The organism is Gelidibacter salicanalis (genome assembly GCF_007997285.1).
GTDB lineage: Bacteria > Bacteroidota > Bacteroidia > Flavobacteriales > Flavobacteriaceae > Gelidibacter > Gelidibacter salicanalis.
This window is the reverse complement of sequence record NZ_VORX01000006.1, coordinates 57672-115342: the sequence shown is the minus strand read 5'-3', so window position 1 is coordinate 115342 and position 57671 is coordinate 57672. Positions and strand designations below refer to the sequence as shown.

Sequence of the window (57671 nt, the reverse complement as noted above, 5' to 3'; positions counted from 1 at the left end):
GAAGCCTATTTTGAATCGACCTTAAAAACCAAAATAGATTTCGACAATTCTAAGTTTTCAAAAAAGGATGCCGTTTTTGTCGAAAATGAAAGTTCATACATTACCGCATCCATCTCTGAGGATACGTTTCAGGTGGTGCGAATTCCCAAAGATGAACCACGGTTTTTTGTGTTTCCAGATTCAAAAGACAATCAACATTACATCACCTTTATTGATGACATCATTAAGTACAATCTTTATAAATCGCAGCCAGAACTCGATATTTCTTACTACGCCATAAAGATTTCTAGAGATGCCGAACTGTATATTGAAGATGAGTTTTCAGGCAATTTGATGGAAAAGATCAAGGAATCCCTTCCAATGCGTGAAACAGGACAAGCGACTAGAGTTTTAATTGACCAGCGCATGCCAAAAAACTTTCAAAATACGCTTAAGAAAGCTTTAGACGTGTCGCATGTAGATGTGGTTTTAGGTGGCACCTATCATAATTTCAAGGATTTCTTCAAATTTCCAAATCCTACGGAAAAGGACCTCTATTTTAAACCGCTTCCTCCCCTCGATCATCCGGTTACCACAAAAAACAGTTCAATGTTTGAGGCTATAGACACCAAAGACCAATTGATGCATTATCCGTATCAGTCTTTTGAACCGGTCATAAAGTTGTTGGAAGAAGCGGCCAAAGATCCAGATGTAACTACTATAAAAATGACCTTGTACCGTGTGGCGGAAGAATCGCGTTTAAACAACGCCATTGCCAAAGCTGCCAAAAACGGTAAAAAAGTCATTATTTTCATTGAAGTGAAAGCGCGTTTTGACGAGCATAACAATTTGAAATGGGGCGAAATTTTCAAAGAAAATGGGGCGCAAGTGCTCTATAGTTATCCGGGAATTAAAGTGCATTCCAAGATATTGTATATTGAACGTCAAGTAGGAGACCAACTGACCTCTTATTGCTACATTGGCACGGGCAACTTTAACGAAAACACCTCTACACTCTATACTGATTTTGGTTTGATGACCAACAACGAGAAAATAACCGAAGACCTTAACAAGCTCTTTTTAGTGTTGGAAGGCATCTTTATCGTTCCTAAAGCGAAAAAATTATTGATTTCTCCATTTACCATGCGCAACAAATTTGTGAGTCTGGTAGAAAAGGAAATCCATTTGGCGCAAGCCGGCAAGGAAGCCTACATCATCTTAAAGATGAACAGCCTAGAGGACAAAAAAATGATCAAATTACTCTATGAAGCCAGTAATAAAGGGGTGAAAATCGATTTATTGGTCCGAGGCATGTGCAGCTTGGTTCCGGGTGTTAAAGGCCAGAGCAAAAACATAAAAGTGACCAGTATTTTAGATCGCTTTTTAGAACATGGTCGTGTGTATATTTTTGGTAATGCAGGTGAAGAGAAAATGTATATTGGCTCAGCCGATTGGATGACCCGAAATCTGACGCACCGTATTGAAGTGGTCACGCCAGTTTTAGATCCGGACAATTTCAAGATTATTAGAGACGTGATCGACCTTCAAATGGCTGACACTGTAAAAGCGCGCATTATTGATGCAGAACAAAAGAACGAGTACGTTAAATTGGGTAAAAAACCGGAAATACGCTCTCAGTATGACATATATGAGTATTTCAAAAAGTTGAAGCAGTAATACTTTCGCTAGACTTTCAAAAACTTCACAGTATTTATAAAATCTGTGAGGTTTTTTTATGCAATAAAACCATTCTCTCGAGCGTGTTCTATGGCCTCCTTACTGCTGTTCACCAAAAGCACTGGGGTTGTTTTGTAACCTTCGTATAAACTTTTAACGCGTAACATTTTCTTTTTGTGCTTCACACTTCTTAAGTAAATTGCCAAAATTCGGTCTGGATACAGCTCAGCAATTTCTAAATAAATATCGGCATCATGCTCGCCGCTATCGCCAATTAAAATGAGATTTAAGTTGCTGTAAGTTTTTAGGATGTTTAAAATCTCGCGCTGTTTTTGAGGTTTTTCTTTATTCTTCTTCCGATTTAAGAAATTCCCAAAATCGCGAAGCAGGATTGGGCCTTTAGGAAAATCATTCTTTTTGAGAAAAAATTCGAGATATCGATACATATTCCACGGACTGTGGCTCACGTAAAATATAGGGTTTGCTTCCTCGCCTGAACTGCCGCGATGCAGCATATGATAAAATTCCGCAGCACCCTCTAAAGGCGATCGTGTAGACGCTCTTTTTAAGAAGGTATTATAAATAACTCGCCATTTTAGGGTGGAAACCAATCCGGTATGTAAAATAGTATCATCAATATCACTGGCAACCCCAAAGGACACTTTATCCGAAGGAATAAGCATTTCTCCCGGAAACCGATTGTCTAATTGAATGATTCGGGTATTGGTAAAATCTTTATAAGCCAATTCAAACGATAACCAACCTTCTTCATTGGTCAAGGCATCCAAACCTTCCACCATCACATCTACCAGAAAATAACCTTCTTCATCCGTATTGGTTTCAAAAATGCGTCCGTTGGGTAATTTTAAAAGTAAGGGCGTGTGTTTAATTTCGTCTGTTTCAAAACGCTTAAAAGCATTGATTAGCAGCTTGATGGGGTGTTTCCCTTCCAAATCAATAGATTCGTCTTCTAACGCTCTTCCGCGCACGTATAAATGTGATGCGGTACCGTAACTCTGAAAAACTATGACCTGTAAGGGGTCTTCTTTAAATAAACTCATATTATAAATGCCAAGTATCAGGCCAAAGCCACAATATTAATAATCCCGAAATTAAGGCTATTCCGAAAACTATGATAACCCATTTCGCCATTTCTTTTGCGCCGATGACAATAGCCATTACGCCTTTAAAAACAAGGTTGGAAATTGTCGCCAATAAAATTAACCGCCATCCTAAGTCGGTTTCAAGTCGGTCCGCTTTCATCATCTGTGATAAGGACAGGGTGATGGCGTCTACGTCTGTCAAACCACTAATTATGGATACTAGATACAGTGCATTGTCACCAAATTGTCGCTTGGTAAAAGCAACCAATAACAGGATAAATCCATACAATAACCCAAAAATAATGGCGCTTTTAAATTGTGCTGGATTTTCTGGCTCAGGCATCTGTTCATCAGAACCCTCTTTATTGACGCTATAAAAAAGCGCTACGGACAATACCGCCACAACAATGATTTCAGCTAGAATGGGCAAAAATAACGCACCTAATTTTTCTGGTACAATCACCGCAACTTCAATCAACACCCTGATCATAGAAACCATAGATGCTGTAGTGATTATAAATACAGCCATCTTGCTGATGGATTTTTGATCTTTAGTCTTGCGAGCATAACTAACCGTGGTCGCCGTGCTACTAATCAATCCTCCTAGAATACCATTAAAAATGATGCCTACCTTCTTCCCTACCAATTTATATATAAAATATCCTGCCACACTGATTCCCACAATAAGAGTAACCATGAGCCAGATGTTTCTAGGATTGATAACATCTAACGGTCCAAAAGTGCGGTCTGGCAATATAGGAAGGACGATCAAACTTATACCTGTCAAGGTCATGATAGCCGATAGATCTTTGGTGCTTAAACGGTCTATAAAATCGTGGAGCTTCTCTTTAACGTAAAGCAAAACGGCCATGGTTGCTCCAACAAAAACCCCAACCAATTGGCTTCCCATCACCAAGTAAGCTCCAATGGCAAACATGAGGAGTGCAGCAATTTCAGTAGTCTGACCCACATCTGCCTGATCTAATTTCTTGACTTTGATATAATTTGCCATCATCAACATAGCGGCCACACATAATCCCAGAAGAGGAAGTATAAATGGATTATCATATTCGCGGGAAAGAAATCCTGCCATGACCCCCAACATAGAAATTAGGGTGAATGTCCGGACGCCAGCCATTACGCTTTTACTTTTCTGACGCTGTAAGCCCACCAACAAGCCCAAGCCAAAAGCGATCCCCAATGTGGTTAAATCATCGTAATTCATAAGGACTAAGTTACTAAAAAATGAAAAGGCTGCATGATGAAGCTGCAGCCTTTATTAAGAATTTTATTACAAAATAGACAACTATTTAAAGCGTCCAAATCGTTTCACGTTGTAAATACTTGACTTATCTCCACCAGACAGTCAGGACAACAGATCATGTGTATCAAATATCGTTTTTCAGATTGGCAATGGCAGCCTTTACTTCTTCTAAACTGCCTTCCAAAACGCTTTCTTCCTGCATTACCTTACCGTTTTCAGTATAGGTTTTTGTAATGATGGCCTTAGCGTTAGTAGCATCTACAGAAACCATTTCAATATCTAAAGCATCAGTCACCCCATTGGTAACTTCTATAAATTGGGTGCTAGTTACTGTACTTTCAATGGCGTGGCCACCCAAGATTGGGGCAATTACCAACCCAATTAAACAGGTGAGCTTAATTAAAATATTCATGGAAGGTCCTGACGTGTCTTTAAATGGATCTCCAACTGTATCGCCAGTTACTGCTGCCTTATGCGCCTCAGAGCCTTTAAAAGTCATTTCGCCGTTGATCAATACACCCGCCTCAAAAGATTTTTTTGCATTATCCCAAGCGCCACCAGCGTTGTTTTGGAAAATAGCCCAAAGCACTCCACTTACGGTAACGCCAGCCATATAGCCTCCTAACATTTCAGCAATGGCCAAATTGTTCATTCCGAAAATCATTGGAACAAAAGCGATCACTATCGGAAATCCAATAGTCAATAAGCCTGGAAGCATCATTTCCCTTAAAGACGCCTCGGTTGAAATTGCCACACATTTATCGTATTCTGGTTTTCCGGTTCCTTCCATAATTCCAGGAATTTCCCGAAACTGACGACGCACCTCTTCCACCATCTGCATGGCTGCTTTACCTACAGCGTTCATGGCAAGCGCAGAAAATACTACAGGTACCATTCCACCTACAAATAACATGGCCAACACCGGCGCTTTAAAGATATTAATACCGTCAATTCCTGTAAAAGTAACGTAGGCAGCAAATAACGCCAATGACGTTAAGGCCGCTGAAGCAATAGCAAATCCTTTACCAGTAGCTGCCGTTGTATTACCAACTGCATCCAAGATATCCGTACGCTCTCTCACGATAGGCTCTTGTTCACTCATTTCAGCTATACCCCCTGCATTATCAGAAATAGGCCCAAACGCATCAATCGCCAACTGCATAGCCGTTGTCGCCATCATTGCTGAAGCTGCTAAGGCTACCCCGTAGAATCCGGCGAAGGCATAAGACGTCCAAATCGCTGCAGCAAATAATAAGACTGATGGAAAGGTAGAGATCATCCCCGTGGCCAAACCAGCTATAATATTGGTCCCAGCACCGGTACTGGATTGCTGAACAATTTTTAAGATCGGTTTTTTACCTAAACCTGTATAATATTCGGTAATGGAAGAAATTACTGCACCTACAACCAAGCCCACTAGAGTGGCATAAAATACGCGCATAGAGGAAATATCTTGAAGTCCTTCACCAAAGAAATTCATTTGCATTGTTTCTGGCAACATCCATTTTACCAATGCAAAACAGGAAACGGCCACCAAAGCGATCGCTACCCAGTTTCCTAGATTTAAGGCGCCCATAACTTGAGCTTCCTTGGCATCATTACTTTTAATTTTAACCAAAAATGTGCCTATAATTGAAATGATAATCCCAACACCAGCGATGGCCATTGGCAATAAAATAGGACCAATACCTCCAAAATCGTCAGTAATGACACCACCCATATCTTTAATCACATAATTCCCAAGCACCATAGCCGCTAGCACCGTGGCCACATAAGAGCCAAACAAATCTGCTCCCATACCGGCAACGTCACCAACATTATCACCCACGTTATCTGCAATGGTTGCAGGGTTACGTGGATCATCTTCAGGAATCCCTGCTTCTACTTTCCCTACTAAATCCGCACCCACATCAGCTGCTTTGGTATAAATTCCCCCTCCAACTCGGGCAAAAAGTGCGATAGATTCCGCACCAAGTGAAAAACCAGCCAAAGTCTCCAATACAATGATCATGTCAAAATTACCCTGACTAATCAATTCCCCGTTAGAAGTTATCATTTCAGTGGACCATAAGCCACCCATAAAAAAATGAAAGAATAGTATGAAAAAGATGGTCAGTCCTAACACGGCAAGACCAGCCACGCCGAGTCCCATAACGGTACCCCCGCCAAAAGACACATTTAAGGCATTGGGCAAACTTGTTTTTGCTGCCTGTGTCGTTCTAACATTGGTTTTGGTGGCAATCTTCATTCCAAGATTCCCAGCGAAAGCAGAAAACATGGCTCCAAAAATAAAAGCAATTACAATTAGCCAATGCGTTGTTGGCACCACTACTGAAACGATGGCCAGCAAGACACTCACGATCACTACAAAAATAGCTAACAGACGATACTCAGCATTTAAAAAAGCAAGGGCGCCTTCGTAGATATGATCTGAAATTTCTTTCATTTTACCATCTCCGGCATCTTGCTTCATTACCCAAGACTTTTTAATAAGCATATAAATTAAGCCGAGCGCTGCCATGGCGATAGGCATGTAAATCATTAGTGATCCCATATAATTATTTTAGATTGATTAGTGTTAAACAATTGCTAAAGTAATTAAAAAAAACACCGATAAACAAGAAAACCCCTTATGTAAAATAAGAGGTTCTTAAAAATTACTAAAAAGGAATTTCTTTAAATCGTGAAATTCCCGTTGGTTTTGTGCTCGCTATTTTCATAACGTTCCACACATTTACCAAGAATATCGTATGCTTCTTGGGCATCTCCCCATCCACCTACATCAACTTTTTTCTTTTCTAAATCTTTATAAACTTGAAAGAAATGTTCGATTTCTTTAATTTGATGCGGATTCACATCAGATAAGTCGTTAAGCGTATTCCAAATAGGATCAGAAACCGGAACACAAATGACTTTTTCGTCGTTTCCTTTTTCATCGGCCATATGGAAAACCCCAATTGGTTTTACTTCCACAACACACATTGGGAAGGTAGGCTCAGTACCTAGCACCAAAACGTCCAACGGATCGCCATCTAAAGCTAAAGTTTCAGGAATGAAACCATAGTCAGCAGGATACATCATAGAAGAAAATAACAAACGGTCAAAACGGATCTTCTTTAATTCAAAATCGTATTCAAATTTATTACGGCTTCCTTTTGGTATTTCAATTAACACATCAAAGGTTTTTTTTCCTTTAGGACTCATAGTATTATTTATTTTAATAGCCTTTTTTATGTGAGGCTTGTATTACGTATTATTCAAATTTTCGGCGTGCAAAGATACGCAACTCTTTGTAATCTGCAATATTAGGCCTGTGTTATTTTAGAAAGGCCGGTTAAACACGCGTTTAACCACCTTAACGGAAGCTAATTTAAGTGTTGCTCGTATCATTTGCCTTTAGACATTATTGTGACATTGATTAAAACATCGTATTTTGGTGGTAGTTAACAGGAATAAATTGGGACTTCATTGCAATGCATCTTCTTCTGAAAATGTCGGAGTATTGCACAGAAGGATTGCCCAATTATTATATTTTATACGTATTAAACCTAGCACATGACACAAGACACTAGCACAGGCATTATTGCGGCATCACTCATTTGGATTATCATCCTGTTGATCTACATGTCGAATCAAAAACAAAAAAGCCTGACCGATTTAAGTGCGAAGGAAATCAAATTTGAAAAGGAAAGGAATCAAATTTTAGATCAAATGCGGGTGGAAAAACAAACAGAATTTGAAAAGGGCTACATTTCTGGGGCTGAAAAATCAGATTTCATCATTCATGTAGAACCTTATAAGAATTTGAACGGCAAAAAAGGCTATTTCCAAAACAGTCAAGTGGTGGAAATTGGCTACGTCTACCGCTTGTTTGTTAAAGGGGTGCCCAGCTTAGACCCGCACATTCAAATTGTAGAGCGCATCAAACTTAGTGAACTGAATGAACAGAACGTAGATTCTGCATTAGGAAAGTTAGAAATGATCCTTGATAAAATCCCCAGTCCACATTTAAAATTAGCCGGAAATTTGAAGGACTTTGGCAAAGGCTTGTTGAAAAATATGAAAACTAAACGTCTCGAATAATCTCAATAGTCGCGGCACTACTTTCTAAAAATTCACATACCTTTCCGTCAATCGGGGTTATCATCCTCCAATAATAAGAATCTTCACTGCTATAAAACTTAAAAAACCATTTGGTTTTTTTCCTACATTAGACGGCACTATCTACGTCATACAACGTAGCTAATCCCTGAAGTTATGAAAAAAAGTTTTTCACTTATCCTGCCTTTATTAGTTTTTGGTCTCATGAGTAGCTGTAGTTCCACCGATGATGGGCCTTGCACAAAAATGATGCCTATTGAGCATTATAAGATTGTCAACAACCAATTTGAGACGTATAACGTCACGGAAGAGGTGGCTTGTGACTTTGTTGCGCCCGAAACCACTGGCCCGCTACCTTTGAAGAACTTTACTTATGAAGTTATATATTTTACTTTTATTCCTGATACGAGCCAAAAGACTTCTCAATTAAAGTTTGAAATTAAACTCAATAATCCTAATGGGTATTCGGTTGAAGGCTTAGCGTTCTTAACCACCAAAGCTTCTGGAGACAGTTTTGAATACTATGGTAATTATTCGAAACTCGCTAGCATCTCTTGTAACAAGATTGCAGCAAATTCGAGCTGTATATTGACATTTGACCAAGAATATCCCTTAAATCCGGAAGTAGAAACCCCGACCTCCATGTCACTGGTTAATGTCACCTACCTGGTAGCTAATTAATGTAAAACTGCCGCGTAAAACTGCACATCAAGTTCGAGTAAAAGATTAAAAGTTAAATCCAAAACTTCCCGTCACCCCGAAAGCGCGTGCGTCTGGATTGTCCAAATAATTTCCTCTAAAGTTAAAATCGATGCGGAAAACCTTAAAGATGTTGCCCACCCCAACGCTGTATTCATAATACAAGGTATCCGTAGGTGCAAGATACACCAATCCAGAAGCGTTTAAATCGCGATTACCCTGTGACACATCTCCCCAAACCCCTCTTACACCAACAATTTCGCGTAAGTTCAATTTTCTGAGAAATGGGATACGCGAGAATAGCCGCCCGTTAAAATTGTGTTCCAGATGCAGGGACGCATAGGTATCCGTCACAAATTCATAGTAATCCAGTTGCGAAAAGGTGTTGTAAATTGAAAAATAGGATTGATTCCCAGGCACGACATTCAACAATCCCAGTGGGACTTCTCCAAAAGTCTTTCCGGCTTCAAGAGTAGTGGTCAATCGGCCATAACCACCAACTTGCCAAGGCTGGATGTATGAAAATTGAAGTTTGGTATAATCAAAATCGCTATTTAAAATCGATTGATCACCGCGCGTAACTTGTGCAAATAAGCTCGGGTAACCATCATTGGCCAGACGTCGTTCTACGCCAAAACCGGTCATTTTTCTGCCTGGATAATAGGATACTGAAAAGGCATTTTCATATTGTTGTATTTCTGATTCGGTAGTCGTTTGGGTAGCATCCGTATAATAATCCAGGCTAAACGTATCTGATGCTGAACTCAAGGTTCTGTAGGTGCCACTCAACCGCAATACAAGGTTTCTTACCGGCTCCAAATCCATAGCCACAGTGGTTAAACTGACGTTGGTCAACTTATCATTGGTACTTGTTCCTATAAGGGAAGAAGAGGCCAAACTACGGCCTAAAATATCTGTAGAGGATGTTAAATTAGCACCAATTTGCTCCACATCGCGTCTATTTCCGGCAGAGATAATAAATCGATTCTTCTTATCTATCAACCATTTCCCTGAGATGCCATATTTAAATTTATCATCTCTAAATCCGTAAGCCAGAAAGCCTTCCACGCGCCAAAGATCGTTAGGTCCAAAGTAAGTTCTTCCCCCAGTTCTAATTCGGACACCTTCCACCTCATTAAACCCAAATGTGGAAAAAATAGGTCCGTAATCAAAATTAATTTCGGAAAATTCCACATAGCCAGAGCCTAAAATACTACCTATATTATAAAACTGCTTAAACCTCTTTACTGTTTGCAGGGTATCCAACATTTTATACACGCCTTTCTCGTCCTGACTGAGGGCTTCCATTCGGTTTTGATTCCAGAATTCGTCATCCCTATTGTACACATCTTCATTGTAGCTGTAGACCTCTTCACTGTAAAACTTATCATCTCGCGGCCTATCAAACAGATAATTGTCGTAGAGCGTGGTTCGTTTTCCATAGATTCCACGGGATTTTTCCTTTTTGTTGAAGGCAAAATCAGACATAAAATAATCTCGCTTGATTAAAAATATAGAATCATTCAGCACCTCAAATTCCTGTTCAATGTAAATTTCCTTGACCCAGTTGATGTTGGCACTTTTAGAGGCTTGTAAATTGATTTCCTTAATGGCAAACGTGGTGTCATTCACCCAAAAATCGCCTTTAAAGGTCAGTTCATTTTTTCGGCGTGGATAGTAGATAATGTTGTAACACCACTTGTTATCGATGAAAGTACTGTCAGAAAGCACATAATTGTAAGTGTTGACGCCAGTTTTTGAGAGTGGACTGACAAAGCTCTTATCGAAAAACTTGAGGTAATTATCATAAATATCAAAATCAGAATACAGATCATCCACAAAATCGATGATCATTTGGTTATTACTGAAGCCAGAGTTTTTATTACCTTTTAAATCGGCTTTTTCCTTATTCTTCAAATTATCGCCATACACTTTGCTCCGTGCTTCGTTTATAAAGATGGGCAGATAGGTTTTTCCGGTGACTTTACTGGTATCTACTTGGTCAAATACAAATTCCATCCCCTTGAACAAGCGGCTTTTAATTAAGGCACTGTCTATGGTATTGATGTCAAACTCAACTTTTTCGTACTTGTCATATTCGTATTGCTTAAACTGACGCAATCCGTTTTGACGCTTGCGTTCCCAAATTTTCTTTAAAATGGCAATTGCAGGATTTTCGCTCTCTTTCTTTGATTGTTTACCTGTTACGATATACACCTCATCCAGTTGGCCGGCAGCTTCCTTTAGGATGAATTTTAACTCATAATTTACCTTTTTACTGAGCGGAATTTCTAAAGTTTCGTACCCAAGAAAGGAAATGATAAGAGTACCATAGGTGTTGTCAGATTCCAGATAAAATCGACCTTCTTCATTGGTAATGGTGCCTTCCGTAGAGCCTTTAAAAAGCACATTGGCGTAGGCCACCGAAATATTGTTTTCATCAAACACAACACCACTTACTTTGGTTTGGGCAAGGACGGAACACATTCCGAAGAAAAAAAACAGGACTCGTAGGGATAAGTTCATAAGACAAAAAAACTTCATTAACACAAATGCCAATGAAGTTTGGATAATGCAATCCCGATAGCTATCGGGAGTAGTTTATTTATACATGACTTTTTTGACAGCTTTAACAACTTCGTCGCTATTTGGCAACCATTCTGCCAACAGAACTGGAGAATAAGGAGCAGGCGTGTCTGCAGTGTTAATCTTAACCACTGGAGCATCTAAATAATCAAAAGCTTCAGCTTGAACAATGTAGGTAATCTCAGTAGCTACGTTTCCAAATGGCCACGCTTCTTCCAACACCACCAATCTATTGGTTTTCTTAACCGATTTCAAAATCGCTTCCTTATCTAAAGGACGTACGGTTCTCAGATCGATAATTTCACAAGAAATCCCTTCTTTTTCCAATTCATCCGCAGCTTTGTAGGCTTCTTTGATGATCTTACCAAAAGAAACGATGGTCACGTCTGTACCTTCACGCTTAATTTCAGCAACTCCAAGAGGAATTGTATACTCTCCTTCTGGCACTTCACCTTTATCCCCATACATTTGCTCACTCTCCATAAAAATTACTGGATCGTTATCGCGAATAGCAGATTTTAAAAGCCCTTTCGCGTCATAAGGATTTGATGGTACCACCACTTTCAAACCAGGTGTGTTGGCAAACCAGTTCTCAAAAGCTTGAGAATGGGTAGCTCCCAACTGCCCAGCAGATCCTGTTGGTCCTCTAAATACAATAGGACAATTGAACTGCCCACCCGACATTTGTCTGATTTTTGCCGCGTTATTTATAATTTGGTCAATCCCTACTAAAGAGAAGTTGAAGGTCATATACTCTACAATTGGGCGACATCCGGTCATGGTAGAACCAATAGCAATCCCAGCAAAACCAAGTTCTGCTATTGGTGTATCGATAACACGTTTGGCTCCAAATTCGTCCAACATTCCTTTAGATGCTTTGTAGGCACCATTATATTCTGCAACTTCCTCACCCATTAAATAAACGGTCTCGTCACGGCGCATTTCTTCGCTCATGGCTTCGCAGATAGCTTCTCTAAATTGAATTGTCTTCATTTGTAAAATTTAAATCAATTAGCAAAAGTAAGAATAAATCAAAAACTAAAAGGAAAAGAATTATTTAAAATTTATTATGCATGCATAGTAAAAATGTCATCTAAAATAATTAACTTCGTATCCTATTCAAAAGAAGACAGTTTTCAGCGGTAGTTTGAGTTAAAAATTGATATTTATCCAGATTCTACTTAAAAAACTAATAATATAATAAATTATAAAACATGAAAATACTTGTATGTATTAGTCACGTACCTGATACGACTTCAAAGATTAATTTCACGGACGGTGACACAAAGTTTGACACCAATGGCGTTCAATTTGTAATCAACCCAAATGATGAGTTTGGTTTGACCCGAGCCATGTGGTTTAAAGAAAAACAAGGCGCAACGGTAGATGTCATCAACGTTGGCGGCCCTGAAACAGAGCCTACCTTACGTAAGGCTTTAGCTATTGGCGCTGACACGGCTATCCGTGTGAATACCCCTGCAACTGATGGTTTTGCTGTAGCAAAACAATTGGCCAATGTGGTTAAAGACGGTGGCTACGATTTAATTATTGCCGGCCGAGAGTCTATTGACTACAACGGCGGAATGGTACCAGGGATGTTAGCCGAATTACTCGGGGCTAACTTCGTAACTAACTGTATCAGTCTTGAAGTAGATGGCACAAATGCTAAAGCGGTACGAGAAATTGATGGCGGAAAAGAAACCGTTTCTACAACTTTACCTTTAGTTATTGGCGGACAAAAAGGATTGGTTGAAGAAAGCGATTTACGCATCCCGAATATGAGAGGGATTATGCAAGCGCGTCAAAAACCTTTAAGTGTCGTAGAACCAGTTGATGCCACTAAAGAAACAACGACGGTTAAGTTTGAAAAACCAGAAGCTAAAGGAGCGGTAAAATTGATTTCTCCTGATAATCTGGATGAATTGGTAAACTTACTTCACAACGAAGCGAAGGTGATTTAACTGCAGATTAATTCATCCCAGACCTCGTTTGGAATCTTTCAAAATTTATCAGAAATCAACAATGCGTTCCTGACTCAAGGTCAGGAAACATTTAAAAAATAAAATTATATGTCAGTTTTAGTATATACAGAATCCGAAGAAGGAAAATTTAAGAAAGTCGCTTTTGAAGTGGCCTCTTACGCAAAAGCCGTTGCTGACCAAATGGGAACGACGGTTACCGCACTTACCATTAATGCCAATGATGTTTCAGAATTAGGAACTTACGGCGTTGATAAAGTATTAAAAGTTAACGATTCAAAATTGGATATGTTTAACGCCAAAACCTACGCCAACGTTATTAAGCAAGCTGCTGAAAAAGAAGGCACCAAGGTAGTTGTGGTCAGCTCTAGTGCTGACAGTAAATATTTAGCCCCATTATTGGCGGTAGGTTTAGATGCAGGTTATGCATCTAACGTGGTAGAAGCGCCAACCAGTGCCTCTCCATTTACCGTAAAACGCACAGCATTTACCAATAAAGCATTCAATTTTTCCACTATCGATACCGATGTGAAAATTGTAGGTGTTTCTAAAAATGCCTTCGGGCTGAAAGAAAATTCCGCGAGTGCCGCCGCAGAAGATTTTGCGCCATCAATTCCTGAAAATGGCGTTCACGTAGAATCTGTGGACAAAGCCAAAAACACCGTAACCATTGCAGATGCTGAAATTGTTGTTTCTGGTGGACGTGGCCTTAAAGGTCCAGAAAACTGGGGCATGGTTGAAGAGTTAGCCGAAGTTTTAGGTGCTGCAACGGCATGTTCAAAACCGGTATCTGACTTAGGATGGAGACCTCACAGCGAACACGTGGGTCAAACCGGAAAACCAGTGGCCGCTAACTTATATATTGCCATTGGTATTTCAGGAGCCATTCAACATTTAGCGGGCATCAATGCCTCTAAGGTTAAAGTGGTGATTAACTCCGATCCTGAAGCTCCATTTTTTAAAGCAGCGGACTACGGCGTTGTGGGCGATGCTTTTGAAGTAGTTCCTAAACTCATAGAAAAATTAAAGGAATTTAAAGCTCAAAACGCATAAATTTCTTAACTTGTAGCAGCAATGCGACGGGTGCAAAAAATTTATTGCCATAAATACATGACTAAAATCCTCATAAGGGATTCATGTATTTGTGGCAAAAATTTTCAATATCTTTTTTCCCAGAGGGACCTTCCCAAAAATTATGTGGATCACAGTTGGTAAAGTCCCAATTTAAACAGTTATTTGCCTTTTAAATAATATGAGTTTAGTTCGATTAAACATAAAGGGAATCTCCTATAGCCAAACCCAAAATGGCGCGTATGCCTTAATTTTAAATGAGGTAGATGGCGATCGCAAACTCCCTATTGTAATTGGTGCCTTTGAAGCACAATCTATTGCCATAGCACTCGAAAAAGAAATCCGCCCTCCGCGTCCTTTAACCCACGACCTTTTTAAAAATTTTGCTGACCGTTTTGATATTATTGTCAAACAAGTCATCATTCATAAATTAGTAGACGGTGTATTTTACTCCAGTCTCATTTGTGAGCGGGATAAAATTGAAGAAATTATTGATGCCAGAACCAGTGATGCCATTGCCTTGGCACTCCGTTTTCAGGCCCCCATATTCACCTATAAAAACATTTTGGATAAGGCCGGAATTTATCTTAAAGTCAATCCGCAAAAAGAAGACGAACAACAGGACAGCATTCTTTTGGACGATTTGGTGGCTGAAGAAATAGAATCTAGCATTCAGGACAATTACAAAAATAAAACTCTTGAAGAACTTCATTCTTTATTGGAACAAGCCGTGGTAAGTGAAGATTATGAGATGGCAGCTAAAATAAGAGATGAAATTTCTAAACGCTAATCGATCTACTTAATGAAACATTTCTTTTTAGCTTTTACGGCTATTTTTTTTGGATTAACAACAATAGTAGGGCAAAGCATAGAGAATAAGTGGCAGTTTGAAGCCGTTCAAAATGAGCAAGGCGTCAATCTCTATAATATTGATAAAAACACGGATGGTTTGTTTCTTAAAGACGGCGATTTCACCTTCTTTTTAGCTGCAAAAGACAGTACTCGGACGGAAGGCAAATATATTACCCAAAACAAATTACTCGTTCTTTATTACGATACACCTTCGGAAGAAATCAAACATTTTACCGTAGAGACCCTCACGGATTCTACCTTGGTACTTCAGGACACAAAGGATGTCAATTATATATTCTCCACTCCAAAAGAAATTTTAGCAGTCACTCAGGCTGCAACCAGCGGTATTATACCAAGTCAGGGATTTTCTATGAATAGCTTGATGCGTGGCGCCCTAGGCATGTTTGTGTTATTATTACTCTCCTATATTTTAAGTCAAAATAGAAAGGCCATCAACTGGAAAACCATCGGGTTCGGACTTGCAGCCCAATTGTTATTGGCCATTGGTGTTTTAAAAATCCCGTTCATTCAAAAGGCTTTTGAAATTGTTGGAAAAATGTTCGTTAAAGTTCTTGAATTCACCCAAGCAGGTAGTGAATTTCTACTGGGAGGCATGATGGACATTAGCAGTTTTGGCTTTATTTTTCTTTTTCAAGTATTGCCAACCATCATCTTTTTCTCTGCCCTAACCTCATTATTATTTTATTTAGGGGTCATTCAAAAAGTAGTGGCAGGAATGGCTTGGGTATTGACTAAACTATTAAAAATATCTGGTGCTGAAAGTTTAAGCGTCGCTGGGAATATTTTCTTAGGTCAAACCGAAGCACCATTGATGATCAAGGCCTATTTAGAGAGTATGACCAAATCAGAGATCCTATTGGTAATGATTGGTGGGATGGCAACGGTCGCCGGCGGTGTATTGGCAGCGTATATTGGATTTTTGGGTGGTGAAGATGAAGCCCTAAAACTTTTTTACGCAAAGCACCTCTTAACTGCATCTGTAATGGCAGCACCTGGAGCTATCGTCATTTCGAAGATGTTATACCCACAGCAAAAAGAAATCAATTCTGAAATTCAAGTTACACAAGAAAATATAGGCTCTAACATTTTAGATGCCATTGCTAACGGTACCACTGAAGGCTTAAAATTGGCGGCCAATGTGGGCGCGATGCTTTTGGTGTTCATTGCTTTTATTGCCATGATTAATTATGGTTTCGGAAAATTGGGCAACGTTACCGGTTTAAATACACTCATTGCCAATAACACACCTTACTTGGCCTTATCCCTGGAGTTTATCTTAGGATATATCTTTTCGCCGTTAATGTGGCTAATTGGAGTAGCCAAAGAAGACATGGCTCTAATGGGACAGTTATTAGGAATTAAATTGGCAGCAAGTGAGTTTGTAGGTTACATTCAATTGGCTGAACTGAAAAACGTGGCCAGTGCCACCCATTTAAAATTTGAGAAATCCATCATCATGGCTACTTATATGTTGTGCGGGTTTGCCAATTTCGCATCGATAGGTATTCAAATTGGAGGCATTGGATCTTTAGCTCCCGGACAACGCAAAACTTTATCTGAATTTGGTTTAAAAGCGCTTATCGGTGGAACGATTGCTTCATTATTGTCCGCTACTATTGCTGGGATGATCATTGGGTAAAATAATTGCTGTCATTCGGCTTTGTTAGGGAGAAACTTCTGTAGGGTTTTGAAGTGAGTAGAAGTGAGAAGTGAGTAGTGAATTACCACAAAGTGCATTTGATAGTAATGTCCTACCCTTTAATACAGTGAACTTCGCTACAATTTACTTTTACACACATATACCTTCGGGAAGTTCTCAACTTTCTTTAATTTTGCATCTAAGGAAAATGAACGTTTAATTTAATGAGATACCACTTGCGTGGGAAGTTGCCATGAAACAATATCACGAGCTCGTCAAACACGTATTAGAACACGGAACTCAAAAAGGAGACCGTACCGGAACTGGAACCAAAAGTGTATTTGGATACCAAATGCGCTTCGATTTAAGCGAAGGTTTTCCGATGGTGACCACCAAAAAAGTCCATTTAAAATCGATGATTTACGAATTGCTTTGGTTTTTGAAAGGCGATACAAATATCAATTATCTTACGGAAAACGGTGTAAGAATTTGGAACGAGTGGGCGGATGAAAACGGCGATTTAGGCCCTGTTTACGGCCACCAATGGCGCAATTGGAATACTGATGAAATTGATCAGATTAAGGATATTGTAGAGACTCTAAAAACCAACCCAAATAGTAGACGCATGTTGGTATCGGCTTGGAACCCATCGGTCTTGCCAGACACTTCCAAATCTTTTTCGGAAAATGTGGCTAACGGGAAAGCGGCACTTCCACCTTGTCACGCCTTTTTTCAATTTTATGTAGCTGATGGTAAATTATCCTGTCAGTTATACCAACGTAGCGCTGACATCTTTTTAGGCGTTCCTTTTAATATCGGGTCTTATGCGCTCTTCACCATGATGATGGCTCAGGTATGTGGCTATCAACCTGGAGAATTTATTCATACGTTTGGTGATGCCCATATTTATAATAACCATATGGAACAATTGGAACTTCAACTTTCTCGTGACTTAAGACCACTCCCGAAAATGATTTTAAATCCTGAGATCACCGATATTTTCGATTTTGAGTTTGAAGACTTCACTTTAGAAGATTATAACCCACATCCGCACATTAAAGGGGTCGTGGCGGTTTAAAAACACCCCTATCAACATAAAAATAAGCGTTTTCCACCGGAGAACGCTTTTTAATGTTAAAAGATTTGGTATTGCGAATTACAGATGTAAAACTGCATTTTCACCCCCATATTCGTTTGTTGTATAGGCATCGGCATGTTCATCGTTCACAAAGGTATCATCAACCAAGTATCTAAACTCGTAAGAGTAATCTTTTTCTAAATTTACAGCTCCTCTAAATGTTCCGTTTTTTAATTTCTTAAGCGTTACCGCTTGCTCTGCATTCCAGTCATTGAAAGTTCCCAATACAGTCACTTTGGTTGCTTCTTCAGCAGGCACTGAGAAGGTAACTTTGCAAATAGGTTTACTTTTTAAGTATTGTTTTGTAATCGCCATAATTGAAATTAATTAATTTTGTAGCAAATGTATAAAACAAATCAATGGCTTATCGGAATTAATATGCCACTAATCAAAGAATTACGAATTTGTCACTTATGGATTCTAAATTTTTTAAACTTGAGAATGATATACCTATAATATTACATAAAGCACAAGCACCCTTACCCTTTTGTGCTGATTTATAACAGGTTCAATCAAATATGTAGGCAACCTCAGCCTGCGTTCAATGTTTTAAAATCCAAATTTAAGATGTCATCAAAAAAAACTAACTTTACATAAAATTTTAACACCATGTTTGGAAAGAAGAAACCAGTCACCCAAATTGATAAAGAGCAGTTACAGCTGATAGAAAATGCCCAACGCCGCATAAAGCAAAAGAAGCGATTATATTTTCACTTTGTCATTTTTCTAATTGGCGCTATTTTCTTAATCATTTTAAACACCGTTTTAGGGGTGGGTGAATTCACAAAAATCTTTGGTTTAGATTGGTTTGTGTTTGCCATTTTAGCGTGGTTATTTTTATTTGTCTTCCATCTGTTCAATGTATTTGTGACCCATAAATTTATGGGTAAGGAGTGGGAAGAGGCACAATTAAGCAAATTGGTGGCCCAACAAAAATCGCGAATTGAAACCCTTAAAACTCAGGTAGAACATACACAACCGGTGGCTACGCCTGTTATTTCTGAAAAAAAAACGAGAATTCATAAAAATCTGACCCTGATTGCCGCTGCAGGAGAAAATAATGTTATCGGTAAGGATAATGATTTAATTTGGCACCTTAGCGATGACCTCAAACGTTTTAAGTCGCTCACCTCTGATCATTGCATTATTATGGGTAGAAAAACATTTGAAAGTTTTTCTAAGCCACTTCCCAATAGAACCCATATTATCATCACCAGACAACAGCAGTATTCAGTGCCTACGGGCGTTATTGTAGTGCACTCTCTTGCTGATGCTTTAGATGCTGCTAAAAACGATTCCCAACCTTTTATTATTGGTGGGGGCGAAATTTACCGACAAGCCTTGCCTTATGCGGATAAAATTGAATTGACCAGAGTGCATGACACTTTTGAGGGCGATGCATTTTTTCCAAAAATTGATCCTTCAGAATGGATCGAAACGCAAAGCAAACTACACCAAAAAGATGCGCAACATCCTTATGCTTTTTCATTCATTACCTACCACAGGAGATAAACCTTAACCAGTGAAACTCAAAAGAAGACGACAGTTAGTTACCTATCTTAACATCTTAGACCAACCCATCCAATTTAATCCTTTTGTATTTAGTAGGAAATTTATTCTTTGGGCTGTATTAGGACTTTTTGGCGGCATCATTGCCAGTGTGTATTGGATTGTTCTAGAATTATTAACCCATCAGCTCGCTTTTTTTGAAGGCTGGCTCGTCATCCCTACAATGGCCATTTGTGGTTTATTGGCGGGATTGATCATCCATTTTATTGGCGATCCTGGCGAAATCCATCTGATTGTTAATAACATTCGGTTTAATAAAGGCAAACTCGACCCTAAAAACAACCCGTCTATGGTGATGTCCTCCCTCCTTTGTATTGCCTCAGGAGGAAGCCTTGGGCCAGAAGCGCCATTAGTTCAGGTTACGGGATCTACTGGAACTTGGCTAGGCAAACTATTCCGACTCAAAGGTGAGGAACTTCGTTCGATGAGCATTGCCGGAATGGCCTCAGGGTTTACAGCGCTTTTTGGAGCGCCACTGGGTGGAAGTTTATTTTCATTGGAGATTTTACATCACAAACATGCGGTGGAATATTATAAAGCCATTATACCCGCCTTTGTCGCCAGTTCCTTTAGCTATATCATTTTTGCTATTATCGTACATCTCGGCATTGGTCCAATTTGGGATTTACCGTCTTATGAAATGCAGGACAAATTCGATTTTGGATATGCAGTCCTTTTCGGCATTGCGGCAACTGTCGTAGGTTGGCTCTTTATTTTTTGTACAAAATTTTTTAAATCGGCTTTCGGGAAATTAAAGACTCCAATTTACATCAAGACGACACTTGGCGGAATCATGTTGGGCATCATCGTATTCTACCTACCCATCACCCGCTATTTCGGTCACCACGAAATCAGTAAGTTGCTCGTTGGCGACTTTTCCATACAGTTGCTAATTGCCATTCTGGTGTTTAAGATTATTGCCATTGCGATTACCGTAACCTCCGGTTGGCGCGGTGGTTTCATCATTCCCTTATTTTTTTGTGGTGCGACTTTAGGTTTAATCATTCATCAGTTTCTTCCATTCATTAGTCTGTCATTAACTATTGTCAGTTGTATGGCCGCAATAAATGCCTGTGTCACCAGGACGCCCATGAGCACTACTATCTTGTTGGCCACCCTCACCGGTTTTACCTATTTTATCCCCATCCTGTTCGCCAGTCTGACCGGGTATTTCTTAGCGCCAAGAATTCCGTTTATTTCATCGCAAATGGAAAATAGTCCTAATTAAGCAACCACATCAATTGGTTAGGAAAAAATTAATTGAGGAATTTAATGTCCCGTGCAACCTACAAACCACAAATAATTACATGTACTGAAGTTTATTCTTAGCCGTTTTTAAGTAATATTGCATCATGATAAAAGACATTCAGCTTCGGGTAACACTTCCAGAAGAAAAGCAACCGGATATTCTCACAAAAAAATCGGCGCAATTTCTTGGAATCTCTTCGGGTGACATCTCCGGAATTAAAGTGTTGCGCAAATCTATTGATGCACGTAAAAAATTAATTGTCTTCAATTATAAAGTAACGGTGTTTATCAATGAACCGATGCCGGAATCCTCTGAATATCACTTTGACTATAAGGATGTCTCCAACGACAAACCAATTCATATTATCGGGTTTGGGCCCGCAGGGATGTATGCTGCACTACGCTGTATTGAATTGGGTTTTAAGCCGATTGTTTTGGAGCGGGGCAAAAATGTTCAGGATAGACGTCGCGATTTAAAAGCCATAAATCAAGATCATTTTGTCAATGAAGATTCGAACTATTGTTTTGGAGAAGGCGGCGCAGGAACCTATAGCGACGGAAAATTATATACCAGAAGTTTAAAACGTGGCGATGTGCGTCGTGTGTTTGAAAATCTGGTATATCACGGGGCAACAGATCAAATCTTAGTGGATGCCCACCCCCATATTGGCACGAACAAATTGCCAAAGGTGGTACAGAATGTCCGGGAAACTATTATCAATAATGGGGGCGAAATACATTTTGAAACGCGAGTTACAGACTTCATCATTTCAAAAGAGGAAATCAAAGCCTTGGTCCTTCAAAATGGCCAAACTATGGATGTGGAACGGGTTATTTTAGCCACGGGGCATTCCGCACGTGATATTTACTATTTACTACACGATAAAAATATTGCTCTCGAAGCAAAATCCTTTGCCATGGGTGTGCGGGTAGAGCATCCGCAACATATTATTGACTCCATTCAATACAGCTGTAGCAGTGAGCGCGACGCTTTACTTCCCGCTGCGGCTTATAGCCTGGTGGAACAAGTAAATGAACGCGGCGTGTATTCTTTCTGTATGTGCCCAGGGGGCTTTATTGTGCCCGCTGCAACTGCCAATGGTGAAGTTGTGGTCAACGGCATGTCGCCCTCAAAGCGCAATAATCAATTTGCCAATTCCGGAATTGTGGTGGAAATCAATGCCGATAAAGATTTATACAAATACGAGCATTTTGGTGTGCTGAAAGCGTTAAAATATCAAGAAGATCTTGAGCGTTTGGCCTTTACCGCAGGCGGCAGAAGTCAAGTCGCCCCCGCGCAACGCCTAACAGACTTCGTAAATGGCACATTGTCAGCAGACCTTAACCCTACCTCCTATCAGCCCGGATTAAAATCGGCGCCCTTACATTCCTTACTTCCAAAATTAATTGGAGGACGCCTACGTAACGGATTTAAGGCCTTTGGCGAAAAAATGAAAGGATTTTATACTGAAGAGGCAAATATTATTGGTGTAGAATCTCGCACCTCATCTCCAATTAGCATTCCCAGAAATGAACGTTTAGAACATCCTCAAATTTCCAACTTATACCCCTGTGGGGAAGGTGGAGGTTATGCTGGTGGTATTGTTTCAGCCGCAATGGATGGCGAGCGCTGTGCAGAAGCTGCTATTATCGGGTTGTAATCCGTTAGTTACCTTTTAAAATCGAGATATAATGTTTGATCAAGTGTATGCGCATGTTCCTTTATCCACCTTAAAAAAATATTCCTATTTTTGCAACCTAAATTGAATACACAATGAACGCATATATATTTCCAGGTCAAGGTGCCCAATTTACAGGGATGGGATTGGACCTTTATGAAAAATCGACCATAGCCCAAAAACTTTTTGAAGAAGCCAACGATATTTTGGGTTTCTGCATCACGGACGTGATGTTTAAAGGTTCTGCTGAGGATTTAAAGCAAACCAAAGTCACGCAACCTGCCATTTTTTTACATTCGGTTATTTTAGCCAAGACTTTAGGCCATAACTTCAGACCAGATATGGTAGCAGGGCATTCTTTAGGCGAATTTTCAGCTTTGGTAGCTAATGGAGCTTTATCATTTGAAGACGGCTTAAAACTGGTATTTAAACGTGCCTTAGCCATGCAAAAAGCCTGCGAATTGCAACCGAGTACTATGGCTGCCGTATTAGGTCTGGAAGACGCTATGGTAGAACAGGTTTGTAAAACGATAGACGGGGTAGTTGTACCCGCAAATTACAACTGTCCTGGGCAATTGGTGATTTCTGGCGAAGTGGATGCGATCAATAGCGCTTGTGAAGCAATGAAGACTGCAGGTGCTAAACGAGCGTTGGTTTTACCTGTTGGTGGTGCGTTTCATTCACCTCTCATGGAACCCGCTCGTGAGGAATTGGCCGCTGCAATTGAAAACACCCCGTTTAAAGCGCCAAGTTGTCCAATTTATCAAAATGTAACCGCCTTTGCGGTGAGCAACGAAAATGATATCAAACGGAATTTAATTCTGCAATTGACCGCTCCGGTACGTTGGACGCAATCTGTGCAGCAAATGATTGCTGATGGTGCTACTTTATTTACAGAGGTTGGTCCTGGAAATGTGCTTCAAGGATTGGTAAAAAAAATCAATAGAGAAGCGCAGACAACCGCCGCAACATTTACCCCTAACTTATAACTAATGAAATTATCCAGAACTGCCAGTATCATCTTATTGATTGTGGCAAATATTGCCATCGATCAAATTTCAAAGTTTATCGTCCGAGCAAAAATTGCACAATATGAAGTCATTGAACTTATCGGTGAAGCATTTATCTTGACTAAGGTGGAAAATGAAGGGGCCTTTTTGGGGATGGGAAGTGATTTAAGTCCGCTGTTAAAATGGGCCTTACTGCTGATTCTACCCGTAATCGTCTTGGGAGGTGTGATATACTATATCCTGACTAATAAAAGTTTAGACCGATTGAGCCTCATTGCTTTTTGTTGCATCGTGGGTGGCGGAATTGCTAATGTGTTTGACAGATTTATGTATGGCTCCGTAACTGACTTTTTTCATATCGATTTGGGAGGTGTCTTTAGAACCGGCATCTTTAACTTGGCAGACATGTCTGTAAGTTTCGGAATGATTCTACTCGTTATAGCCAGCTTTCAACAGAGAAAATTAGAAAAAGCTAACGCATAAAAAAAGCCTCATATTCTGAGGCTTCCCTTATTTTATTTATAATTATTAGTGTGCCAGATTGCAATCTTCACAATCTTTTACCTCACCGTAATAGGTTTCTCTGTACTTGTGCAAGGTTTTGTAAGGAATACTTAAAAATTGCTTCTTAATGTAAGTTACATTAGTTACTAAAGCTCCCATTTTTGGTGTAAATCTTCCTTCTGGTTTTGTTTCTCTTTTAATACTAATCAGTTTCATAAGTCCGTTCTGTTTTTTATTAATGTGATATGAATTTGATTCGATTTAGAAGTGTTTATTTCAACACCATCCAACGCTACGATGGTCTCACAACTATGGCGTATCAGGATTCATTACCTACAAAGAAACGACTTTAAGGGCGGAAATCCAAGTTTTAGAATGTAAAACCATGTCAATCAACATCTTAATTACGACACCTTCAAAGATTAGATAGTTTTCTTATCAGATACGCAATTGAAAGGGCCTATTATTAGGGGATACGAAACGCTAAAAGTACTAATTTTTGTAAATTTTTCCGTCTTTCATTACAAAAACCACCTCAGTCATCGTGTCAATGTTTACCGTTGGGTCATCATTGGTGGCGACAATATCTGCCAAATACCCAGCTTGTAATTGTCCGAGTTGAGCTTCCATTTTCAACAGCATGGCATTGGTTAGTGTTGCACTTTGGATCGCTTTCATGGCAGGCATTCCGGCTTCCACCATATAGCCAAATTCTTTGGTATTGTCACCGTGAGCAAATACTGCAGCATCTGTACCAAAAGCAATCCCGACGCCACTTTTATAAGCTCTTCCAAACATTTCCTGAATTTTAGGACCAATATCTAAGGCTTTTCCCACAATAACTTTAGGGTAATAATTTGGAATTTTGGCCTTGTCAGAAACAGATTTTCCAGCGGTAATGGTCGGCACCAAGTACACGTCGTGTTTTTTCATGAGTGCCATGGTTTCCTCACTCATCATCGTCCCGTGTTCAATGGTTCTAACGCCACCTAAAATAGCGCGTTGCATGCCTTCATCGCCATGGGCGTGTGCGGCGACGTCCATGCCATAATCTTTAGCGGTTTCACAAATGGCTTTAATTTCATCTACGGTAAATTGTGGATTTAAACCACTTTTAGCGACGCTTAATACGCCCCCAGTAGCGGTGATTTTAATCCAATCGGCACCATTTTTATAACGTTGGCGGACGGCTTTCTTAGCATCTTCAACACCATTGACCACGCCTTCTTCCGGCCCTGGACTCTCTAAAAGTCCTTTTTTAGCCCCATTGGTTGGATCAGCATGTCCACCTGTAGTTGCCAAAGATTTTTCCGCAGTAAAAATGCGCGGACCGTCCACTTTGCCAGCATTAACGGCATTTCGCAATGCTACATTAACGCCGGATCCGCCTAAATCTCTTACGGTAGTAAAACCAGACAACAAAGTAACCTTTGCAAAATGCTGCGCGTTAAAAGCGATGTCAGCGTCATTGAGTGTATACTTTTCGAGATACGCTCTCGGATTCGTTTCACCTTCAATATGAACGTGCAAATCAATCAGTCCGGGCATGACGGTTTTAGACTTCAAATCGACCACCACATCCTGATCCGTCTTGGGTAAAGAATAGCCATCTTCTATAGCTAAAATCTTTTGTCCGGAAACAATAATGGTTTTATTGGTTAACATCTTTCCCTCTTTGGTGTCAATCAATTTTCCGCAGTGCAGATAGGTGTTTTGTCCAAATGTGACCGTGGTCAGTAGGAGACAATAAAGAAAGAAGGATGTTTTCATAATATATAGTGAATTAAATATTTCTAAGGTGCTTTTCCCATTTCCAAGCTGATAATAGGGCTTCATCTAGATTGCGTTCCGCTTTCCAACCCAAATCAGTGTTCGCCTTGGTGGTGTCCGCGTAGGCTTGAATAACATCTCCTTCACGTCTTGGAGCAAACTTGTAGTTCAATTTCTCACCAGATACTTTTTCAAAAGAATGAATCACCTCCAACACCGTACTTCCCGTTCCTGTTCCTACGTTAAAGGTCTCGTAATTGGCAGCATTTGTACCTCCTACTAAACGCTCTAAAGCGATGACGTGCGCTTTGGCCAAATCTACCACATGAATATAATCTCTAACACAAGTGCCATCTGTGGTTGGATAATCATTGCCAAATACTGACAATTCTTGACGCAATCCTGCAGCAGTTTGGGTAATGAAAGGCACTAAGTTTTGAGGTACACCGATTGGTAATTCACCAATTTTTGTACTACTATGGGCGCCAATCGGATTGAAATAACGCAACGCAATGGCACTAAGTGACGCATTACTTTTACAGGTATCCTTAATGATTTCCTCTCCAATTTGCTTGGTATTTCCGTAGGGCGATTCGGCTAATTTAATTGATGCAGACTCCGTAATTGGCATTTCATCGGCCTGGCCATAAACGGTACAAGAAGAACTAAATATAAAATTTTGGGTTGGCAACTGCACTAAAGATTTCAACACATACACCAAGGTATTGATGTTGTTTTCATAGTATAATAAAGGTTTTTCAACACTTTCGCCTACTGCCTTGCTCGCTGCAAAATGGATGACCCCAACAATATCTTGATGTTGTTCAAAAAATGATTCGACTTTTGATTTTTCCTTTAAATCCAATTTCTCAAAAATTGGTGCTTTTCCCGTAATGGCCGTTATGCCTGCCAATACATCAATAGACGAATTGGAAAGGTCATCTAGAATAACCACTTCGTAACCTTTTTCCTGTAATTCTACCACGGTATGTGACCCGATAAAACCTAAACCACCAGTAACTAAAACTTTTTTCATTTATGAATTTTTATTTACAAAATTAATAACTGTAGATGTGATGAATTCAATTTGCTCCTCATCTAACTCTGTATGCATTGGCAATGAAATCACTTCCTTAACCAATTGATTGGTGACTGTGAAATCCTCCTCTTTATACCGCACATCTTTATACGCTTTTTGAAGATGCAACGGAATTGGGTAATAGACACCACAAGGGATGCCATTTTCATTTAAATGTTTCACTAAGGCATCTCTATTCACCTCTTTCACTTTTAGAGTGTATTGATGAAAGACATGATTATCTACACTACCTTCCCTAAATGGGGTTACAATATGCTCATGACCTTCAAACGCTTTGTCATAAGCATTCGCCGCTTTCAATCGGGCGGCGTTATAGCTTTCTAAATGGGTGAGTTTGGTGTTTAAAACAGCCGCCTGGATAGAATCCAACCGAGAATTAACCCCTACGACATCATGATGATAACGCTCATACATACCGTGATTAACGATACCTCTAAGTTTATGGGCAAGTGCGCCATCATTCGTAAAAATAGCACCGCCATCACCATAACACCCTAAATTTTTAGATGGGAAAAAAGATGTTGACGCCACATGACCAATGGTGCCCACCTTCGCTTTTGTACCGTCCGAATAAGTGTAAGTGGCACCAATAGCCTGCGCGTTATCTTCAATTACATATAGATTATGCGCTTTGGCAATGCCCATAATGGCTTCCATATTAGCGCATTGTCCAAATAAATGCACCGGTACAATAGCTTTGGTTTTAGGAGTAATCGCTTTTTTGATGGCTTCCACATCAATATTAAAGGTTTTTGGATCTACATCAACCAAAACTGGGGTTAATTGCAATAGCGCAATAACCTCAACGGTAGCGGCAAAAGTAAAATCAGCCGTAATCACTTCATCACCTGGTTTTAAATCCAAGCCCATCATAGCAATTTGCAAAGCATCTGTCCCGTTGGCACAAGGAATGACATGCTTGACGCCGAGATAGGATTCTAAATTTTTCTGAAATTCGTGTACTTGAGGCCCGTTAATATAAGCTGTCGTATCGAGCACTTGAAAAATGGACGCATCAACATGGTCCTTAATTTTTTGATATTGACCTTTAAGATCAACCATTTGTATGTTTTTCATCTAAATAATTGTAGGAATGAATACTTGAATCCCTCAGGATTCATCAACGCGTAAAATTACGAAATTGCCTCGCTTATACCAATCATTCCTAAAGGTTTAATTTCGTGAACCTACTGAAATTACATTATTCAATCGTTGAATCGTAATAATATTCAGGCTTCTTTTTCAGACAATTTATTATAAAGAAATGTATTTTAGCACAAATCAATTTTCTTGAAATTACTTTACAACATAGCGCTCCATACTACCGAAGTATTACTAAAAATACTAGGTCTTTTTAATGATAAAATCAAAGCAGGAGTTCTCGGACGAGGAGACACCTTTAAATTATTAGCTTCAAAAATAAAGCTTGAAGACAAGACCTTATGGTTCCATTGCGCCTCGTTGGGCGAATACGAACAAGGTTTACCAATTTTTAAAAAATTGAGGGCGGATTATCCCAACCACAAAATTGTCCTGAGTTTTTTCTCGCCTTCAGGATACGAAATCCGAAAAAACACAGCAGTCGCAGATGTTGTTGTTTATCTTCCCATGGACACCAGTAGTAACGCCAAACGTTTTGTTACGCTACTGAAGCCGGAGTTGACCATTTTTGTGAAGTATGAGGTGTGGCCCAATTATATGAACGCCTTAAAACAATATAATTTAAGAACAATTCTTATTTCTGCCGTGTTTCGCGCGGACCAGCCTTATTTTAAGTTTTATGGTGGCATCATGCGTGACGCCTTAGGAAGTTTTGATCATATTTTTGTTCAGCATGAGGCGTCACAAAGTCTTTTAAACTCGATTGGATTCACTAAAGTCACGGTGGCTGGAGATACGCGCTATGATCGTGTTTCCGATCAGCTGCTGCAAGACAATACATTAACATTTATTGAACAGTTTAAAGCGGATCAGCTATGCATTGTCGTGGGGAGCTCCTGGCCTGAAGACGAATCTCTTTTTATTGAATACCTCAACAAAAGCCAAGTCAATCTTAAAGTGATTATTGCACCCCATAACATCAAGGATCCACAAATAGCCCATTTAAAATCGCAGCTTAAAAAGAAAACAGTGCTTTTTTCAGAAAAAGATGGCCATCAGCTGGCAGATTATGAGTTGCTGATTATTGACACCATTGGCCTTTTAAGCAAAATCTATAGTTATGCAGATATTGCGTATGTGGGTGGCGCAATGGGCAGCACTGGGCTGCATAACATTTTAGAGCCTGCTGTGTTCGGGGCGCCCATCATCATCGGCAAAAACTACACTAAATTCCCGGAAGCTTTTCAAATGATTGCCCACGGGGGTGTACAAGCCATTGAGAATGGTTACGACTTACAACTCGCGCTTAACACGTTAATTAATAACTCTGAGAAACGAGCGCGATTAGGGACTTTAAATGCTGATTTTATAAAAACTCATCAGGGTGCTGTCATCCAAATTATGGACTACATACGTAAATAAACCCGAGAACGCAGGGTGTTCTTAAAAAAATGTTAAAGCATTTGTTGGAGACGTCCTGAAGTTTTATAAATTTGTACTCAAATTAACACTAAAACAATCACAATGAAAAAATTATTATTAAGTACTGTATTGGTGGTAGCCCTTGGCTTATCATTCACATCATGTAGAGAAACTGAAAACAAAGCGGACGATATGAATGACGCTATTGAAAACACTGCTGATGATGTTGCAGACGACTTAGAAGATGCTGGTAGAGCAATTGATAACGCAGCTGATGATGTTGCTGATGAAACTGAAGGTGCTTTAGAAAAAGCTGGTAAAGCGATTGACAACGCCTCAAATGAAGTAAAAGAAGCTGGTAAAGCAATTGATGGCGCAGCAAAGGAAGTTGTTGGAGACGACAACTAATTAATGCATACATTACATATATAAAAGGACCTAACATTTAGTTGGGTCTTTTTTTAGATCCTAATTGAAAACAAAAAACCCTGACAATCATATGATTATCAGGGTCTCGTACTCAAGGCGGGACTTGAACCCGCACGTCCTAATGGACACAGGATTTTAAGTCCGGCGTGTCTACCAATTCCACCACTTGAGCAGCTATAAAAAGTATTCATTGCTTAAAAACAATGTTTCGCAGCAGCGAAATCCATACTTCAATTTTCTTTTGGTATTGAGCGAAAAACGGGATTCGAACCCGCGACCTCCACCTTGGCAAGGTGGCGCTCTACCAGCTGAGCTATTTTCGCGTTGTATTCAATAATCTAAGAACTTAGCAACCGACGTGTATCGGATTGCGAGGGCAAATTTAATATATTTCTTAGAAATGCAAAGCCTTTTAGCTAAAAAAAGATAAAATATTTATGCACGTTTCTTTTTCAGCAACATACGTTTAATTTCATTCAACTTCATAAGCGCTTCAACTGGCGTTAGCACGTCAATATCAATATTGACAATCTCCTCCTTAATCTGCTCTAAGAGAGGATCATCCAAATTAAAAAAGCTCAATTGCATGTCGTTTTCGAGCGTTCGCACCTTATCGGTGAGTTCTTCACTACTGTGTGATTTCTCCAGTTGCTTTAAGATTTTATTGGCGCGATGGATGACTTGTTGTGGCATTCCCGCCATTTTTGCCACGTGAATTCCAAAACTGTGTTGACTACCGCCCTCCACCAGTTTTCTTAAAAAGAGCACATTATTTTTTAATTCTTTTACAGACACATTAAAATTTTTGATGCGCGCAAAAGTTTCAGTCATTTCATTTAACTCGTGATAATGCGTGGCAAATAAGGTTTTGGCTTTGCTCGGGTGTTCATGTAGATACTCGCTAATGGCCCAAGCGATAGAGATACCATCATACGTACTGGTACCACGGCCAATTTCATCTAATAACACCAAACTCCGATCTGATATGTTATTCAAAATGGATGCGGTTTCATTCATCTCGACCATAAACGTCGATTCGCCCATTGAAATGTTGTCACTCGCTCCTACCCTGGTAAATATTTTATCCGTTAAGCCGATGGTAGCAGCTTCCGCGGGCACAAAACTTCCCATTTGCGCCAACAATACGATCAGTGCGGTTTGACGCAGGATTGCCGATTTACCAGACATATTGGGACCGGTAATCATGATGATTTGCTGTTGCTCTCTATCCAAATACACGTTATTTGCAATGTACGGCTCGCCATGTGGCAATTGTTTTTCAATAACCGGGTGCCTCCCGTTTTTAATATCTAGCGCATAGCTTTCATTAATCTCAGGACGTGTGTACTGGTTTTCGGAAGCTAATTGTGCAAACCCGCATAAGCAATCCAATTGCGCAATTAAGGCAGAATTCTTTTGAACAGGTTTGATAAATTGCTGTATCCACAAGACCAGTTCTGAAAACAGTTGCTGCTCTATGGCCAAAATGCGTTCTTCAGCACCCAATATTTTTGTTTCGTATTCTTTTAATTCTTCGGTAATGTAACGCTCAGCACTCACCAAGGTCTGTTTGCGGATCCAATGGTCCGGCACCTTATCTTTATGGGTGTGGCGCACTTCAATATAGTATCCAAATACGTTATTGGAAGCTATTTTGAGGGAGGTAATGCCGGTGATTTTACTCTCCCGCTCTAACATGGCATCCAAATAATCTTTCCCTGAGGTTGACAAAGCTCGCAATTCTTTCAATTCAGCAGAAAAGTCAGACGCAATCGTGTTCCCTTTCAAAATATTTACGGGCGCCTCTTCGTTTAAGGTTTCTTTTATACGCTGACGTAATTCTTCACAGAGCTCCAGACTATCACCTATATGCTGCAACGCCTTATTATTCGTGTTTTGGGTAAGTGTTTTAATCGGGACAATTGCCTCTAAAGCATTTTTTAATTGCACCACTTCCCTTGGGCAGATTTTAACCGTGGCTACTTTAGAAATGAGCCGTTCAATATCGCCAATATGTTTGATCTGGTTTTGAATTTTTTTCAACACAATGGCATCATCATAAAGGTATTGGACCACTTCATGACGCTGGTTAATTTTATCGATACTAATCAGCGGCAATGCTAACCAGCGTTTTAATAAGCGTCCTCCCATAGGCGAAATGGTACGATCAATGACGTCAATCAGGGTGACCGCATTTTGATTGTACGAATGGTACAGTTCCAAGTTTTTTATAGTGAAACGATCCATCCACACATGATCATTTTGGGTCACACGCTGAATGGTGGTGATGTGTTGCAATTTGTGATGCTGCGTTTCGCTGAGGTAATGCAAGGCAGCACCCGCCGCCACAATGCCTTCGAATAGATCCTCAATCCCAAAGCCTTTTAAAGATTTGGTTTGAAAATGTTTCAGTAAGGTTTCATTGGCATAATCATCTTGAAACACCCAATCTTCCATATAAAACGTGTGAAACTCGCCACCAAATACATTTTTAAATTCGTTACGTTTTGGTTTTGAGACCAACACTTCACTAGGTCTAAAGTTCTGAAGCAGCTTATCTATATATTCGGCATTGCCTTGAGAGACCAAAAATTCGCCTGTAGAGACATCTAAAAATGCAACCCCAATCTGATTTTTACCAAAACAAACGGCGGCCAAAAAGTTGTTCGATTTCGAGTGCAGAATATCATCATTCAACGCAACACCGGGCGTCACCAATTCCGTGACACCGCGCTTTACAATGGTTTTGGTTTGCTTCGGATCTTCCAATTGGTCGCAAATGGCCACCCGACAACCAGCCTTTACTAATTTTGGCAAATAATTGTTCAAGGAATGGTGCGGAAATCCGGCGAGCTCAATTTCGCTCTCACTCCCAGCACCCCGTTTGGTCAAAATAATATCTAATATTTTGGAAGCCTTTACTGCATCTTCTCCAAAGGTTTCATAGAAATCGCCCACTCTAAAAAGCAAAAGAGCATCAGGATACTTTGCTTTAATGGCATTGTATTGTTTCATTAACGGGGTCTCCTTTTTTATATTCTTTGCCAATGGATTTCTGTTTTAAATACTATTTTTGCCCTAATTATCAGGACCGCTAAGGTACTTATAATTTGAGGCTTTGTAAAATACAGGGCTGAATAGTTATTTACATTTAATGAAAAAATAAGTCCGGGCAGAATGACCTTAATCCTGCACTGGCCAACACAAGCAACATGCGAAAACTAAAAAATAGCGAATTGGACCGTTTAAGTGTGGACGAATTCAAATCCACTGAAAAGACGCCACTTATAATTGTTTTAGACAATATTAGAAGTTTAAATAATATTGGTTCAGTCTTTAGAACGAGTGATGCATTTCTGGTCGAAAAGATTTATTTATGTGGCATTACCGCAACACCACCTCATAAGGACATTCATAAAACTGCTTTGGGGAGTACAGATACGGTAGATTGGGAATACGCAGAACATACCATGGCTGTAATTGATAAATTAAAGGCTGATAAGGTTATTGTGGCTTCAGTGGAACAGGCGGAACAGGCGACGATGCTTAACGATTTCCAACCTCAAGCCAATCAGAAGTATGCCTTAGTTTTTGGCAATGAGGTAAAAGGAGTGGCACAACAGGTGGTGAGTGCGAGCGATGTCATTTTAGAAATTCCGCAATTTGGAACAAAACATTCCTTAAACATCTCCGTAAGTTGTGGTGTGGTGGTTTGGGATATTTTTGCAAAAATGAGTGCAGAACACTAAGCAATAAGGTTCAAGAAAGCAATGAAGACACCAGAGCTTGTGAATATTACAAGACCTTACTTAATACTTAATACTCAATTCTTAATACTCACTACTACAAAACCTCAGCCGGCGTACAAATCTCTCCCAACACCCACAAATAATCCTCACGCTTGTCTACAAAGTCGCGATCTGAAATATCAATAATTTTCACGTTGAGCTCTGTTTGGTTTTTTAGAAACTCCAGATAGCCCGCATTAATTTTTTCGAGGTAGTTGTTTTCGATATTTTGTTCGTAATCGCGCCCGCGCTTTTTAATATTGGCCTGTAAGCGTTCTGTATTCTGATAGAGATAGACGTATAAATCGGGCTTGGCAATATCCTTATACATCAAATAGAATAATTTTCTGTACAATCGAAATTCATCTTCGGGCAAGGTAATCTTCGAGAAAATTAAGGATTTATAAATATCATAGTCGCTGATCATAAAATCCTTAAACAAATCTAATTGTGAAAGGTCGTCACTGATTTGCTGGTACCTGTCGGCCAGAAATGACATCTCTAAAGTAAAAGCGTAACGTTGCGGTTCTTCGTAAAATTTTGGTAAAAACGGATTGTCAGCATAACGTTCTAAAATCAATTTGGCATTAAACTCATTAGAAATTTGATGTGCCAAACTTGTTTTACCCGCCCCGATATTTCCTTCAATGGCGATATAATTATAAGACCCAAAATCATAGCGTTTCATGGGGTTTTTTAACCAAACATTTGTGGGTTCAATGGCACTATCGTCATCAACTGCATCCAAAAGTTCTGACACTGACTTCCCTAACGTAGGATGCATCACTTTTGAAGCGATATCACTTAAGGGCTGCAATACAAATTTGCGTTTGTGCATGTGCGGATGCGGCGTGGTTATCAACTCAGATGCCATGACCTGATCGTCATAAAAAATAACGTCCAAGTCAATGGTTCGCGATTCGTAACCTGCGCCAGCTTGTCTAATGCGACCAAGTTCAGTTTCAATGGACAGTAATTTACGCATCACCTCTTCTGCAGAACATTGCGTCTCGATAAACACACATGTGTTTAAAAAATCTTCAGGCGTACTATGGGCTTCAAAATCTAAGGCTGGCGTATTGTACACGCGCGCGATGATATTGATTTTCCCAATGTGTCTAAAAATGAGGTCAACAGCATCCTGCAGATGTTTTAATCTGTCGCCTTTGTTACTCCCAAGTGCAATGTAAACTGAGTGAGGTTGGTCCATAATTATCGCCAAAAATAAAGAAAACAAATGCTTTTTATCAGAATTCTTCGGCTTAAAAATCATTTTTAAAAAAGCAACTATGGCGAATGTTTCAAATTAGAATACTATTTTTTTTTACGGCCGTTTACTTCAACTATATTTGTAGCTTCTAAAGTAGTGACGGAACTGATATAGAGGAATTGCGACACCAATTGTTGTTTTGAAGCCATCATACTGTTGCAGATATTTTAGTTTCACAACAAACTAAGGTTTTTAAACAACTTAATCTGACGGACAACAAACCGCTAAAGTTTTATTAAACTTTAAGTCAATTTCATCTTTTAGAAGCAATATTACGTATATATACCTACTTAACTATTCGGCTTTCAGCTTTATGCGAGTCTCAACTACTGTGTTCAATGAAAAAGTTTTTTAAAATTACCGGCATCACCTTAGCAATTCTGATAGTGTTATTAATTGCCCTTCCTTTTGTATTCCAATCGCAGATTAAAGGCATGGTTAAAAAATTTATCAATCAGAACCTCAATGCGAACGTCGAATTTAGCGACGTGAGCTTAAGTTTATTTCGCAGTTTTCCACAGGCCCATGTAGAAGTCAGCGATTTAGTGATTACAAACTTTGAACCTTTTAAGGACGAAACCTTTGCTACGGCAAAAAATCTCAATTTTACAATGTCCGTCAAAGAACTTTTTAAAACTTCTGACGACCCGATTATCGTAAATTCCATCAATATCAATGAAGCCTTATTGACCCTAAAAACAGATGCTTTTGGAAACATCAATTACGATATTGTAAAAGAAAGTGAAAACGCGCAGGATTCAACCTCAAGTTTTTCCTTTGACATTCAAGACTACAGCATTAAAAAGAGTGCTATAACCTATATTGATATTCCTGGAGACCTGCAATTTTATGTTACCGAATTGAACCATACCGGTAAGGGCACATTTTCTGGTGCTATTTCAGAATTGGACACAAAATCTGAAGCGAACGTGAGCTTAACCCTGGACAGCATCAACTATTTGAACAATAACCATGTGACCCTGGACGCTTTGATTGATCTGGATTTAAATGCGCAGAAATATACGTTTAAGAAAAACAGTGCGCTCATCAATCAGCTCCCGGTTACTTTTGACGGCTTTGTACAAATCCTCGAAGAAGGTCAGCTCATCGATCTTTCATTTAAAAACACGGGATCGTCTTTTAAGGACTTTTTAGCGGTGATGCCGGCTGTATACGCCAAGAATCTAGATAATGTTGAAACGACCGGAAACTTTAACGTGAATGGGATCATAAAGGGGAAAGTTACAGAAACAACAATTCCAACCTTAGACATCAGCATTTCCTCTGAGAATGCATCGTTTAAATATCCTGATTTGCCAAAACGTGTGGAAAACATCGTGATCGACACTAAAATTATAAATGAGACGGGAAACGCAGACGATACCTATCTCGCGATTAACACCTTGAATTTTAAAATTGATAGCGATGTGTTTAAAGCGTCTGCATTAATTAAAAATATTACCGGAAATATGTTGGTAAATGCTGACATTGACGGTACCTTAAATTTAGCAAACCTTACCAAAGCTTATCCTTTGGAGTTGGAAAATGAGCTGAGCGGCATCCTAAAAGCGAAAATAAACACTGCTTTTGACATGAACGCTATCGAAACCAGTGCGTATGACAGAATAAAGGCCTCCGGAAATGCCAACATCACCAATTTAGTATTTAGTACGGATGCGATGAACCACCCGTTACACATCTCTAAGGCTGACATGACCTTTAATCCGTCTACAGTCACCTTGAACAGCTTTAGTGCCAAAACGGGTCAAAGCGATTTTACAGCTACGGGAACGATCAACAATTTGATTGGTTTTATGTTGAGCAAAAAGGTGAATCTGAAAGGCAATTTTAATTTGAATTCAAACACTCTAGCGCTGAATGATTTTATGAGTACAGAAACGGAGAGCACAACCGCGGCAACATCTAAAAAAGCAGCCGTAGTAACGGAAGGTCTAAAAATCCCACAGTTCTTGGAATGTACCATTATTGCGAATGCCAACACGGTTATTTATGACAATTTGAATCTTAAAAATGTGAAGGGCGTTTTATACATTAAGGACCAACAGGCGACCATCAGTAATTTAAGCTCCACTATTTTTGGTGGCATATTGGCTGTTTCCGGAGACGTCAGCACAAAATCCGATACCCCAACATTTAATTTAAAATTAGATGCGAGCAGCTTTGATATTGCCAAGTCATTTACTGATTTGGAGTTATTGCAAAATTTAGCGCCCATTGCTAAAGCTTTACAAGGTAAATTGAACACGAGCCTTAACATCTCAGGAACCTTAGACAAGGAATTTTCGCCCAATTTAAATACCATCACAGGAAATGCCATAGCAGAATTACTCACTACGGATATTAATGAGAAAGCGAGTCCGCTATTATCACAATTAAGCGGTGTTTTAAATTTTATCGATTTTGGCGAATTGGACTTGAATGATCTTAAGGCAAATTTAGAGTTTGCAAATGGAAAAGTTTCGGTAAAACCGTTCAACTTAGCCTATAAAGATATCGGCATCGTGGTTTCAGGAGCCCATGGCTTTGACAATACGATGGCTTATAATGCGGTGTTTAATGTGCCAGCCAAATATTTGGGAAGCGAGGTCAATAGATTGATTGGTAAAATTAACGACAATGAAGTCAATAAAATTCTTATTCCGGTAAGTGCCAATATTTCCGGAACCTTTTCTAATCCTAAGGTGTCAACCGACTTAACCAGTGGTGTCGCCAATTTAACCAAGCAACTGATTGAGATTGAAAAACAGAAACTCATAGGTAAAGGTACCGATAAGCTAAAAGATTTGATTGGCGAAGCTATGGGTGGCGCTAAAAACCAAACTACAGCACCAACCACTAAAAAAGACACAACGCGTACCGAAACCGATTCTGATGTAAAAACACCGAGCATTAAGAGGGATAGCACGAAAACAGGAAGCGATGTGATTAAAAACACATTAAAAGATATTTTTAATTCTCGAAACAAGAAAAAAGATACGGTAAATTAAATTGAAAACGGAACTGAATGTTTGGACAGAAATGGCCATAATAGATCGAAACAAGCGAAAACAACCTGCAATTTAAAGAAAATTACCCAATTATGTTAAAGTAATGTGAGTTTATTTGCTTTTGTCAAATTAAAAGTTATACTGTAGAGTTACAGTTAACGTATTTAAATAAAAGAGACTAGATGAGGCAATTAAAAATCACCAAGCAGGTTACTAACAGAGAATCCAAATCTCTTGATAAGTATTTACAAGACATCAGTAAACTGCCATTGATTACAGCAGATGAAGAAGTAGAATTGGCACAACGCATTAGAACAGGAGATCAAGAGGCTTTAGATAAGCTGACCACCTCCAATCTTCGTTTTGTCGTATCAGTCGCTAAACAATACCAAAACCAGGGCCTGACATTGCCCGATTTAATTAACGAAGGTAACGCTGGCCTAGTAAAAGCAGCTAAACGTTTTGATGAAACCAGAGGTTTTAAATTTATTTCTTATGCAGTTTGGTGGATTCGTCAAGCAATTCTTCAAGCTTTAGCAGAACAATCTCGAATAGTTAGATTACCTTTGAACAAAATTGGCTCGATCAATAAGATCAATAAAGCCTATTCATTTTTGGAGCAAGCGCATGAACGTCCGCCTAGTGCTGAAGAAATTGCGACTGAATTAGATTTGACCGTAAAGGATGTGAAGCAGTCTATGAAGAATTCTGGACGTCACATTTCAATGGATGCACCCTTAAAAGAAGGTGAAACCTCAAGTTTATATGATGTGGTTTCTTCTGGTGATTCTCCAAACCCTGATAGAAATTTAATGACGGAGTCATTAAGTTTGGAAATTGATAGAGCGCTCAACACGCTTTCTCAAAAAGAAAGTGATGTGATTAGATTGAATTTTGGCCTTAGCAATCAACCTCCAATGACCTTGGATGAGATTGGTAAGACTTTTGATTTAACCAGAGAACGTGTCCGTCAAATCAGAGAGAAAGGAATCAGAAGATTGAAGCACACTTCAAAAAGTAAAATTTTAAAAACGTATTTGGGATAGTCTCAAATATTTTATATACTCTAATAATTATCTATGTTAAGAATTGAAATCAAAGAAGGCGAAAACATCGAACGCGCCATCAAACGTTACAAACGTAAACACCGCAATGTAAAGGTGATGCAGAATTTGAGAGAGAATCAGTATTTCACTAAACCTTCAGTGAAAAAGAGAAGACAATTGCAAAAAGCTGCTTATATACAAAATTTAAGGGATCAAGAAGAAATGTAGTCTTCTTAAGTACCTTATACCACAAAAAATCACGTTCTTATGACGTGATTTTTTGTTTTCCAATAGGATGATCTTCATAAAAATCATCAAATGTTTTTGTTGTGCTGTACTTATTTTTCAACACTTTATACACCATTATCACCACTAACACTTGGCCGATACAGGTAGCATAAAACACCCAATTAAAGGGCAACTCCATCGCTACCATTATAGTTAGTAGCACCAAAAACAGCGTAGTTAAAATGACATAAAACATGACCGGGACTTTCATAATTTTTTGTGTTAAGTTCATTTTCTGTAGGGCATGCATCAAAGGATGCTACACCCAATTGGACTACCTTAAGTTACAAAAAATATGGTTTCCATCTAATTCTGAGGTGATAAAATAATGTTGAGGAACTACCTAGTGCACAGTCAACGCAACAATAAACCCTTCGTTGCTCCGAATATTGAAGACGGTATCATCTTCAAAAAGGAGGTATTGCCCTTTAATGCCTTTCAAAACACCTTGATAATTGGGCGTTTTAATGAGACTGAGGCTTTTGGGTTTTTCAGGATATTTTAATACCGGAAAATCGATATGGGTTTCTTGGTTACTGGCAATATAGTACTCGGCCGCTTCGTCTGGAATAGAAGCTCGCAATCGGTCGCGCCACTCTACCAAATTCTCGTCAACAATTTCATTTTTAAGCATGGTACGCCAGTTGGTTTTATCGGCAACAAATGCTTTTAAGGCCACTTCAGTGATGCCTGCTAAATAGCGATTGGGCACTTCTACAATCTCAATAGCTTCATGTGCGCCTTGGTCAATCCACCGGGTCGGGACCTGACTTTTTCTGGTGACGCCCACCTTCACATTACTGGAGTTGGCGAGGTAGACGACATGTGGTTGCAATTGCACACGTTTTTCGTAGTCCAAATCGCGATCTTCTTGATCTAAATGCGCCGTACTCAGCTCGGGTCTCATAATCCAATCTGCCGCTTGTGGGATCTCAAAAAAACAGCTTTTACAAAACCCTTGTCTAAAAATTGGCTTATCTAAAGCGCAGTTCAAACATTGGTAGCCAACAAATTGAATGCTGATGGTTTTATCCAACAACTGATTCATATTGATAAAGTCATTTTCAAAAATTAGAAAGTATTGGATAGGATGTGAAAACTCCGTTGCCATTTTGGTCAAGACCCCTTGGTACGTCATTTATTTAAAATTTTATTTAGAAGAATTTATATAAAAAAAGTATTATTTTTAGTCTTTAAAGATACTACAAATATGCCAATTCCATTAGTAAATTCAATTGCTTCATGGTTCTTAAAAAAGCGATTTCACCAAATCGAATTATTTTTAAAGTACCCGAATGAAGTACAGAATGAATTACTTCAAGATCTCATAATTACGGCAAAAGACACGGAAATTGGTAAAACCTATGATTTTGCGAGCATCACCAATTACAGAACATTTGCTGACCGAGTTCCGATAACCAACTACGAAGATAATCAGGCGAATATTGAGCGCTCTCGCTTAGGCGAAAACAATATATTCTGGCCCACACCCATCAAGTGGTTTGCAAAATCAAGTGGGACCACGAATGCCAAAAGTAAATTTATTCCAGTGAGTTACGAGTCCTTAGAAGATTGCCATTATGCAGCGAGTAAGGATCTCCTTTGTATGTACCTCAACAATAATGAAAACTCACAGATGTTTACCGGGAAAAGCTTAAGACTCGGAGGCAGTAAGGAATTGTATAGGGAAAATGGAACGGCCTTCGGAGACTTATCGGCCATCTTGATTGACAACATGCCGTTCTGGGCAGAATATAGCAGTACGCCCAGTAACAAAGTGTCTTTAATGAGCGACTGGGAGCATAAAATGCAGGCGATCGTTAATGAAACCATTAATGAAAATGTGACTAGTCTCGCAGGTGTCCCCTCCTGGATGTTGGTGTTAATGAATAATGTTCTCGAAACCACCAACAAGCAAAGCATTTTTGAAATTTGGCCCAACTTGGAAGTCTATTTTCACGGTGGAGTGAGTTTCTTGCCTTACATCGATCAGTATAAAGCGATCTTGCCGCGTAAGGATTTTAGGTATTATGAAATTTACAATGCTTCAGAAGGGTTCTTCGCCATTCAAGATCAAAATAGTTCTAGCGAGCTTTTGCTCATGTTAGACTACGGCATCTTTTATGAGTTCATTCCTATGGATGCCTATGGCACCCCCGAGCAACGTATTATTCCGCTTGCGGAAGTTGAAAAAGATAAAAATTATGCCGTGGTCATCACCACCAATGCGGGGCTTTGGCGTTATAAGATAGGTGATACCATCCGCTTTACCTCTTTACAACCGTACCGCATTAAGGTAAGTGGCCGCACTAAGCATCACATTAATGTTTTTGGCGAAGAGTTGATTATTGAAAACGCTGAGGATGCCCTGAAAAAAGTCTGCAAGAAGACGAACGCCCAGATAGTAGAATATACGGCAGCTCCTATTTTTATGAGTGGTAAGGATAAGGGCGCCCACGAATGGTTGATTGAATTTAAGACGCCACCCCAAGATATCGATTACTTTAATGAGTTGCTTGACAACGCTCTAAAATCGCTTAATTCCGACTATGAGGCCAAGCGTTACAACAACATTACCTTAAATAGCCCGAAAATTCACGTGGCACGGCACTCATTATTCTACGATTGGTTAAAACAACAAGATAAACTAGGTGGACAACATAAGGTGCCGCGACTTTCCAATACCCGACATTATTTGGATGCTCTCTTAAAAATGAATGAATAGTGGTCATTTGTCGAATAAAACTATGTTTTGAAAAGTTTTGACGAGAATAAATAAAAGTAGGTATAAAAAGTAGGAGCCATATTTTTTTTAACAAATTGATGGTTGTTTTTATAGCGTAGTACTTAAAATAACACCGTTAAAAATGCCTGTTGACCCACGTAAAGAAGATACTATTAGCTCTATAATTTAAGCATTGTACCTGCAAACTTAGTTTTTAAAATTCAAGAAAAAACCACCCTGAAAAGAGTGGTTCTGTTTTTTTGACTACGATCTTTAAAGCGTTATGAAACCGCTTTCAATCTCTTTAAAGTTGTTTTATCTAATTTGTCTTCAGCATACTCTTTGGTGACGTGAAGCTTAGTTTCCTTGCCACTTGGCAACTCAAACATCGCATCCGTGAGGATTTCTTCACAAAGTGATCTCAAACCTCTGGCACCTAATTTATACTCGATGGCTTTTTCAACAATAAAATCTAATGCGCCATCCGTAATGGTGAATTTGATGTTGTCCATTTCAAACAATTTTTGGTATTGTTTAATGATCGCATTTTTAGGTTGGGTTAAAATAGCTCTTAAAGTTTTGGTGTCTAAAGGATCCATATAGGTCAACACCGGCAAACGCCCGATGATTTCAGGAATCAGACCGAAGTCCTTCAAGTCTTTAGGTGTAATGTATTGCAATAGGTTATCAGCATCAATCACATCATCGTGAGCGGCGGCTTTATAACCAATGGCAGCCATGTTCAAGCGTTTTGAGATCATACGTTCCACCCCATCAAAAGCACCCCCAGCGATAAATAAGATATGCTCAGTGTTGACTTCAATAAACTTCTGATCTGGATGCTTACGTCCTCCTTTGGGCGGTACATTAACCGTAGTTCCTTCCAAAAGTTTCAATAAGGCCTGTTGTACGCCTTCACCAGAAACATCTCTAGTAATGGATGGATTATCACTCTTACGGGCAATTTTATCGATTTCATCAATAAACACAATCCCCTTTTCGGCTTTTTCCAAATTGTAATCGGCTACCTGCAATAAACGGGTCAAAATACTTTCAACATCCTCACCAACGTACCCCGCCTCAGTCAATACTGTAGCATCTACAATAGCTAACGGTACATTAAGCATTTTTGCAATGGTTTTGGCCATTAGGGTTTTACCCGTTCCGGTTTGTCCCACCATAATGATATTACTTTTCTGAATATCAATATCATCATTGGTGGCGGGTTGCAACAATCGCTTATAGTGATTGTACACGGCCACAGACATTACTTTCTTGCTGTATTCTTGACCAATAATATATTCATCAAGAAACTTTTTAATTTGCACAGGCTTTTTCAGCATCAAATCTGAAGATAATTCGGCATTATCACTCTGTTTGGATTCTTCTAAAACAATCCCGTGGGCTTGCTCAATACATCTATCACAAATATGTGCATCTAATCCTGCTATTAATAAACTGGTTTCTGGCTTCTTTCTACCACAAAACGAACATTCTAATTCTTCCTTTGCCATAACTCTTTTAATTCCTCATATTATACATTTCAACTTTTATCGCGATGGATAAACTTTGAAATTACTATTTTTTAGTACTAGATAAAACTTCATCAATCATACCATATTCCTTAGCTTTATCAGCTTTCATCCAATAATCACGATCACTATCATTGTACACCTTGTCATACTCTTGACCAGTATGTTTCGCAATGATTTTATACAATTCCTCTTTTAAGGTCATAATCTCTCTAGCGGTAATTTCAATATCACTCGCTTGCCCTTGCGCACCTCCTAAAGGTTGATGGATCATCACACGGGAATGGGTTAAGCCACTGCGCTTACCTTTTTCTCCTGCGCATAATAAAACAGCACCCATAGAGGCGGCCATTCCTGTACAGATGGTAGCAACATCAGGTTTAATCAATTGCATGGTATCATAAATGCCTAAACCGGCATACACACTACCGCCTGGTGAGTTGATATAGATTTGAATATCTTTAGCCGCATCTGTACTTTCCAAGAACAACAATTGTGCTTGAATAATGTTGGCTACTTGATCATTGATTGCTGTACCCATAAAAATGATACGATCCATCATCAATCTTGAAAATACGTCCATTGCTACTGCATTCATTTGACGTTCTTCAATAATATTTGGCGTCAAACCAACAGGGTACATACTGTTCATGATTTGATTATAATAGGTGCTGCTGATGCCTTGATCTTTTATTGCGAATTTTTCAAATTCTTTTCCGTAATCCATAAATATATTTTAGTTCTTAAATTCGTGTTTCCCCAGAGCATTCTGAGGTCATTTGATAACTCTCCATCAGTCAAAAAAAAGCGTAAAACCTAACAGTTTTACGCTCTAAATATAACGATTTAAATTATAATTATTAGCTGTAAAACTCTTTTACAAATTCATCATAGGTTATTTCTTTAACCTTAAGATTTGCTTCGTTTTTATAAAGTTCTAATAATTTTTGGCTCATCAGTTGCTCTGACAAACGCTTTACTTCTTCTCTGTTAGACAAGATACGCGCTGCAATATCTTCCAATTCTTTATCTTGAGGATTCATCTGGCCAAACTGTGCCATTTGTACTTTGATCATGTCTTTAGCAAACGCTTTAAGATCATCAAAGGTGACTTGCAAGTTGTGTTTTTCAATCAATTTGCCTTCGATTAATTGGTAGCGCATGCTTTTTTCAGTATTCTCATACTCTTCCTTAGCCTGGTCAGCATCCAATTGATCTTCTCCCGCAGTTTGCATCCATTTTTGTAAGAAGGCTGCTGGAAGGTCAAATTTGGTATTTTCAACCAAATGTTCCGTAACGTCATTCAAGAATTTTTGATCCCCTTGTTGTCCGAACTGCTTTTCAGAATCTTCCTTGATTTTAGTTTTCAATTCAGTTACTGACGTCACCTCATCCTTACCAAATAATTTATCAAACAACTCCTGATCTAAATCGGCCAATTCTCTTGTGTTAATTTCTTCAATGATAAAGGTCACCTCAACATCTAAATCATGCGCATCATCATGAGCTACCTTTAAGAAGTTCATCAGGTCATGATCATCCTTGAACAATCCTTTAGTGTTCATGCCTACCACATCTCCTACTTTGGCTCCTATTAAAGCCTTCTCAGCAGTTTTACTTTTGATTTTATCTAAAGTAAGCGTCGCATTGTTGTTAATTTCTTTTTCTTCATTCACAAAAACACCAATAATCTCCGAGTCCTTTGTAACGGTGTCTTGAGAGATCAATTTGCCGTATTGCTTACGGATATGCTCCACCTGACCATCAATCATTTTGTCATCAGCGACAATTTTATAGTGCGTGATTGCTTTTTTACCCTTTAGATCCACCTCAAATTCTGGGGCTAAACCTAATTCAAACTCAAAAGAGAAGGAATCAGCATCCCAATCTAAATCATCTTGAGCTTTAGGTAAAGGATTGCCTAAGACATCCAATTTCTCTTCAGTTAAGTATTTTTTAAGAGCATCTTGTAAAAGCTTGTTGACCTCATCAACCAAAACGGCTTTTCCATATTGCTTTTTAACCATGGTCATTGGCACATGACCTTTTCTAAATCCTGGAATATTAGCTGATTTACGATAATCTGTAAGAATCTTTTCAACCTTATCACTATAGTCTTCTTTAGCGATATCTACTTTTACAACAGCATTTAATGCGTCAATGTTTTCTCTTGTAATATTCATATTATAATTATAAAGCCTACGGCGTTTTAATGTTTAACGATTTTTCTAACCTACAAGGGTTCCTATTTTCTATGGAAGTTAGTTCAAATTTCGTACCAAAGGGCGTACCTAAAACACGGGTTTGACTACTCAAAAATCGGGATGCAAAATTAAGCATTTTTTAAATCCCAACAAAGTTTTTAAACACTTGATTTATAGACTAGTTTTTGTCTTTGTCTAACAATGAATAAAGTACAGATTGTAAAAATGACAAGAGCAAGCTAAAAAGCAGTGCAATCCAAAATCCGTCCACTTCAAATCCGCCCATAAATTCATCTGCCAAAAGGATGATACAGGCATTGATTACCAATAAAAACAAGCCTAATGTCAAAACCGTTATGGGCAGGGTTAAGATGACCAAAATGGGTTTTAAAAATAAGTTGAGCAAACCTAAGACTATGGCCAAAATAATGGCTGATAGAAAACCGGCAACTTCCACCCCGGGAAGGAATTTGGCCAAAATTACCACAGCAACTGCAGTGATCAATAATTTGATAATCAAATTCATAGTTTTAAGTTTTGGAGATTAAAGATTTAAATATGTTAATTACGCTTTTAGGAACGTGTTGACCTCTTTATAAAAATCATCTGGATTTTCAGCGTGTAACCAATGGCCTGCATTCGCAATAGTCACAATTTTAGCTTTAGGAAAATGGGAATAAATTAAACTTTCATCCGCCAGAGCAATATATTCTGAACGATCGCCTCTTAAAAACAAGGTTTCTTTATCAAACGTAGTATGCATTGGCAAGGGCTCACCCACTTCATTCACCTGATCACTTAAAACCTCAAGATTGATCCTTAAATCCAACACTCCTTTGTCTTTCCAATACAGATTTTTCAATAAAAACTGTCGTGTACCTACATCAGGTACGTAGCGTTTCAATGCGCTGTCTGCTTCCCCTCTACTTTTAAGAGCTGTAAAATCTAATGCCGATAAACCTTTAAGAATAGCGTCGTGATGGGTTGGATAATAGCGCGGCGAAATATCGGCAATAATCAATTTGGAAACCAAATCAGGATTTTCTACAGCAAATAACATGGCCGTTTTCCCGCCCATGGAGTGCCCTAATAGGATGATGTTTTCCAACTGATGCGCGTCACAATAGCGCTTCAAGTCTTCCACCATCACTTCATAATTAAATTCATCGCTGTGAAAACTGCGTCCGTGATTCCGCTGATCTATAAGATGCACCTCATAGCCATCCTCACTGAATGACGTACCTAGGGTTTTCCAGTTATCACCCATCCCCAAAAATCCGTGGAGAAAAATAAAGACTTGGCCTTGGCCTAAAATGTTTGAATGAAGATTCATGATGATCGTTGAATAATGATTGTTGACTCGCCCGAATGTGCCTTTTCGGTACGGGCGGGTTGTTGATTGTTGATAAACGATTGTTGACAGAAGGTTTCCAACTGCCAACTGAAAACTGCCAACTGAAAACTGCCAATTGAAAACTGCTCACTGAAAACTGCTCACTGAATACTGCCAACTGAAAACTGCCAACTGAAAACCGCTTACCTACTTCAGCTGTCTCAAATACATATTGATGACATTTTCAATGCCAAGATACAAACTCTCTGAGATTAAAGCATGTCCGATGGAGACTTCCAATAAGTCAGGAATGTTTTGTTTAAAATATTTAATATTATCTAGAGACAAATCGTGACCGGCGTTGATACCCAAGCCCAAGACATTTGCCAAGACGGCACATTCTGTATAGGGTTTGATAGACATTTTATTACCCAAGCCATAATTATGGGCAAACGCTTCCGTATATAGTTCAATTCTGTCAGCACCTGTCGCTTTGGCACCTTCTACTTGTTTTAATTGTGGATCTACAAAAATTGAGGTTCGGATGCCATTTTGTTTAAACTCCTTAATCACATCTACCAAAAAATCTTTGTGCTTTATAGTGTCCCAACCTGCATTTGATGTAATTGCATCCTCAGCGTCTGGCACTAAAGTGACCTGAGTAGGTTTGACTTCCAAAACCATGTCAATAAATTGACGGATGGGATTGCCCTCAATATTGTATTCTGTATAAACTTCCGGCTTTAAATCATACACATCCTGATAGCGGATATGACGTTCATCCGGCCTTGGATGGATGGTGACCCCTTGGGCACCAAACTTTTGAATATCTCTTGCAAATTGAACCACATTTGGAACATCCCCACCCCGCGAATTTCTTAGGGTAGCAATCTTGTTAATATTCACGCTCAACTTTGTCATAGCTTTTGTTTTATTGAACAAAAATACGAAGTAGATGATGCAATTTGTAGTTATTTTTAATTATTTTGCAAGAACAAAATGCTAGATCATGCCGTTAAGAGAATACATCATCAATGACATTAAGCCCTTAAATATAAATGATAAGGTCAGTGACCTTAAAATGATGTTTAATGAATTGACCTATTCCCATATTCCTATTGAAAATGATGGGGTGTATTTGGGCTGTATATCAGAAACAGACGTACATTGTTTTGATGGCAAAGAAACCATTGCCGACTGCAACCATGTTTTAGAAGGCTTTTTTGTGAGGTCAGATACAAATTGGCTCGACGTTCTCGAGACTTTTGCACAACATTCCTGTAACATCATGCCCGTTTTAGACCATCAGAATACGTATTTAGGCTATTATGAATTGAATGACATTATTGGCCGATTTAACGAAACGCCATTTTTTGCTGAACCGGGCGGTACTTTAATTATCGAAAAGGGTATTCAGGACTATTCATTCAGTGAAATTAGTCAGATTGTAGAATCAAACGACGCTAAAATATTAGGCGCCTTTATCTCTAAAATGGAAGGCGATGTGGTACAGGTGACCCTTAAAATTGGAGATTCAGGGCTGAACGATGTCATACAAACCTTTAGGAGGTACAGTTATAACGTTATTTCTGGACATGAAGAGGATACCTATATTGAAAATTTAAAGGAACGTTCAGACTATTTGAACAAATACCTTAATATGTAATACATGAAAATCGCAATATTTAGTCAATATTATAAAGGCAATGAAGCATCCGCAGGGGTGCTTTTAAATTATCTGGCGCTCAAAGATGCCCAAGTTTATATTGAAGATCAGTTTTACAGACTAATTGATGAACATTTAGATCTTAAGACCAACTTTAAGGAATTTGAAACCTTTCAAACCTTAGATGATAGTTTTGACTTGCTCATTAGTATTGGAGGCGACGGGACTATTTTAAGAGCCATTACCTATGTCAGCGATCGGTCTATCCCGATTATCGGGATCAATACAGGGCGTTTGGGGTTTTTAGCGACCATACAGAACAACCAAATTGAAAGTGCTTTAGACAGTATTTTTAAAGGGGATTATAAAATTTCGGAACGCAGCCTGCTCAGTATTGAAACCGAACCTAAGAACAAAGATCTCACCCAACTTAATTTTGCCCTAAATGAAATTGCGGTCAGTAGAAAGAACACGACTTCTATGATTACGGTAAATACCCACTTAAATGGCGAGTACTTAACGACCTATTGGGCGGACGGTTTAATTGTGTCCACACCTACAGGTTCTACAGGATATTCATTGAGCTGTGGCGGCCCGGTCATTACTCCTGAAGCCAAGAATTTTGTCATCACCCCTATTGCTCCTCATAATTTAAGCGCCAGACCGTTGGTCATTCCAGATGATACAGAAATTCAATTAAAGGTAGACGGTCGTGAAGATTTCTACTTAATTTCTTTAGATTCCCGCATTGCCACCTTACACAATTCTACTATTGTTACCATAAAAAAAGCGCACTTCAAAATAAAGATGATCGAACTCCCAAGTGAAAGCTTTATCGACACCTTAAGAAAAAAACTACTATGGGGAGAAGATAAACGCAATTAAACAATAAAACCTCGTAAATACTGTTTATCTGAATACTATTTGACTCAAATTGGTATTGGCTAATCTTATTTATTATATTTGCAAACTTTTAAAATTTTATGAGGTATATCATTTTATTCTTAATTAGTATTTACATTGCCCCAAACGTCCAAGCTCAGATTTATGAAGTTGGATTTTTTTTGGGCAACAGTAATTATATTGGTGATGTTGGCTCTACTAAATACATATCTCCCGTGAGACCTGCCGGAGGAATTTTAGTCAAATGGAACCGAAGCCCCCGCCATTCCTTCCGCGCCTCGTTAATGATTACAGAACTTGAAGCAAAGGATGTACTTTCTGACGACCCGAGACGAATTGCCCGGGGCTATGCATTTAGAAATAATTTAATGGAATTTTCTACTGGTATGGAATTTACATTTTGGGATTTTGACACCCATAAATCCGGAAAACAATTTACACCTTACCTATATAGCGGAATTGCTGCTGCGCGACATAAAAACTTTTACATTGATCCTAATACCAATGAACAGTTACCAGAAAACACTTACAGCTGGGCCTTAGGGATTCCGATGGTTTTAGGTGTTAAAACCACCACTGTTGAAGGCTTAATAATAGGTGCAGAGATTGGCGTACGCTATACTTTTTCCGATAATCTTGATGGAAGCTTTCCTGACACCCCTTCTAGAAGAAAAACATATGCTTTTGGAAATTTAAATAGCAATGATTGGTATGTATTTTCTGGGTTTACCTTAACTTACACCTTTGGTGAAAAACCATGCTATTGCTTTAATTAAGTGGATTTAAAAAAACAAATACATACTGACCGCCTTCCCAACCATCTCGCCATAATTATGGACGGCAATGGCCGATGGGCTAAACAACAAGGTTTCTTGCGCGTTATTGGCCATGAAAACGGCACCAAATCTGTACGGGAAGTAGTGGAAGCCAGTGCTGAAATTGGTATAAAACACCTGACTTTGTACGCTTTTTCTACAGAAAACTGGAACCGTCCCAAGATTGAAGTTCAGACGCTGATGAAACTTTTGGTCAAATCCCTCAAAAAGGAAATCAAGACTCTTCAAGAGAACAATATCAGACTAAATGCCATAGGATGCTTGGACGATTTGCCCAAAAAAGCAAAAGAAGAACTTCTAGAGGTCATTGAAAAAACAAAAACCAACAACAAAATGGTATTAACCTTAGCGCTTAGTTACGGTTCCCGCGAGGAGCTTATTAACATGGTTAAAAAAATATCTGATAAAGTTAAAAATAATATAATTTCACCCGATTCTATTGACGAATCCATTATTAATAAGCATCTTTACACGCAAAATTTGCCAGATGTAGACTTGCTCATCAGGACCAGTGGAGAACAAAGAATCAGTAATTTCTTGTTATGGCAAATTGCCTATGCCGAATTATATTTCACCCATATTTTATGGCCTGATTTTAAAAAGCATGACTTATACACTGCCTTGGTAGACTATCAAAATAGAGAACGACGATTTGGAAAAACAAGTGAACAACTCAGCTAATAACACGCTTTTGAAGACAATATTTAATACCTTTTTCAGTGCCTTTTTACTTATATTTTCAGTAGCTGCTACAGCACAAGAAAACCAATACAATTCAGGTAAAAAATATACAATCGCGGAAATTGTCGTTACTGGCGATACCAACTTTAGCGAAGCAACAATCGTCACCTATTCAGGTCTGAGAAAAGGCGAAGTCATCGCCATTCCAGGGGAGCGTATTAGTGAAGCGCTCAAAAAGCTATGGGGTTCTAACCTGTTTAGCAATATTGACATTTATCTTACCAAAACAATAGACGACCAAGCCTATCTGGAAATTAGTCTACAAGATTTACCTGAACTTAATGTCGTGGTCATCAACGGGGTTAAAAAAGGAAAAAAAGAAGCTCTAATTAAGGACAACAAACTTAATAAAGGTGTTAAGGTTACTGAAAATCTCATCACAACAACTCAAAACTACCTGACTAACAAATACACAAAAGAAGGCTATTATAACACGAAGGTTACCGTTGCCACCACTCCCGTAACTGATTCTATCGAGAAAAGCAGGGTTAATATGGTGGTGAACATCGAGAAAAACACTAAAGTAAAGGTTCAGGACATCAATTTTGTGGGCAATGAAAAACTGAGCGATAAAAAGCTTAAAAAAGCTATGAAGAATACCAAGGAGAAAAATTTCTTGAGATTCCTGAAGCGTTCAAAATATGTTAAGGCAAGTTATAAAGAAGATTTAGTGAGTGTTGTTGATGCCTATAAAGAGAATGGTTATAGAGACGCCCGTATCCTTTCTGAATCTATTTACAGCAACCAAGACGGCACCATATCTATAAACGTAAATGTTGAAGAGGGAGAAAAATATACGTTTGGTAAAATTGCCTTCGTAGGAAATACAATTTTTACCGACCAACAATTGGGGGTGATGCTGGGCCTAAAAGAAGGAGATACTTATAATGGTGTTGAACTTAAAAAGCGTATTGCTGACAACTCAAGACCAGATGCGCAAGACATTACCAACCTCTATCAGGATAGTGGTTATTTGTTTTCAACCATCAATCCGGTTGAAGTAAGTGCCGATGGTAACGTGATCGATATGGAGATCCGTATTTCTGAAGGTAAACCAGCCTACTTTAACAATATCACCGTAGTTGGAAATGACAAAACCAATGACCGGGTTATTTACAGAGAGTTAAGAACACGCCCAGGACAATTGTATAGCAAAACGGCAGTGGTAAGAACGGTAAGGGAACTAGGTCAATTAGGATTTTTTGATGCTCAGCAACTAAGTCCTAACTTTAAAAATGCCAATCCTAATGACGGTACCTTAGACATGGAGTATGAAGTTGTTGAAAAAGGATCAAGCCAAATTGAATTGCAAGGAGGTTATGGTGGCGGTGGCTTTATCGGAACACTAGGACTGTCTTTTAACAATTTTGCAATCAAGGACATTTTTAAAAAAGATGCTTATAAACCAGTACCAACTGGAGATGGCCAAAGTTTAGCCTTACGTTTACAGGCCTCTCGTTTTTATCAAACCTATAGTTTCTCATTTACGGAGCCTTGGCTAGGTGGCGAACGTCCCATTCAATTCTCAACGTCATTATCCCATACCAAACAGTTTTTATATAATCCTATAACGAGAGATGCTGATAAAAGTAAGCGTTTTAATATTACCGGTGTTACAGTTGGTCTTGCCAAGCGTTTAACTGTTCCTGATGATTACTTTACCTTATCTCAGGCCGTAAGTTTTCAGCATTACGATTTACAAAACTACAACACGGGTCTTTTTACCTTTGGTAATGGGTATTCAAACAACCTGTCCTATACTATTGGATTGAGTAGAAATGATACTCGTACAGATCCAATTTACCCTACGGGTGGTTCTAACTTTGGCGTTACCGCTAAGATGTCTTTACCTTACTCCCTTCTCAATGATGTGGATTATACGGCATTGAAAGACGAGAGAGCTGGACTAAACCCATCTAATCCTGATGATTTGGCGCGTATGGGAGAAATTGACCAAGAGCGTTACAAATGGTTGGAATTTTATAAAGTAAAATTTAAAGGAGATTGGTATACCAATGTGGTCGCCAATAAATTGATCCTCAAATCGAGTATGGAATTTGGCTTTTTAGGTGCTTATAACAATGACAGAGGCGTTATCCCTTTTGAACGTTTCTTTGTTGGTGGTGACGGGTTAGGAAACTATTCTTTAGATGGTAGAGAGTCTATTGCCATGAGAGGATATCCAAATCAATCGCTTTCCTCTCAGGATGGAGGAACTATTTATAATAAATTTTCATTGGAATTACGTTACCCAATCACCCTAGGTGGGCAAGCTAAAATTTTCGCCCTCGGATTTATGGAAGGTGGTAATTCATTTGACAATTTTAAAGATTATAATCCTTTCAATCTGAAACGTTCAGCGGGTATTGGTTTACGAATTTTCATGCCTGCATTCGGTCTCTTAGGTATCGATTTTGGTCATGGTTTTGATCCATTACCTGGACAGAATGCTAAGAATGGTTGGGAAACCCACTTTATTATCGGACAGCAGTTTTAAGTTTGGCACGATATTTTCTAACTACACATTAACGATTTAATCCCAGCGTTAAAATTTTTTAGAATATATTTCGTTAATTTGAAAACTAATACGCTGATCAGGCAGAATCGTTACGTTAATCTGTCGTTTTAGAAATTATAGCCTGACTCGTAAATGATAAACTATAACCGGATGAAACATAAAGTTCTTTTTTTATTGGCAGTTTTTAGTCTTTTGAGCGTTTCTTCAAATGCCCAACGTGGGGTAAGAATAGGTTATATTGACACCGAATATATTTTACAGAACGTTCCAGAATATCAAGACGCTACAGCGCAATTAGACACTAAGGTCATACAGTGGAAGTCTGAAGTTGATTTACGCTTGGCAGAATTGGATCAGAAAAAATCACAACTCAACAATGAGCGCGTACTTTTGACCAAGGAATTATTTGAAGAACGGTTTGAAGATATCCGTTTTGAAGAAAAGGAAATCTTAGACTATCAACAGAAGCGATTTGGCCCTAACGGCGATTTGATGATTCAGAAACAACAGCTGATTCAGCCGATACAAGATCAGATATTTGCTGCAGTACAAGAAATTGCCAGCAGTAGGGATTATGATTTTATCTTTGACAAGTCAGCAGATGTGGTCATGTTATATTCTGCAGAGCGATTTGATATCAGTGAGTTGGTCTTGAGAAGTATTACTAGATCTTCCAAGCGAACCCAAGCCACGAATAAGGCAGAACGCAAAGCCGCTTCAGAAGAAGAAATCGTGCCTGATTATAACGAAGCAGTCGAAGCGCGTGAAAAAGCTTTGGACGATAAGAGAGCCCAACGTTTGACAGATATTGAACAACGAAGAGCTGAACAACAAGCCACCCGAGATTCTTTGAAGTCGGCTGTAGAGGCAAGACGTCAAAAAATACTGGATGACCGCGCCAAAGAGAGAGCTGAAAGAGAAAACAGAAATAATCCTCAGGATAGCACTTCTGTAAAAAGAGATAACAACGCCAAAAAAACGGCAGCTGAAATTGCAGAAGAAAAGAAGCAAGAGCAGCAATCAAATCGTGAAGCCCGACAAAAAGAGCTTGATGACCGAAGAAAAAAAATATTGGAAGATCGCAAAAAAGCTAAACAAGAGCGAGAAGCCAAATCAAATCAAAAGGATTCAATTCCTGTAAAATAATAAGTAAAAACAATTAATAATTATAACACGTAATACTATTTTAAAAATGAAACATTTCAAGACCCTTTTATTTGCCGGACTACTTTTTATTGGAGCAACATCCTTTACTAATGCTCAAAGTAAAATTGCCCATGTTAATACGCAAGAGCTTATTAAAGCGATGCCAGCAATGAAGAGTGCCCAAGCAGAATTAGAAAAATTACAAAAAACATACGAAACTGAAATTCAAACGATGGCTACAGAGCTTCAAAATAAAATGAAGCAATACCAAGCTGAAGTTGAAAGCAAGACGGATGAAGAAAATGCTAAAAGATCTCAAGAAGTTCAAGGGATGCAACAAAGCATTCGTGAGTACCAAGGTACTGCACAACAAGATCTTCAAAAGAAAGAATTTGATTTATTGAAACCAATTACTGATAAAGCAGAAGCAGCTATTAAAAAAGTAGCAAAAGCTCAAGGTTTTCAATATGTGTTGGATTCAACTCAAGGATCAGGCGTTCTTTTAGCTGACGGGAAAGACCTTATGGCTGACGTTAAAAAGGAATTAGGATTCTAAGACCTTTTCAATTCAACATTATATCACAAAGAAAGCCGCTTATTTAAGCGGCTTTTCTATTTTTGTACTATGAGTTCCCAACCTATTGGCATATTCGATTCTGGTATTGGCGGCACCTCTATTTTTAAGGAAATAAAGGTTTTGCTTCCTTTTGAGCATACCTTATATCTCGCCGATAGTTTTAATGCGCCCTACGGCAATAAATCCAAAGCCGAAATCCTTGCGCTAAGCATTAAAAACACCGAATATTTACTGGCGAAACAATGCAAGATAATTGTCGTGGCTTGCAATACTGCTACCACAAATGCGATTAAGGAATTACGGGAGCGCTATGATATTCCTTTTGTAGGCATTGAACCCGCCATTAAGCCTGCCGCTTTAAGCACCCAAACAAAGGCTATCGGCATCTTAGCTACCAAAGGGACGCTGAGCAGTGAATTGTTCCATAAAAGCGCTGATTTGTACAGTCAGCACATCAAGGTTATCGAACAAGTAGGCGAAGGCATTGTAGCCCTTATAGAAGAGGGCAAAACGCACAGTGAGGCCATGCGCCATTTACTGCGTATATACCTCAAACCAATGCTTGATGCAAATATAGATTACTTGGTTTTGGGTTGCACCCATTTCCCCTATTTGATGCCTTTATTATTAGAGATGCTACCAGATCACGTCAAAATTATCGATTCTGGGCAGGCGGTCGCGCGACAGACGCGTGCAGTTTTGGAGCGTCATGATCTTTTAAATAACCAGACCGCAACAATTAAGAATGTATTTTACACCAATGGCACTACAACCGTTTTAGAAGCTATTTTAAATGGTTCTTATGCCATTGAAAAGGTCAAATTTTAAAGAAATTGGACTAGCTTGAGAATGATTAGGAAGACGATTTTTTAATCGTCTTTAAACCAACTGGAATACGTGACATAATTTTCAGCAATGCGATGGATTTCACCAGAAATGAGTTCTTCGCTAATATCCTTCACTTTCTTGGCCGGAACCCCCGCATAGATACTGCCAGATTCAACTCTTGTATTCTTCGTAACCACAGCGCCTGCAGCAATAATACTATTGCTTTCTATAACACAGTCGTCCATTACGATACTTCCCATGCCAATCAACACATTCTCCTGAATGGTACAGCCATGTACAATCGCATTATGACCTATGGATACGTTATTTCCAATCGTGGTGGGCGATTTTTGATAGGTGGCATGGATCACAGCTCCATCTTGAATGTTGACCTTGTCGCCAATTTTTATATAATGCACATCGCCCCTAATTACGGCATTAAACCACACGCTGCATTGAAGTCCAATGGTCACATCGCCTACAATAGTGGCATTTTCAGCAATGTAACAGTCGTTCGCAATTTGTGGGTGTTTTCCGTTTACAGATTTTATGATAGGCATGATCTCAGATTTAATTTTTATGAAATTGATTGGCTAAAGTAGGCTATCTTTTCTGAATGATTAATTAATTGCCGGACATGCACACTCATATTTACGCTTGCGGCAACCGAAATTATAACCAAGAGTCAATTGGTGGAAGCCACCGTTATTGAAAACTACAGAGTTGGCTTGATAAGAATAAGTATAGGCAAATACAAAGTTTTTATAATCTACACCTACAAACGGCGTGATATATTGCAATTTCTGACTGCTTACCCCCGCTCCATTATTAAATTCGGCACCGTCCAGACTTCTCCGGTAAGACATGCCTCCCCATAACTTGCCAAATTCCATCTCCTTATACACTTTTGCGTTTAAATCAATAGAAGATTCTTTGGTACCATCTCTATACAAAAACAAAATAGAAGGCTCATAACTCCAGTCACTTCCCAATTTATTAAATACATTTCCTGCACTAAACAATAAAGTCCGCAGATTATCAAATTTATAAATGCCTCTTTCGTTAACGTTTATCCCATCATTGTTCAACACATTTTTGACGGTGGCGTGCGCATAAAAATTTATGAAATGGTAGGAAAAGCCAAAATCGATATTAAAATTTGTAGCACTCTGTTCAACTCCAGAGATAATGGGATCATAGCCATCACTTAAAAATGTAGATTCATCCAACTTGTATTGAATTGCCCCAGCGCTCAATCCGAAGGACAGCATATTCAAATCAATCTCATTACGAGAAAACATTAAGTGGTGTGCATAAGTTAA

General features: G+C 39.0%; 51 protein-coding genes and 2 tRNA genes (2 of these 53 cut by a window edge). 28 read left to right on the top strand and 25 right to left on the bottom strand.

The window, feature by feature from the left end:
- A protein-coding gene (gene ppk1, locus ES711_RS12750) for a polyphosphate kinase 1 (RefSeq protein WP_146893689.1) crosses the window boundary here: on the top strand, positions 1–1656 show its 3' portion. It extends 387 nt beyond the left edge of the window; the window shows 1656 of its 2043 coding nt (coding positions 388–2043); its start codon lies off the left edge, out of view; its stop codon occupies positions 1654–1656.
- 56 nt (positions 1657–1712) lie between these two features.
- On the opposite strand, the gene ES711_RS12745 is transcribed toward ppk1, so the two are convergent.
- The 4 genes from ES711_RS12745 to ES711_RS12730 all read right to left on the bottom strand — a co-directional run bounded on the left by ES711_RS12745 (position 1713) and on the right by ES711_RS12730 (position 7227).
- Positions 1713–2717: an App1 family protein gene (locus tag ES711_RS12745; protein WP_146893688.1), complete on the bottom strand. Its 1005-nt coding sequence runs from the start codon at positions 2715–2717 to the stop codon at positions 1713–1715.
- A 1-nt stretch (position 2718) separates the two neighbouring features.
- Complete coding sequence (locus tag ES711_RS12740; protein WP_146893687.1) at positions 2719–3984, bottom strand: MgtC/SapB family protein; 1266 nt, start codon at positions 3982–3984, stop codon at positions 2719–2721.
- A 163-nt stretch (positions 3985–4147) separates the two neighbouring features.
- Positions 4148–6577: a sodium-translocating pyrophosphatase gene (locus tag ES711_RS12735; RefSeq protein ID WP_146893686.1), complete on the bottom strand. Its 2430-nt coding sequence runs from the start codon at positions 6575–6577 to the stop codon at positions 4148–4150.
- Between the two features lie 122 nt (positions 6578–6699).
- The gene (locus ES711_RS12730; RefSeq protein ID WP_146893685.1) at positions 6700–7227 is read right to left on the bottom strand and encodes an inorganic diphosphatase; all 528 of its coding nucleotides are present in this window, start codon (positions 7225–7227) and stop codon (positions 6700–6702) included.
- A gap of 351 nt (positions 7228–7578) precedes the next feature.
- Here ES711_RS12730 and ES711_RS12725 point away from each other — a divergent pair, with 351 nt between their 5' ends.
- Entirely contained in the window at positions 7579–8106 is a 528-nt protein-coding gene (locus ES711_RS12725) for a hypothetical protein (RefSeq protein ID WP_146893684.1), read from the top strand.
- A gap of 174 nt (positions 8107–8280) precedes the next feature.
- Complete coding sequence (locus ES711_RS12720) at positions 8281–8805, top strand: hypothetical protein (RefSeq protein ID WP_146893683.1); 525 nt, start codon at positions 8281–8283, stop codon at positions 8803–8805.
- 45 nt (positions 8806–8850) lie between these two features.
- Here ES711_RS12720 and ES711_RS12715 read toward each other — a convergent pair whose 3' ends face one another.
- Both ES711_RS12715 and ES711_RS12710 read right to left on the bottom strand, forming a co-directional pair.
- Positions 8851–11349, bottom strand: coding sequence for a DUF5686 and carboxypeptidase-like regulatory domain-containing protein (locus tag ES711_RS12715; protein ID WP_146893682.1), 2499 nt, complete (start codon positions 11347–11349; stop codon positions 8851–8853).
- 75 nt (positions 11350–11424) lie between these two features.
- Complete coding sequence (locus ES711_RS12710; protein WP_146893681.1) at positions 11425–12402, bottom strand: pyruvate dehydrogenase complex E1 component subunit beta; 978 nt, start codon at positions 12400–12402, stop codon at positions 11425–11427.
- 221 nt (positions 12403–12623) lie between these two features.
- On the opposite strand from ES711_RS12710, the gene ES711_RS12705 reads away from it, so the two are divergent.
- From ES711_RS12705 to ES711_RS12685, 5 genes are all read left to right on the top strand, one after another.
- The gene (locus ES711_RS12705; RefSeq protein ID WP_146893680.1) at positions 12624–13370 is read left to right on the top strand and encodes an electron transfer flavoprotein subunit beta/FixA family protein; all 747 of its coding nucleotides are present in this window, start codon (positions 12624–12626) and stop codon (positions 13368–13370) included.
- 108 nt (positions 13371–13478) lie between these two features.
- On the top strand, positions 13479–14441 hold the full coding sequence (locus ES711_RS12700; protein WP_146893679.1) for an electron transfer flavoprotein subunit alpha/FixB family protein: 963 nt from the start codon (positions 13479–13481) through the stop codon (positions 14439–14441).
- Between the two features lie 199 nt (positions 14442–14640).
- A complete protein-coding gene (locus ES711_RS12695; protein WP_146893678.1) occupies positions 14641–15249 on the top strand; it encodes a bifunctional nuclease family protein in 609 nt (202 codons plus the stop codon).
- Positions 15250–15261: 12 nt separating this feature from the next.
- Positions 15262–16971, top strand: a complete 1710-nt coding sequence (locus ES711_RS12690; protein ID WP_146893677.1) for a nucleoside transporter C-terminal domain-containing protein — start codon at positions 15262–15264, stop codon at positions 16969–16971.
- Positions 16972–17224: 253 nt separating this feature from the next.
- Complete coding sequence (locus tag ES711_RS12685; RefSeq protein ID WP_146893676.1) at positions 17225–18049, top strand: thymidylate synthase; 825 nt, start codon at positions 17225–17227, stop codon at positions 18047–18049.
- A gap of 78 nt (positions 18050–18127) precedes the next feature.
- Here ES711_RS12685 and ES711_RS12680 read toward each other — a convergent pair whose 3' ends face one another.
- Entirely contained in the window at positions 18128–18424 is a 297-nt protein-coding gene (locus tag ES711_RS12680; protein ID WP_146893675.1) for an isoamylase early set domain-containing protein, read from the bottom strand.
- A 294-nt stretch (positions 18425–18718) separates the two neighbouring features.
- Here ES711_RS12680 and ES711_RS12675 point away from each other — a divergent pair, with 294 nt between their 5' ends.
- From ES711_RS12675 to lspA, 5 genes are all read left to right on the top strand, one after another.
- A complete protein-coding gene (locus ES711_RS12675) occupies positions 18719–19621 on the top strand; it encodes a dihydrofolate reductase (protein WP_146893674.1) in 903 nt (300 codons plus the stop codon).
- Between the two features lie 10 nt (positions 19622–19631).
- Positions 19632–20906 carry a chloride channel protein gene (locus ES711_RS12670; protein WP_146893673.1) on the top strand — a complete coding sequence of 425 codons (1275 nt, stop codon included), beginning with the start codon at positions 19632–19634 and terminating at the stop codon, positions 20904–20906.
- 124 nt (positions 20907–21030) lie between these two features.
- A complete protein-coding gene (locus ES711_RS12665; protein ID WP_146893672.1) occupies positions 21031–22587 on the top strand; it encodes an NAD(P)/FAD-dependent oxidoreductase in 1557 nt (518 codons plus the stop codon).
- Positions 22588–22700: 113 nt separating this feature from the next.
- Positions 22701–23594, top strand: coding sequence for an ACP S-malonyltransferase (fabD, locus tag ES711_RS12660; RefSeq protein ID WP_146893671.1), 894 nt, complete (start codon positions 22701–22703; stop codon positions 23592–23594).
- A gap of 3 nt (positions 23595–23597) precedes the next feature.
- Positions 23598–24098, top strand: coding sequence for a signal peptidase II (gene lspA, locus ES711_RS12655; RefSeq protein WP_146893670.1), 501 nt, complete (start codon positions 23598–23600; stop codon positions 24096–24098).
- 45 nt (positions 24099–24143) lie between these two features.
- Here the strand turns inward: lspA and ES711_RS12650 are convergent, their stop codons facing one another.
- From ES711_RS12650 to ES711_RS12635, 4 genes are all read right to left on the bottom strand, one after another.
- On the bottom strand, positions 24144–24335 hold the full coding sequence (locus ES711_RS12650) for a hypothetical protein (RefSeq protein WP_146893669.1): 192 nt from the start codon (positions 24333–24335) through the stop codon (positions 24144–24146).
- A gap of 276 nt (positions 24336–24611) precedes the next feature.
- Positions 24612–25889, bottom strand: a complete 1278-nt coding sequence (locus ES711_RS12645) for a metal-dependent hydrolase family protein (protein WP_146893668.1) — start codon at positions 25887–25889, stop codon at positions 24612–24614.
- 13 nt (positions 25890–25902) lie between these two features.
- Positions 25903–26925: a UDP-glucose 4-epimerase GalE gene (gene galE, locus ES711_RS12640; RefSeq protein WP_146893667.1), complete on the bottom strand. Its 1023-nt coding sequence runs from the start codon at positions 26923–26925 to the stop codon at positions 25903–25905.
- Positions 26926–28065, bottom strand: coding sequence for a DegT/DnrJ/EryC1/StrS family aminotransferase (locus ES711_RS12635; RefSeq protein WP_146893666.1), 1140 nt, complete (start codon positions 28063–28065; stop codon positions 26926–26928).
- 213 nt (positions 28066–28278) lie between these two features.
- Between ES711_RS12635 and ES711_RS12630 the strand changes: the two genes are divergently transcribed.
- On the top strand, positions 28279–29511 hold the full coding sequence (locus ES711_RS12630; RefSeq protein WP_146893665.1) for a 3-deoxy-D-manno-octulosonic acid transferase: 1233 nt from the start codon (positions 28279–28281) through the stop codon (positions 29509–29511).
- A 102-nt stretch (positions 29512–29613) separates the two neighbouring features.
- Complete coding sequence (locus ES711_RS12625; protein ID WP_146893664.1) at positions 29614–29919, top strand: hypothetical protein; 306 nt, start codon at positions 29614–29616, stop codon at positions 29917–29919.
- Between the two features lie 109 nt (positions 29920–30028).
- On the opposite strand, the gene ES711_RS12620 is transcribed toward ES711_RS12625, so the two are convergent.
- The 3 genes from ES711_RS12620 to mutS form a co-directional block, all read right to left on the bottom strand.
- Positions 30029–30112 (bottom strand) — tRNA-Leu (locus tag ES711_RS12620).
- Positions 30113–30190: 78 nt separating this feature from the next.
- Positions 30191–30263 (bottom strand) — tRNA-Gly (locus ES711_RS12615).
- Between the two features lie 112 nt (positions 30264–30375).
- Positions 30376–32988, bottom strand: coding sequence for a DNA mismatch repair protein MutS (gene mutS, locus ES711_RS12610; protein ID WP_146893663.1), 2613 nt, complete (start codon positions 32986–32988; stop codon positions 30376–30378).
- Positions 32989–33152: 164 nt separating this feature from the next.
- Between mutS and ES711_RS12605 the strand changes: the two genes are divergently transcribed.
- Positions 33153–33689 carry an RNA methyltransferase gene (locus tag ES711_RS12605; protein WP_146893662.1) on the top strand — a complete coding sequence of 179 codons (537 nt, stop codon included), beginning with the start codon at positions 33153–33155 and terminating at the stop codon, positions 33687–33689.
- 94 nt (positions 33690–33783) lie between these two features.
- On the opposite strand, the gene folK is transcribed toward ES711_RS12605, so the two are convergent.
- Positions 33784–34938 carry a 2-amino-4-hydroxy-6-hydroxymethyldihydropteridine diphosphokinase gene (gene folK / locus ES711_RS12600; protein WP_146893661.1) on the bottom strand — a complete coding sequence of 385 codons (1155 nt, stop codon included), beginning with the start codon at positions 34936–34938 and terminating at the stop codon, positions 33784–33786.
- 398 nt (positions 34939–35336) lie between these two features.
- On the opposite strand from folK, the gene ES711_RS12595 reads away from it, so the two are divergent.
- The 3 genes from ES711_RS12595 (at position 35337) to rpsU (ending at position 39280) form a co-directional block, all read left to right on the top strand.
- Complete coding sequence (locus tag ES711_RS12595; RefSeq protein WP_146893660.1) at positions 35337–38006, top strand: AsmA-like C-terminal region-containing protein; 2670 nt, start codon at positions 35337–35339, stop codon at positions 38004–38006.
- Positions 38007–38188: 182 nt separating this feature from the next.
- On the top strand, positions 38189–39052 hold the full coding sequence (locus ES711_RS12590; RefSeq protein ID WP_146893659.1) for a sigma-70 family RNA polymerase sigma factor: 864 nt from the start codon (positions 38189–38191) through the stop codon (positions 39050–39052).
- A 33-nt stretch (positions 39053–39085) separates the two neighbouring features.
- Positions 39086–39280 (top strand): 30S ribosomal protein S21, encoded by a 195-nt coding sequence (gene rpsU / locus ES711_RS12585; protein WP_133757260.1) that lies wholly within the window; start codon positions 39086–39088, stop codon positions 39278–39280.
- A gap of 37 nt (positions 39281–39317) precedes the next feature.
- Here the strand turns inward: rpsU and ES711_RS12580 are convergent, their stop codons facing one another.
- Both ES711_RS12580 and ES711_RS12575 read right to left on the bottom strand, forming a co-directional pair.
- Positions 39318–39551 (bottom strand): hypothetical protein, encoded by a 234-nt coding sequence (locus ES711_RS12580; RefSeq protein WP_146893658.1) that lies wholly within the window; start codon positions 39549–39551, stop codon positions 39318–39320.
- Between the two features lie 132 nt (positions 39552–39683).
- A complete protein-coding gene (locus ES711_RS12575) occupies positions 39684–40478 on the bottom strand; it encodes a DUF2797 domain-containing protein (RefSeq protein ID WP_146893657.1) in 795 nt (264 codons plus the stop codon).
- A 72-nt stretch (positions 40479–40550) separates the two neighbouring features.
- On the opposite strand from ES711_RS12575, the gene ES711_RS12570 reads away from it, so the two are divergent.
- On the top strand, positions 40551–42065 hold the full coding sequence (locus ES711_RS12570) for a GH3 auxin-responsive promoter family protein (protein WP_146893656.1): 1515 nt from the start codon (positions 40551–40553) through the stop codon (positions 42063–42065).
- A 281-nt stretch (positions 42066–42346) separates the two neighbouring features.
- Here the strand turns inward: ES711_RS12570 and clpX are convergent, their stop codons facing one another.
- The 6 genes from clpX to ES711_RS12540 all read right to left on the bottom strand — a co-directional run bounded on the left by clpX (position 42347) and on the right by ES711_RS12540 (position 48055).
- Entirely contained in the window at positions 42347–43579 is a 1233-nt protein-coding gene (clpX, locus tag ES711_RS12565) for an ATP-dependent Clp protease ATP-binding subunit ClpX (RefSeq protein ID WP_146893655.1), read from the bottom strand.
- Between the two features lie 64 nt (positions 43580–43643).
- Positions 43644–44324: a ClpP family protease gene (locus tag ES711_RS12560; RefSeq protein ID WP_146893654.1), complete on the bottom strand. Its 681-nt coding sequence runs from the start codon at positions 44322–44324 to the stop codon at positions 43644–43646.
- A 133-nt stretch (positions 44325–44457) separates the two neighbouring features.
- Entirely contained in the window at positions 44458–45780 is a 1323-nt protein-coding gene (gene tig, locus ES711_RS12555; protein WP_146893653.1) for a trigger factor, read from the bottom strand.
- Between the two features lie 199 nt (positions 45781–45979).
- Positions 45980–46327: a phage holin family protein gene (locus tag ES711_RS12550; protein WP_146893652.1), complete on the bottom strand. Its 348-nt coding sequence runs from the start codon at positions 46325–46327 to the stop codon at positions 45980–45982.
- A 39-nt stretch (positions 46328–46366) separates the two neighbouring features.
- Positions 46367–47134, bottom strand: a complete 768-nt coding sequence (locus ES711_RS12545; RefSeq protein WP_146893651.1) for an alpha/beta fold hydrolase — start codon at positions 47132–47134, stop codon at positions 46367–46369.
- A gap of 207 nt (positions 47135–47341) precedes the next feature.
- Complete coding sequence (locus tag ES711_RS12540) at positions 47342–48055, bottom strand: pyridoxine 5'-phosphate synthase (RefSeq protein WP_146893650.1); 714 nt, start codon at positions 48053–48055, stop codon at positions 47342–47344.
- An 88-nt stretch (positions 48056–48143) separates the two neighbouring features.
- Between ES711_RS12540 and ES711_RS12535 the strand changes: the two genes are divergently transcribed.
- From ES711_RS12535 to murI, 8 genes are all read left to right on the top strand, one after another.
- Positions 48144–48800, top strand: coding sequence for a CBS domain-containing protein (locus ES711_RS12535; RefSeq protein ID WP_146893649.1), 657 nt, complete (start codon positions 48144–48146; stop codon positions 48798–48800).
- A gap of 3 nt (positions 48801–48803) precedes the next feature.
- Complete coding sequence (locus ES711_RS12530; RefSeq protein WP_146893648.1) at positions 48804–49685, top strand: NAD kinase; 882 nt, start codon at positions 48804–48806, stop codon at positions 49683–49685.
- A gap of 98 nt (positions 49686–49783) precedes the next feature.
- Positions 49784–50479: a type IX secretion system protein PorG gene (gene porG, locus ES711_RS12525; protein WP_146893647.1), complete on the top strand. Its 696-nt coding sequence runs from the start codon at positions 49784–49786 to the stop codon at positions 50477–50479.
- A 57-nt stretch (positions 50480–50536) separates the two neighbouring features.
- The gene (locus ES711_RS12520) at positions 50537–51220 is read left to right on the top strand and encodes an isoprenyl transferase (RefSeq protein ID WP_394344891.1); all 684 of its coding nucleotides are present in this window, start codon (positions 50537–50539) and stop codon (positions 51218–51220) included.
- Between the two features lie 10 nt (positions 51221–51230).
- Entirely contained in the window at positions 51231–53777 is a 2547-nt protein-coding gene (locus ES711_RS12515; protein ID WP_394344890.1) for a BamA/OMP85 family outer membrane protein, read from the top strand.
- Positions 53778–53948: 171 nt separating this feature from the next.
- On the top strand, positions 53949–54944 hold the full coding sequence (locus ES711_RS12510) for an OmpH family outer membrane protein (protein WP_146893644.1): 996 nt from the start codon (positions 53949–53951) through the stop codon (positions 54942–54944).
- Between the two features lie 46 nt (positions 54945–54990).
- Entirely contained in the window at positions 54991–55500 is a 510-nt protein-coding gene (locus ES711_RS12505; protein WP_146893643.1) for an OmpH family outer membrane protein, read from the top strand.
- Between the two features lie 69 nt (positions 55501–55569).
- A complete protein-coding gene (gene murI, locus ES711_RS12500) occupies positions 55570–56349 on the top strand; it encodes a glutamate racemase (RefSeq protein WP_146893642.1) in 780 nt (259 codons plus the stop codon).
- Positions 56350–56390: 41 nt separating this feature from the next.
- On the opposite strand, the gene ES711_RS12495 is transcribed toward murI, so the two are convergent.
- Both ES711_RS12495 and ES711_RS12490 read right to left on the bottom strand, forming a co-directional pair.
- Positions 56391–56909 (bottom strand): gamma carbonic anhydrase family protein, encoded by a 519-nt coding sequence (locus ES711_RS12495; RefSeq protein WP_146893641.1) that lies wholly within the window; start codon positions 56907–56909, stop codon positions 56391–56393.
- Positions 56910–56969: 60 nt separating this feature from the next.
- A protein-coding gene (locus ES711_RS12490) for a PorP/SprF family type IX secretion system membrane protein (RefSeq protein WP_146893640.1) crosses the window boundary here: on the bottom strand, positions 56970–57671 show its 3' portion. 309 nt of this gene lie beyond the right edge of the window; the window shows 702 of its 1011 coding nt (coding positions 310–1011); the start codon falls outside the window, past its right edge; the stop codon is at positions 56970–56972.

Excerpts from the sequence above, each read along its gene's own strand:
- ES711_RS12745 (WP_146893688.1), bottom strand. The coding sequence starts at position 2,717 with ATGAGTTTATTTAAAGAAGACCCCTTACAGGTCATAGTTTTTCAGAGT.
- ES711_RS12740 (WP_146893687.1), bottom strand. The coding sequence starts at position 3,984 with ATGAATTACGATGATTTAACCACATTGGGGATCGCTTTTGGCTTGGGC.
- ES711_RS12735 (WP_146893686.1), bottom strand. The coding sequence starts at position 6,577 with ATGGGATCACTAATGATTTACATGCCTATCGCCATGGCAGCGCTCGGC.
- ES711_RS12730 (WP_146893685.1), bottom strand. The coding sequence starts at position 7,227 with ATGAGTCCTAAAGGAAAAAAAACCTTTGATGTGTTAATTGAAATACCA.
- ES711_RS12725 (WP_146893684.1), top strand. The coding sequence starts at position 7,579 with ATGACACAAGACACTAGCACAGGCATTATTGCGGCATCACTCATTTGG.
- ES711_RS12720 (WP_146893683.1), top strand. The coding sequence starts at position 8,281 with ATGAAAAAAAGTTTTTCACTTATCCTGCCTTTATTAGTTTTTGGTCTC.
- ES711_RS12715 (WP_146893682.1), bottom strand. The coding sequence starts at position 11,349 with ATGAACTTATCCCTACGAGTCCTGTTTTTTTTCTTCGGAATGTGTTCC.
- ES711_RS12710 (WP_146893681.1), bottom strand. The coding sequence starts at position 12,402 with ATGAAGACAATTCAATTTAGAGAAGCTATCTGCGAAGCCATGAGCGAA.
- ES711_RS12705 (WP_146893680.1), top strand. The coding sequence starts at position 12,624 with ATGAAAATACTTGTATGTATTAGTCACGTACCTGATACGACTTCAAAG.
- ES711_RS12700 (WP_146893679.1), top strand. The coding sequence starts at position 13,479 with ATGTCAGTTTTAGTATATACAGAATCCGAAGAAGGAAAATTTAAGAAA.
- ES711_RS12695 (WP_146893678.1), top strand. The coding sequence starts at position 14,641 with ATGAGTTTAGTTCGATTAAACATAAAGGGAATCTCCTATAGCCAAACC.
- ES711_RS12690 (WP_146893677.1), top strand. The coding sequence starts at position 15,262 with ATGAAACATTTCTTTTTAGCTTTTACGGCTATTTTTTTTGGATTAACA.
- ES711_RS12685 (WP_146893676.1), top strand. The coding sequence starts at position 17,225 with ATGAAACAATATCACGAGCTCGTCAAACACGTATTAGAACACGGAACT.
- ES711_RS12680 (WP_146893675.1), bottom strand. The coding sequence starts at position 18,424 with ATGGCGATTACAAAACAATACTTAAAAAGTAAACCTATTTGCAAAGTT.
- ES711_RS12675 (WP_146893674.1), top strand. The coding sequence starts at position 18,719 with ATGTTTGGAAAGAAGAAACCAGTCACCCAAATTGATAAAGAGCAGTTA.
- ES711_RS12665 (WP_146893672.1), top strand. The coding sequence starts at position 21,031 with ATGATAAAAGACATTCAGCTTCGGGTAACACTTCCAGAAGAAAAGCAA.
- fabD (WP_146893671.1), top strand. The coding sequence starts at position 22,701 with ATGAACGCATATATATTTCCAGGTCAAGGTGCCCAATTTACAGGGATG.
- lspA (WP_146893670.1), top strand. The coding sequence starts at position 23,598 with ATGAAATTATCCAGAACTGCCAGTATCATCTTATTGATTGTGGCAAAT.
- ES711_RS12650 (WP_146893669.1), bottom strand. The coding sequence starts at position 24,335 with ATGAAACTGATTAGTATTAAAAGAGAAACAAAACCAGAAGGAAGATTT.
- ES711_RS12645 (WP_146893668.1), bottom strand. The coding sequence starts at position 25,889 with ATGAAAACATCCTTCTTTCTTTATTGTCTCCTACTGACCACGGTCACA.
- galE (WP_146893667.1), bottom strand. The coding sequence starts at position 26,925 with ATGAAAAAAGTTTTAGTTACTGGTGGTTTAGGTTTTATCGGGTCACAT.
- ES711_RS12635 (WP_146893666.1), bottom strand. The coding sequence starts at position 28,065 with ATGAAAAACATACAAATGGTTGATCTTAAAGGTCAATATCAAAAAATT.
- ES711_RS12625 (WP_146893664.1), top strand. The coding sequence starts at position 29,614 with ATGAAAAAATTATTATTAAGTACTGTATTGGTGGTAGCCCTTGGCTTA.
- ES711_RS12605 (WP_146893662.1), top strand. The coding sequence starts at position 33,153 with ATGCGAAAACTAAAAAATAGCGAATTGGACCGTTTAAGTGTGGACGAA.
- folK (WP_146893661.1), bottom strand. The coding sequence starts at position 34,938 with ATGGACCAACCTCACTCAGTTTACATTGCACTTGGGAGTAACAAAGGC.
- ES711_RS12595 (WP_146893660.1), top strand. The coding sequence starts at position 35,337 with ATGAAAAAGTTTTTTAAAATTACCGGCATCACCTTAGCAATTCTGATA.
- ES711_RS12590 (WP_146893659.1), top strand. The coding sequence starts at position 38,189 with ATGAGGCAATTAAAAATCACCAAGCAGGTTACTAACAGAGAATCCAAA.
- rpsU (WP_133757260.1), top strand. The coding sequence starts at position 39,086 with ATGTTAAGAATTGAAATCAAAGAAGGCGAAAACATCGAACGCGCCATC.
- ES711_RS12580 (WP_146893658.1), bottom strand. The coding sequence starts at position 39,551 with ATGAAAGTCCCGGTCATGTTTTATGTCATTTTAACTACGCTGTTTTTG.
- ES711_RS12575 (WP_146893657.1), bottom strand. The coding sequence starts at position 40,478 with ATGACGTACCAAGGGGTCTTGACCAAAATGGCAACGGAGTTTTCACAT.
- ES711_RS12570 (WP_146893656.1), top strand. The coding sequence starts at position 40,551 with ATGCCAATTCCATTAGTAAATTCAATTGCTTCATGGTTCTTAAAAAAG.
- clpX (WP_146893655.1), bottom strand. The coding sequence starts at position 43,579 with ATGGCAAAGGAAGAATTAGAATGTTCGTTTTGTGGTAGAAAGAAGCCA.
- ES711_RS12560 (WP_146893654.1), bottom strand. The coding sequence starts at position 44,324 with ATGGATTACGGAAAAGAATTTGAAAAATTCGCAATAAAAGATCAAGGC.
- tig (WP_146893653.1), bottom strand. The coding sequence starts at position 45,780 with ATGAATATTACAAGAGAAAACATTGACGCATTAAATGCTGTTGTAAAA.
- ES711_RS12550 (WP_146893652.1), bottom strand. The coding sequence starts at position 46,327 with ATGAATTTGATTATCAAATTATTGATCACTGCAGTTGCTGTGGTAATT.
- ES711_RS12545 (WP_146893651.1), bottom strand. The coding sequence starts at position 47,134 with ATGAATCTTCATTCAAACATTTTAGGCCAAGGCCAAGTCTTTATTTTT.
- ES711_RS12540 (WP_146893650.1), bottom strand. The coding sequence starts at position 48,055 with ATGACAAAGTTGAGCGTGAATATTAACAAGATTGCTACCCTAAGAAAT.
- ES711_RS12535 (WP_146893649.1), top strand. The coding sequence starts at position 48,144 with ATGCCGTTAAGAGAATACATCATCAATGACATTAAGCCCTTAAATATA.
- ES711_RS12530 (WP_146893648.1), top strand. The coding sequence starts at position 48,804 with ATGAAAATCGCAATATTTAGTCAATATTATAAAGGCAATGAAGCATCC.
- porG (WP_146893647.1), top strand. The coding sequence starts at position 49,784 with ATGAGGTATATCATTTTATTCTTAATTAGTATTTACATTGCCCCAAAC.
- ES711_RS12520 (WP_394344891.1), top strand. The coding sequence starts at position 50,537 with ATGGACGGCAATGGCCGATGGGCTAAACAACAAGGTTTCTTGCGCGTT.
- ES711_RS12510 (WP_146893644.1), top strand. The coding sequence starts at position 53,949 with ATGAAACATAAAGTTCTTTTTTTATTGGCAGTTTTTAGTCTTTTGAGC.
- ES711_RS12505 (WP_146893643.1), top strand. The coding sequence starts at position 54,991 with ATGAAACATTTCAAGACCCTTTTATTTGCCGGACTACTTTTTATTGGA.
- murI (WP_146893642.1), top strand. The coding sequence starts at position 55,570 with ATGAGTTCCCAACCTATTGGCATATTCGATTCTGGTATTGGCGGCACC.
- ES711_RS12495 (WP_146893641.1), bottom strand. The coding sequence starts at position 56,909 with ATGCCTATCATAAAATCTGTAAACGGAAAACACCCACAAATTGCGAAC.